Source organism: Psychrobacter sp. CX14, assembly GCF_057396205.2.
In genome coordinates this window covers 1499457-1557127 of sequence record NZ_CM183187.1, presented here as the reverse complement: position 1 = coordinate 1557127, position 57671 = coordinate 1499457, and the positions used below count along the sequence as shown (strand labels likewise).

Below are 57671 nucleotides of genomic sequence, written 5' to 3'. Positions count from 1 at the left end.
AGAATCTAAATGATTCATCTTATAGTTATCTCGAATTACGTAGCCGATTCGACTAGAGCAAGCGGATACTAATCCATCATTGGCATCGTTCTCATCAAAGGCCCGCGCCGTTAATGACAATAAGTAATCACTGGCATCTAGCTTATTCGTTAAAGTACTCACCCCTGAAAATGAATAGTAAGGGATACCATTGACGACATAATCTTTGGGCGGCTGACCACAGTATTGTGTTGGCATGGCAGCAGGGTATTTTTTATTAAAGTGGGTAGTCATATACTCTGTGGTAAGACCAATCGCTGCTTCAGCGCCATCTTGCATCTGGAACTCTTCACGAGAGATACCTGATCCGTAATCTAGAAACTCACCGATGAACTTAAAAAAAGCAATCAAAGAACGGCTCATAGCATTATATTCACCTTCCGGATATCCAGAAGCGGCACTACTGTCGGTTACCAATTTAAATACCCAGTCTGCCATTTCTGAGCCTTGCTCTGGACTAGCCACTGCGGTTACTGAGGCAACTTTATCAGGTGCAACAGCTGCCACGTAGCGAATATCAATACCGCCCAAGCTATGGCCTATTAAATTTACCTTATCTTTACCTGTTAAAGTAGTGATGACTCGAACTTGTTGTAATAACTGCTCTCCCCGAAACTCCGCATTATGCACAGAGGAGGTTTTAGTGATATAGACATCACTGCCCCCTTCTATCAGTGCTTCAGGAATGCCATTAAAATAATCAATCAGATGAAACAAGGAGTTAAAACCACCAAGACCATGCGCCAATATAATCGGATATTCTGTCGCGGTTCTATCATTGGTTGGGTTTTTGCTATCGACGGGCAAGCAGCCTGTGGGATTCGAACAGTTGTAGTAAGCAGTAGTCTTTTCAGCGGTGCGAAGGGTACTGCATCCGGCAAGTGAAAAGCTAATCGCCACTGACATAACAGCAACTGGCAATACTCTTCTTGAGACTATAGTTTTAGAAGTCGATGTACGGTGAGCAGTAATAGAGTTATTCGCCGAAGAGATACGGGGTTTATTGAATAAGCGCATTATTGTATGGAAATTGCCTTGTGGTTGATAGTCTTGGGGCTTTGGCTGCTGACTTAAAAGCTAAGTTTAGCCATTTGCGCTTAGTATAAGACAATCCACATACTAATAGTCAACTGAACCGATTAAGTCAAGCTTCGCGCCTATAACAAACACCTAAGCTGCAATAATTAAAATATTGCCCGACTCCTCTATTAAAACCAGATGAGCGGGCAATTTGCATTTAACTGTTAAACAGGTAAACCATGAAATCAAACTAGGCCGTTACAAGCCTTGCTTTTTAAGACGGTTTACTTGAGTGCGATACAGTGAAATAGGATCTGCGCGTCCCCAAGCAACTAAGCCCAGTACCTGATTCACAGAATCCAAATGATTCAGCTTATAGTCATCTTTAATCACATAACCCAAACGGCTTGAGCATGAAGATACTAGACCATCATTGGCATCATTTTTATCAAACGGCAAAGACGTTAAACCAAGCAAATAATCACTAGGATCAAGCGGGTTTAATACCGTACCGGTACCTGAAAATGAGTAATATTGAATATCGTTGACGACATTGTTAGCCGGTGGCTGACCGCAATAGGTGGTTGGCATGGCTTGCGGATACTTAACATTAAAGTAATTGGTCATATAATCGGTAGTTAAGCCAGTGACTGCTTGAATACCGTCTTGCTCTTGCAGGTCCTGCACGCTAATGCCTGAACCAACATCCATAAATTCGCCAACGAATTTAAAGAAAGCAATGGTGGCACGGCTGGCAAGGTTATATTCGCCCTCAGCATAGCCACTCTTCGCACTACCCTCGGTAATCATTTTGACGACCCAATCCGCCATTTTAGAGCCTTGCTCTGGGCTAGATACAGCAGTAACCGACGCCACATATTCTGGTGCCACTGCGGCCACATATCGAATATCAATACCACCCAAGCTGTGTCCGATTAAGTTGACCTTCTCTTTACCAGTAATGGCAGAGATAGTCTGAACTTGCTGCAACAACTGCTCACCACGGTACTCAGCATTATGAATAGATGAGGTCTTTGTAATATAGACGTCTGTACCGCCTTTCATAAGCGCTTCTGGAATACCATTGAAGTAATCGATTAACCCAAACAAGCGCGTCCAACCGCCTAGCCCATGTGCTAATACGACAGGGTATTGGGTCGCAGTGGCATCACTTCTTGGATTTTTACTAGAGACAAGCTGACAGCCATTAGGATTAGAGCAGTCATAATATTCGGCGGCTTGAGCAGCGACAGGAACGGCGGCGAAGCTTGAAGCAAGCGTTGCTGCTGCAGCTAATTTGGGTAGTATTTTCATAAACATCCTTGTAAGGCCAGTTAACGTATTTTATTACACAATTGTAAGTATTTCAGTATTTTAGTCACTTATTAGATTGCTAATAAGTGACTAGTACTACTGATAATATGCAATAACTCGACAACTTTCAAGTATTTAATTTTAATTAGCATTTTCAATAGCTTACAAAATAAGCGTTTTAGATACCCATAATCAAAAAAGCGGCTTAGAGAATAGATAATCTATCCTATAAGGCGCTTTTATCTAAAATACAGAGCGCTTATCTATTATATGCCTGATTATATGCCCGATAGCGAAAGCTTAGCTCAATACATTATTTAACCACTGACCGATAGCTTTAATTTGGGGTAAGCAGACCTGATGCGCCATTGGATAAGTCGTGAATTCAACTGGATAGCCCAGCTGTTTAAGAGAGTCGCCGGCTCGTTGGCCTAGAATTACAGGCACTACCGGATCTTGTGTGCCGTGATCAATTTTAACTGGTAATTTAGCATTCGCATCCGAGAAATTCTCGGCATCATCAATTGCCAGATAGGTCGATAAAGCAAGTAAACCTGCCAGCTTTTGTGGATGGGTTAACGCGACTTGATAGGCAATGGCGCCACCTTGAGAGAAACCGGCAATAACAATATTCTCAGGTAATACGCCGCGCTCTATTTCACGCGTAATCAAATCATTAATGTGCTGTGCTGACTTTTGAATCTGTTCAACATCGACCTTACGCTCGAGGCTCATCTCCAAAATATCATACCAAGCCGGCATCACCATACCGCCATTAATAGTAACTGGGATTTGCGGTGCGTGTGGAAAAACAAAACGAACCGCCAAGTCTGAACTTAATCCTAGCTCCGGCACGACAGGTTCAAAATCATGACCACTAGCGCCTAAGCCATGCATCCAAATGACAGCTTTATCGATGGTTTTATTGGCAGGATTGTGCTCAACGGTGACATAGTCTAAATAAGTTGTCATAGTTATCCTTCTATTTTCATTGTTAGTTATAGGTTATTCGTTGCTGGTTCTTAATAAATAGTTATTGATGTTGTTTATTGACAATATCAAGGGGTTTGAGCCTGGGTTTAAAAATATCACAGCGTTGTCATACAATCGTCAATATCTTACGGTAGCTTAACGCTAACACACCTTATGATTCAATGTTGATTTTAACACATCCTCTTATTAGGAACCGTCCATGTTAGCTCTTCAAACGCTTCATTCTCACATTAATAAACTTAAGCCGTCGACTCCTTTTTTTCGTCAGCCTTATGCGCTACCTGTGTTCGCCATTGGTCTTGCCTCGCTTGCGATGACCGGCTGTAATAATGAGCGTAGTGTCATATCCTCTCATTCAGACTCTACGCCACTGGTTGTAAATAAAGTGTCAAATAACACCTCCAATGGCCAAGGTAATTTTCAGGTCAAACAGGTCGGCTATAGCTATGGTACACGCCCCTTTTATCTGATTGATGATATGGATGAGGGTCCGTTAAAAGAAGAGCTCAAGTCATGTGAGGGACAGACACCTAAAAAGACTGATTTTTCTATCTCTCATCGCGGTGCGCCGCTGCAATATCCAGAACATACCTTCGATGGCTACATGGCAGCCGCTCGCATGGGTGCCGGTATTCTAGAGTGTGATGTGGCCTTTACCAAGGACAAGCAGCTGGTATGTCGTCACGCACAAAATGATTTGCATACCACCACCAATATTTTAGTCACTCCTTTAGCCAATCAGTGTACGCAGCCGCCTAAATTTGATGCGATGGGCAATTTAACCAACGCTGAGGACATTGAATGTCGTACCTCAGATATTAGCCTAGCGCAGTTTAAATCATTGCATGGCAAAATGGATGCAGAAAATAAAAAAGCCAAGACGCTTAAAGAATATATGAATGCCACTGCCCCATGGCGTACTGAGCTGTATAATCAAAACGGGCAGCTATTGAGCTTAGATGAGCATATTGCTTTAACCAAATCCTTGGGTCTTAAACACACGCCTGAGTTAAAAAGCCCGAGCGAGACCATGCCATTTGGCGATTATACTCAAGCTGATTATCGACAGCAGCTCATTAATGCGTATCGCCGTGCCGGTGTCTCCGCTGACGATGTGTATGCGCAATCCTTTGATATCGAGGATGTGACCGCTTGGCTTAAGACCGCACCTGATTTTGGTAAAAATGCAGTCTATCTAATTGACGACAGTAATGAGACCGCTGCTAATAAAACCTTTGACAAAGATGACTCTACCACATGGAAACATTCACCGCAGCAGCTTAAAGCCATGGGTATTAATATCATTGCCCCAGCAACATGGCTACTGGTCAGCAGTGATGGACGCGGTCATTTGCAGCCATCAGAGTATGCCAAACAAGCCAATAAAGCAGGGCTTGAGATCATCACTTGGTCTATTGAACGCTCAGGTCCACTGGCCAGCGGCGGCGGTTGGTATTACACCGGTCTTGAAGATGCGATTAATAACGATGGTGACATGTTCAATTATATTGATGTGTTGGCCCAAGATGTTGGTGTTAAAGGTATCTTCTCAGACTGGCCAGCGACTGTGACCTATTATGCTAACTGTAAAGGGCTGTAAGCTTGAGACGTTAGTAAAAGAGTGCTTACACCTCTATTAAAGGGATCAGATGTGAGTTAAATTAGTCCTTATTCAATAAGCACAAACATTGAGAGGTTTATTAAGGATTAAATTTATCATGCTCACCCCTTTATTAGACACCCTACTGCAATTGTCACTCTGGCACCTATTGATATTATTCGTTTTAGGCGTAGTCTCTTTTTTAATTTCGACCCTATCTGGCGGCGGCGGCGCGTTATTATTAATACCGGCTGTGTCTTGGTTAATAGGTGCCCCCGCCGCACCGCCGATTATTAACCTAGGTACGTTTTTATCACGCCCCTCACGCATGGTACTGTTTTGGCATGACATCGATTGGCGCCTTATTAAATATTATGTGCCCAGTGCCATTGCTGGTGCTTGGCTCTCGGGTCTCATCTTTAGTCGCTTAAATGCTGGCTGGATACAATTAGCAGTCGGTATCTTTTTGGTCTCCACTTTAGTTCAATACAAATTTGGCAAAGTAGATAAAACCTTTGATATGCCCAAATTAGGCTTTGCGCCTTTGGGCTTTATGGTGGCTTTTATTAGCACCTTGGTTGGTGGCCTTGGACCTGTATTAAATCCTTTTTATATGAATGCAGGACTCAAAAAGGAGGACTTAATTGCTACCAAAACCGCCAACTCCTTTTTTGTGGGTATCGCTCAGATTAGTAGCTATGCTTTTTTTGGTATATTAACCGTTCAATTATGGATTTACGGTCTTGCGTTAGGCATCGGCGCAATTGTCGGTAATATTATTGGCAAGCACTTTTTAGCTGGCATGAGTGTCACCCAGTTTCGCACCGCTTTGCTGATTCTGATGAGCGTCAGCGGGGTGATTATGATAGTAGATAATATAGATGTGCTGCTAGACGCATTCTCATAATTATTTGTCAGCTTCTTATGCTTCATCAAATTTTCACAATCTGCTCATCGTAATCACACACCTGCCAATATGGGGTATGCTAGGATATAGAAATATTATTAACACTCTATTCTTCTTATATTTCCCCTATTTGGCCAATATTATGACTCCCTCTGCAACACATTCAGCCCCTTCTCATAGCGCTCAGCCGCATATTCTTTTGGTCGAAGACGATCCTGCCATTGCTACCTCATTAAAAGTCACTTTTAAGCGCGAGGGCTGGCAGGTTACTTGGCTCGATAACGCCACCAGTGTATTGCCAACCTTGACCGATTTTCATAATCATCAACAGCCATTATCGGGCATTATTTTGGATGTGGGCCTGCCAGATGGTGATGGCTTAAGTCTGTGTCAGAATATCCGTCATGCCGATCATATTGGCAACCTTATGCAGCTTCCCATTGTATTTCTGACTGCTCGCAGCGATGAAGTTGACCGTATTTTAGGTCTTGAGATGGGCGGTGATGATTATTGTCCAAAACCTTTTAGCCCAAGAGAATTAGTCGCCCGTCTAAAAGCCATTTGGCGCCGAGAACAAATTACTGCGAGCAGTGTTGAAGCGCAGCCAACCGAGACAGAAGAAGACATTACCCCGCAACAGTTTGAACTTGATTCTGGTGTTTGGCGCTATGAGCCAATGACCTACACCCTGTATTGGAATGATCACAAACTTGAACTGAGCAACACTGAACGCAAACTGTTATTGGCTTTATTAGCCAATCCCGACCGTGTGTTTAGTCGTGAACAACTGCTCAGCGCCATTAGTGAATATCCAGATCACCGTCTAGCGCGCACTATTGATAGCCATGTGAAATCTATCCGCAAGCAGTTGGCACAAATCAATCCCTCTAATGATATTGAAATCATCCACACCCACCGCGGGCTCGGTTATGGACTGTGCGGCTCATGAGTAATGCCCTACCCGATGACGATGACGCTAATAAAATAGCCCAATCTAGTGAAAATACTGCGCATAATTGGTACGCCAAACTCCATCCCATTGGTAAAGACAATGGTACGGAGCCGCAGCAGCAACCGCCTAAAAAAATACTGAATCTAAGTTTGTTTTTTAGAATTTGGATAGCCGTTGGGGTGATCGTGATCATCTCTGGCATTGTGGTTTTTAATCAGCTGTTTCACTATGTGCGCCCGATTACCCAGCAGGTGATTGAAGATACCTTGGTCGATACCTCAAAGCTACTGGCGGCAAGTTTGCAGTCTGCGGTTGAGTCTGGAGAGATATACGACGAGCGTTATCAGCAAATGCTAGACAATGCCTTTACCGACCCTAGCGATAGTAATCAAACAGCAAAGACCGTTAGTGAAGATGCGGCTGCTCAACTCAATTCAAATATGACCGACGCCACTTGGTATCATCAAAAGACACACAGTAGCTTTCGTGTTTATGTTACCGATGCCAAAGGCAAAGTCATTTACGACTCTCTACCCAAGATTGATACTCAGCAAACAGCCATTTCACAAAATTCAGACACAGATACGCCTGATAGTAATGCCGAGGGAGAAGATTATTCGCGTTGGAATGATATTAATCTGACTCTAAAAGGTGAGTATGGGGCGCGTACTACCCGCAAATACCCTAATGACTCCACCACCTCGATTATGTATGTGGCGCAGCCCATATATGACAGCAATAACAATCAAATCATTGGTGTGGTCAGCGTTGGTAAACCTACCTCAACCATTCTGCCCTATCTTGATGCCACCCGCCAGCGTATGTTAACTGCGTCGTTTATTATTAGCGTAATGGCGTTATTTATGGCAGGACTGATTGCTTGGTGGCTGCAACAAAGTACCTTATTGGTGACACGTTATACCCAAGCTTTGGCGCAAGATACCAAAAAGCCATACTTTTATTTGGGGCGTGAACTAAATGAGTTGACCGATACAATTGAGAGCATGAAGCATCGACTGGAAAACCGTGCTTATGTAACTGATTATGTGCACACGTTAACGCACGAACTTAAAAGCCCATTGACTGCAATTCGCGCCAGCGGTGAGCTGTTAGAAGAGACCGACTTAGACAGTGAAGACCGGCTAATGCTAAGCCAAACAATTACTGAGCAAAGCATCAAACTGCAATCTCTAATTGACAGGCTATTATTATTGGCAAAAATTGAGCAGCCGACCTTTAAATTAAGCAGGCAGGCAATTAATCCAGATGCTCTTTTAAAGACCTTGATTGATGGCAGTGAGATGCAGCGTCAGCATCAACACGTTGTGATTGACTATCAAAATAAGCTACAGCATCCTAAGGATACTCGCATACTTGCCGATGAGTTTTGGATAACCCAAGCGTTGCAAAATATTTTGGATAATGCGTTATATTTCGCTCATACGCAGGTCAATATGATACTCACCACTGATTATCATGGAAAAACGCCTTATATTAAGCTTTCTATTGCCAACGATGGCGAAGCAATCCCTGAGTACGCATTAGATAAAGTATTCGACCGTTATTTTAGTTTGTCACATCAATATACCAAACCTACGACGCCATACATGCAGCAATCGACCGCCAATCGCCAAGGCAAAAAAGGCACAGGACTGGGTTTAACCTTAGTTAAACAAGTTATTGAACGTCATGGCGGGCATGTTGATATTCATAATATAGTCTCGATTACTAACATCTCTACAGAGAATGCAGATAGCAATACTGCCGGTGTCGAGGTGACGATTCATCTGCCTATAGCGAACTTAACGCAAGTCGCAAATTAGATAGCTAAAGCGTTATCGCCAAGACAGCCAAACTAAATTGCATCCACAAAAAAGGCTCTACAGTTAATACTATAGAGCCTTTTAGTTAGGTGCTTGTTTTACAAGCTAATCCTTGCAGTTATTCCGCCTCGCTTAGTGGAATAATATGGTTTTTTTGACCACTACCGAGCATTACTTCACTGCCGATACCGTCAGGATTACCCTCTAAATATTCTTTTAGTTTGGCAATCGCCTGCTCATCACCACTGTCGATAATACGTTGCTGAATCAGTTCAACAGGCGGAATTGGCAAGTTTTTGAGTAATGACAACAGTTGGTCGTTATCGCCTTTGAGCGTTACCATCTCGATAAGCTTACGCGCATCAATAGGAAGGTCGGGCGTCGACTGTGCCATTAGCGCCAAGTGATAAGCACCAAACGTATCTTCGTCTTCTAAAACGCGTTCTTGAATCGCTTTATAAGTCTGATTAGTTGCTCCGCCTGCCACGCTGACTAAGTGAATACATCTCAGTGCTGATTGTGGCTCATTATTGATGATATCCAAAATCTCAGCAGACTGTTTTTGCATCTCTTGTTTTTTGGCAATTAATTTGGCTTCAGAGTTCATAATATCTTCCTATTTGTTGTTTTACTCTATTGTGAAAGGTTATCTAATATCTTATTAACCTAATCCGTTAACTGATGCTTTGTCTTTTAAAAGAGTTTGCTAAGTTAGGTGTAATGGACAAAATTCAGGCTAAAAACGAGCGGTTAGTCTCTAATGGACAAAATTCAGGCTACCCTTCAGAGTATGTCATTAAAAAGTTGTTAATAAACTTAAGCTTACGTTGTTTATTGAGCCCATTATGACTGCTTAATTGGCGTTTTAACTCGCTAAACAAACCTTCTAGAGAATTAGTTGTATTTGGAATGTTTAAGTCATCTAATTTTCTAGAAGTGAATAACCAATCACTATTTACTCGCAAGCTTCTATAAGCACTTCTAAGACGCTTATGGGTGTACCAAGTCTTACCAGTATCTATATTGGTACTACGCTCATTTAAGTAGTCCTCATGAGTCAAATACCAACTATCTAGAGCTTGAATGAACGTTGTCTTATCATAATCCTTTATATTTAAAGCTAGCTGTCTAAGTGCAATACTTGCGATATTTTGAGGCCTACGAGTTAAGTATCGAGTGATGATCTGTAGTTGATGAAACTGGCACATTTGTATCGGTATATCTTTAAACAAAGCATTAAGACCTCGTCTTCCATCGCAAGTAATGCTAGTGATATCAATGCCTTGTGATTTTATATGCTCTATTCCCAGTTTATACAGAGCGTTGGTCTCATAGTGAATAATACGGTGGTGTAATACCGCTTTGCTTGTATAGTCGAGAAATACCATTAAGCCAAATGTTCTACCAAAGTAGGTCGTGTCCATCACTATGTTGGCACGAGTAGGTAGCTTATTAAGTGACTTTATCTCAATTGTATCTAGTCGCCTTTGTATGGTCTTTATGCTACAGCCATACTTATGAGCAAGTTGTTTATAAGTCTGTTTACCTTGAGTATATTCTTGCCACAAAGTTGTATTATTGAGCCGCCTGCCACCTAAAAACTGCCGATTACAAACAAGGCATTTGTACTGCTGTTTCCCTGATTTATAACCATTCTTTTTAGTGTGTTTTTCACCACAAAAAGGGCAGTTTTTTGATTCATGGCTTTCAATCCTTGCAAATACTTATAGTATATAGCTTTAAAGGGGGTGTCAGCCTGAATTTTGTCCATTACACCCTAAGTTATTAAACCAATAGAGCTTTTGTACTTATTCTCTATATGGGGTCTATTAGAAAGTTATAAAGTTTAAATTGTATAAATTACGTTATTGATTAGTTTTATTAATCAAAATATGGCACTCAAAAAAAAGCCTCAGGGTTAGTCTGAGGCTCTTTTGTATGTTGAGCTGAATACTAACCATTAGCCGGCTGGGCTATGTTCTTCTACTAAGGTCTTTAATTCGCCTGACTGATACATCTCTAAAATAATATCAGAACCACCCATTAACTCACCGTTAATCCATAACTGTGGGAACGTTGGCCAGTTTGCAATTTTTGGTAACGTTGCACGGATATCTGGATTCTCAAGAATGTTAACAAACGCAAATGGACGACCGATTTGAGTCAATACTTCAATCGCACGTGCTGAGAAACCACACTGTGGAAATTGCGGTGTGCCTTTCATATATAAAAGCACTGGATTTTCTTTGATTTGGTTGCGAATCAACGTTTCGATGTCATTGGCTGCGTTTGGGGCTTGGTCAGTCATAATAAATCCTTAATTGGGATATCAGTTTGATAATGGCTAACTGCTTAGTTTGATTTACTATTTACGCTTATTGCTAATAATAAGGCCATAAAATCAAAATAAGTGGTTAAAATGTGTCAGATAACTCATTAATGGGGATGCAAATAAAAAAGTCAACAGCGGTGCTTTAGCAATAGAGGCTATCAGCTATTTATCGTTGCTAAGTAAAACAACAGCGCTTACCATAATACCTTCTTGACGTCCGGTAAAGCCCAGTTTTTCAGTCGTCGTCGCTTTGACGCTGATTATATCAATATCTGTCTGCAAATCCTCAGCTATATTACTGCGCATGGCCAAATTATGCTTAGCTAATTTAGGGCGCTCACACATTACTGTGATATCCGCATTCACCAGATGATAGCCTTTTTGCTTTACTAAATCATACACATGACGCAGCAGTACTCGAGAGTCAAGACCAGCGTTCTCTTCTGCAGTATCAGGAAAATGCTGTCCGATATCGCCTAAGGCCAATGCGCCCAGTAGCGCATCAGCAAGCGCATGCAGTACCACATCGCCATCAGAATGCGCCAGTAAGCTGTGCGTATGCTCGATATTCACGCCAGCTAATGTGACATATTGCTGCGACTCGCCCGCTTCAAGCGGCCTGTCATAAAAGGCGTGTACGTCAATACCTTGTCCAATCCTTATCATTATTGCCTCATCAGTGTTATAATTCTCCCAAATTTTATCATAGTTTCTGACGCTTATGACGACCTCTCTCTCATCCCAAAATACCGACTATCATTTACCCGCTCTACGCCTAAGCGATGTACACAATCCGAGTCAAACTCGCGTCATTGTGGGTATGTCTGGTGGCGTGGATTCTTCTGTATCAGCAGTACTGCTGCAACAGGCCGGCTTTCAGGTAGAAGGCCTATTTATGAAAAACTGGGAAGAAGATGATGGCACCGAGTACTGCACTGCTATGGAAGACTTAGCCGATGCGCAGGCAGTGTGTGACAAGATCGGTATTACCTTACATACTGCAAACTTCGCGATGGAGTATTGGGACCGAGTGTTCGAGCATTTCCTAGCCGAATACCAATCCGGCCGTACGCCAAATCCAGATATTCTGTGTAATAAAGAAATTAAGTTCAAAGCCTTTTTGGACTACGCCGTGACCTTAGGTGCAGATTATATCGCCACCGGCCATTACACCCGCCGCAGCATTAATTATCAGCGCGAAGATGGCCTAGAAGTCGCTCATCTCATGCGTGGTCTCGATAATAATAAAGACCAAAGCTATTTCTTACATGCTGTTGGCGGGGACAAGATTGCTAAGACCTTGTTCCCTGTTGGCGAATTAGAGAAGCCTGAAGTACGCCGCATTGCTGAAGAGCATGACCTCGCAACGGCTAAAAAGAAAGATTCTACAGGTATTTGCTTTATTGGTGAGCGCCGCTTTAAGGACTTCTTGCAGCAGTACTTGCCGGCTAAGCCCGGTAATATCGTCACTGATGATGGCGTTACTATTGGCAAGCATGATGGCCTGATGTATTACACCTTAGGTCAGCGCGGCGGTATTGGCATTGGCGGCGTTAAAGACCGACCTGAAGAGCCATGGTTTGTGCTGCAAAAAGACTTGAGTAATAACGAGCTAATCGTGGGTCAGGGTCATGACCATCCTATGCTACTCAGCCAAAGCTTAACCGCTTATAAACTTGACTGGGTTGAGCGTGTCGCACCGGCCGCTATATTTAGCGAACAAGGTCTAAAGTGTATGGCCAAAACCCGTTATCGTCAGCCTGATCAAAGCTGTACTGTCTTTGTCGATAAAGAGGATGACAGCAAAGTTAAGGTTATTTTTGATGAGCCACAGCGTGCGGTTACTCCAGGTCAATCCGCTGTATTTTATATTGGTGAGGTTTGCTTAGGCGGCGGTGTGATTGAGTCGTTTGAATAGCTTAGCTATTTATTAGATAACGTTTCATAGATAGCTTTTTATAGGCTAGATTTTTATAGATGGTGCGCTGCTAGATTGAATATAATAGTATCACTTTGAGCGGTTGAACTATATGTATTGAGGATAAGATATTGACGTTTATTCTGATGTTGGCTGTGATCTGGTTAGCCATTTTAATAGGCTTGATTGTCATCAGTAGTAATGCCTCTAATAACTCAAAACCCGACTATTCGAAGAATAAACTCATTTTCTTATGCGTTGTGACTGTGACTTACCTAATAGTCTCTTTATTTTTATGGTATATATTCATTAGTGCCATATCCGATGCCATTGCTTCAGTATAGCGCCAGTTTTTTAGACTCTGCTTTTTTAGAATTTATTAGACTTTACAAGTCACTGTGTGTAATTAGTTGCTATAATTACGAACCACGGTAATTACAAACTGTATTTCATTTAAGTTTTGCTATTTTGTCTGACTTTTGCTGCCAATCACGACATCCTTTTTTATTTATCGCTTTAAAGAATTAGCGTTTACTAAATTTATTTTTTTCACCCACTGAGCTAAAGGATATTTATGTCTGCCTCTTTATCTGCCTTAACCGCCCTATCTCCAATTGACGGTCGCTATGCCAGCCGTGCTGACTCATTACGCGCTCACTTATCAGAGTTTGGTCTTATTAAAGCCCGCGTTACTGTTGAGATTCGCTGGTTACAGGCCTTAGCTGATAACGACGCCATTACTGAATTGGCCAAATTTGATCACGATACCAATGCCTTTTTAGACGCCATCGTTGATAACTTTAGCGAAGACGACGCACAAGCGATTAAAGATATCGAAAAAACCACCAACCACGATGTTAAAGCGGTTGAGTACTTCATCAAAGACAAATTCCGCGGCAATGCTCAGTTAGAAGACAGCTTAGAATTTATTCACTTTGCTTGTACCTCGGAGGACATAAACAACCTATCTTATGCGTTAATGCTAAAAGACAGCCGTGACATCGTCGTTGCTAAATTGCAAGAAGTGACAGACTCTATTGTGGCACTGGCGAAAGAACACGCCAAACAGCCTATGTTGTCTCGTACCCACGGTCAGACTGCTAGCCCAACAACTTTGGGTAAAGAGATGGCCAATGTGGCTTATCGCCTAGCCCGTCAAATTAAGCAAATCAATCAAGTAGAACTATTAGGTAAAATTAACGGTGCCGTTGGTAACTACAATGCTCACCTATCTGCTTATCCAAATGTTGATTGGACAGCACATGCACAGCAATTTATCACTGAGCGCTTAGGCCTAACCTTTAACCCATACACCACTCAAATCGAGCCACACGACTATATCGCTGAGCTATTTGATGCGCTGCGCCGTTTTAACACTGTGCTAATCGATTTTAACCGTGATATCTGGCAGTACATCAGCTTAGGCTATTTCAAGCAAAAACTTAAAGACGGTGAAGTGGGTTCATCAACTATGCCGCATAAGGTTAACCCGATTGATTTTGAAAACTCTGAAGGTAACTTAGGCGTTGCAAATGCTATGCTTGCACATTTAGGCGAAAAACTGCCTATCTCTCGTATGCAGCGCGACCTATCTGACTCAACCGTTCTACGTAATATTGGTGTTGGCCTTGCTCAAGGTATGATTGCTTATGATGCATGCTTAAAAGGCGTTGGCAAACTAGAAGTCAATCCTGAGAAGCTTGATAGCGATTTAGATAATGCACAAGAAGTATTGGCAGAGCCTATCCAAACTGTGATGCGCCGCTACCGTGTAGAAAACCCATACGAGAAGCTAAAAGCCTTAACCCGTGGTCAAGCCATGACCCGTGAGAAAATGCTTGAATTTGTCGATAGTAATGAGCTAGATGCTGTGCCAGATGCCGACAAAGCCCGCCTACGTGAGCTAACCCCTGCGACCTATATTGGTAACGCAGATGAGCAAGCACTGGCTATCGAAGAGTGGATTGCCAAGCTTTAAGTAATCACTTATTGCCGATAGTATGACAAAGACAGCAAGTCCTCGCTTGAATCACCCTATCGTCAATGCTTGCCTGATAGTGGTCACTTTAGTGATGCTACTGGCAAGCATTCATCCTTTAAATTGGAGCGATTATCTGCTGCATCAAGCAGGTACGGTTATTTTTATGGCGGTGCTATGGCTTTGTTATCGAAGGTGTGATAGCAGGCCTTTGTCGTTTTTATTGGCCAGTGTGTTTATTATGATTCACATCATTGGGGCAAGATATTTATACTCTTACGTCCCTTATAATGATTGGACTCAGCAGCTATTTTCAATTGATTTAAATGAGGTGTTTGGTTGGCAGCGTAACATGTATGACAGGCTGGTACATTTCAGTTATGGCTTGCTATTACTTCCGCTAATGTACGATGTGTTTCGTCATTTTATGCCAAGCTTATCGCTCAAAACCTTACTACTGCTTGTGCTTCAGTTTAATCTGGCAAGCAGTGCTTTGTATGAGCTATTTGAATGGTCAATCGCCATCACCTTATCAGCAGAAGCTGCTGAGGCGTATAATGGTCAGCAGGGTGATCTATGGGATGCACAAAAAGATATTGCCATCGCCTTTTTAGGAGGCATTATCAGTGCTTTGATTTATTGGTTTAAGCGTAAAACGATATCACCCGTGCTAAAAGACGGCTAGAGTCTTCAAACGAGTGGTCTACTCTTGATTGTGGCTTATCTTATTATTGTTAATTATCTCATACTGGCTAATCACCGCCTGGGATAACCGCACGAGTCACTGCTGCCGTGCCTTTTACCACGCCTTTGGTAGTTTTATAAGCCACTTTCACAGGCACAGTCACCACTTTGTGAATACATGCTTGCAAAATCATGCTACTAATAATGATGGTAATAAAGGTTAGCTTCTTCATAAATATCCTAAAATATTAAGGGATTTATCTGCACCTACAATCATAAACTATTCACGTCATTTGCTAAAGCTTTTCCTCGACACTTTTATTCATCGTATGACATGGACTTATCAATGAGCGCACTTAATTTTTGCTTACCGGATCATATTACCCCTGAACAGTTTTTGGCAGAATATTGGCAAAAAAAGCCGTTGTTAATCAAACAAGGCTTACCGCAACTTGCTGATATGTTTGAGCCTGAGGATATTTTAGGCCTCAGCTTAGATGAAGCAGCAACTGCCCGCTTGATTACTCAGCACAAAATAGACAATGATAGCGAACAAAACGAGCAATGGAAACTGCAACAAAGCCCACTATCTGAAGAGATGTTTGCTGATTTACCTGAACAATGGACGGTACTGGTACAGAACTTAGAACAATGGTCACCAGAGCTTGGTCTATTATGGAATGCATTTGACTTTATTCCGCAGTGGCAGCGTGACGATATTATGGTGTCGTATGCACCTTCTGGCGGATCTGTGGGCAAGCATTATGATGACTATGATGTGTTCCTTGCTCAAGGCTATGGTCATAGACGCTGGCAACTGGGCAAATACTGCGACTTAACCACTGAGTTTATTCCAAATCAGCCGATTCGTATTTTTGATGACATGGGCGATATTATCTTTGATGAGATATTAGAGCCTGGCGACGTACTGTATGTACCGCCTAAGCTGTCGCATTATGGGGTTGCTCAAGATGACTGTCTAACCTTTTCATTTGGCTTTAGACGTCCGAACGTGATGCAAGTATTGGATAGTTTGGTCGATACGGCCACTACCGATGCGTCGCTTTTTGTGCCTATGTTACTTGAGCAAGCGATGCAGCCGGCAGGTCAGTTAGATAAAGCCAGTATTGACCAGATTAAAGCACAGCTACTTGAAATGCTACAGTCGCCCAAGGGAGATAAGATTATTGAGCAAGCCGTGAGTGAAGTGGTCAGTAAGCGTGAATATGAGCTGCTTATTCCAGAAGAGTCGCTAGATGCTCAACAGTTACAGCAAGCGTTATATGAAGGCGCTGTACTTCGCCCAGACTATAGTAGCCGTCTTATCTATACGCATATTGATAATGAGCTGCGCCTTTACGCGAACGGTCAATATTTGAATGATATTAGTGATTTTGAAGCCAGCTTATTAAGGCGCTTGGCAGATGGTGAGTCATTAAGTGAAGAAGACTTATCATTAACGGACAAATTATCTGTACAAACTGTTATGGCTTGGCTTGAAAACAGTTGGGTATGGTTAGACTTCTAATCAGGTTATTAGCACATCTTTATTTAGGCCATTTACAAATTTACGCTTATAAAATATTAGTTTACATATGTAAACACACTGAGCGAGATTTCCTTCTATAATAAACTTATGATTTAGTAGAGGTAATAAGCCCCCTCTATTATGACTAAAAGGGACAACAACAAAATTAGACATCAAATAGAGCAATAATTTGTAGGAGACAGCAATCATGACAAACAAAACTGATAAAACGACCAAAATGGCACGTAACGATATTAACCAAGATCATTTAGATAAACAAGATCAGCAGCGTACTGATGACTGTGCGTTAGATATGATGAAAGGCATGCACGAGCATGAAGATCATGAAGAAGAAAAAGACAGCTAATTTGTCTTACGCACCTTTTAAACAAAAAGAAGACGCCTAATTTAGGCGTCTTCTTTTTTATTGATACCAATATATGGTGTAATGGACAAAATTCAGGCTGACACCCCCTTTAAAGCTATATACTATAAGTATTTGCAAGGATTGAAAGCCATGAATCAAAAAACTGCCCTTTTTGTGGTGAAAAACACACTAAAAAGAATGGTTATAAATCAGGGAAACAGCAGTACAAATGCCTTGTTTGTAATCGGCAGTTTTTAGGTGGCAGGCGGCTCAATAATACAACTTTGTGGCAAGAATATACTCAAGGTAAACAGACTTATAAACAACTTGCTCATAAGTATGGCTGTAGCATAAAGACCATACAAAGGCGACTAGATACAATTGAGATAAAGTCACTTAATAAGCTACCTACTCGTGCCAACATAGTGATGGACACGACCTACTTTGGTAGAACATTTGGCTTAATGGTATTTCTCGACTATACAAGCAAAGCGGTATTACACCACCGTATTATTCACTATGAGACCAACGCTCTGTATAAACTGGGAATAGAGCATATAAAATCACAAGGCATTGATATCACTAGCATTACTTGCGATGGAAGACGAGGTCTTAATGCTTTGTTTAAAGATATACCGATACAAATGTGCCAGTTTCATCAACTACAGATCATCACTCGATACTTAACTCGTAGGCCTCAAAATATCGCAAGTATTGCACTTAGACAGCTAGCTTTAAATATAAAGGATTATGATAAGACAACGTTCATTCAAGCTCTAGATAGTTGGTATTTGACTCATGAGGACTACTTAAATGAGCGTAGTACCAATATAGATACTGGTAAGACTTGGTACACCCATAAGCGTCTTAGAAGTGCTTATAGAAGCTTGCGAGTAAATAGTGATTGGTTATTCACTTCTAGAAAATTAGATGACTTAAACATTCCAAATACAACTAATTCTCTAGAAGGTTTGTTTAGCGAGTTAAAACGCCAATTAAGCAGTCATAATGGGCTCAATAAACAACGTAAGCTTAAGTTTATTAACAACTTTTTAATGACATACTCTGAAGGGTAGCCTGAATTTTGTCCATTAGAGACTAACCGCTCGTTTTTAGCCTGAATTTTGTCCATTACACCCAATATATTGATATCAATTAGGGTCAGAGAAATCTAAAATAGCAACAACTCGACCGAGCGCCAGTACTACAAAAGTAGGCTTAGAGAGGTTAACACTGTAACAATTTAGTAGTTCGCTGACTATCAATTAGCTGTCTGAATCATCATCCATATTTAGTAATGCATCGCTCATGGCCACGGTATTAAAGCCGCCATCGACAAACAATATCTCACCCGTAATACCAGACGCCCAAGGTGACAATAAGAATAAGGCGGCATTGCCGACCTCTATCTGACTGACATTACGCTGTAGCGGTGCTATTTTGGCGTTAACATCGAGCATTTTACGAAATGACTTAATACCACTGGCTGCCAAGGTACGAATTGGCCCAGCAGAGATTGCATTGACTCGGATACCTTCAGGACCCAAGGACGCAGCCAGATAACGCACGCTGGCCTCCAGACTGGCTTTTGCCATACCCATAACATTATAATTAGGCAATACTGAGGTGCTGCCTTGATAGGTCAATGTCAGTAATGCGCCTTTACGTTTTGCTAATAGCTCTCGTGATGCTTTTGCCAACGCGACAAAACTATAAGCAGAGATATCATGCGCAATCGCACTACCCTCACGAGTAGTGACGTCTGTAAAATCACCATTGAGCTCTTCAGCAGGTGCAAATCCAATGGCATGCACCACACCATCGATGCCATCGCTCCAATGCTCGCTGACCGTATCAAAGCAGTCTTTTATCTGCTCATCCGATGAGACGTCACAAGCGACAACCAATTCTGCACCAAATTTTTCTGCGGCCATATCCACTCGTTTTTTCATTTTTTGGTTAGGATAAGTCAGAATTAGTGACGCCCCTTCGCGGTGTAATGCTTCTGCAATTGCCCAAGCGATTGATAATTTACTAGCAATGCCGGTCACCACAAATCGCTTTCCATGTAACAACATAGTTAAACTCCAAGATTTATTATTCTAATACGAGCATTTTCGATGAAAATTTAAAAATAATCCGCTATTTTTTGACAAAGACCTTTACAATTTATCTATAGCCGTTAAGCTATAGCATTCTTTTATTTTGCTACTGATGACTATGTGTGATTCTAATTCAAATTCGTCAAATACGCCACTAGATCCAAGGCTACCTAGCCCAGATCTTTATGCCAAACTCATCGCCTCAACCGGTGAGGATTTAAGCCGTCCAGGATTACTAGATACTCCGACCCGTGCGGCAAAGGCTTTTGGTTATCTTACCCAAGGGTATCATCAATCCTTAGAGGAAGTCACCAATCAAGCGGTATTTCCAACCGATAACTCAGAACTGGTACTAATACACAACATTGAGTTCTACTCTTTATGTGAACACCACCTATTGCCTTTCTATGGTGTGGCTCATGTTGGTTATCTGCCCGATGGCAAAGTATTGGGCCTATCTAAAGTTGCGCGTATTATAGATATGTTTGCACGCCGCTTACAGATTCAGGAGAACTTAACCGAGCAGGTTGCTGAAGCCATTATGGAGGTCACGGGTTGTCGCGGCGTCGCTGTAGTCATGGATGCCTCGCACATGTGTATGATGATGCGTGGTGTCAATAAACAGCGCTCAAGCACACGCACCACCTCTATGCTAGGCGTGTATAAAACTGACGTGCAAGCCCGTAATGAATTCTTATCGGCAGTGCCTCAGTCCAAACTGTAGATACCGTAACTGATGGTTTATGCTAAATAAACTGTGGTTCTTAGCAACTACGCATAAAAAATAGCACCTTGCTTAGGTGCTATTTTTTTGCTTTATTTATTAGGGCGTGTGGAACATTCAACCATGGCACTGGCGGCGACTATTTTTTAGTCAATATGCAGTGAAATTTTTGACGCTTAGTCATTCTAAGTTAGACAATTTCGCAGTATATTGGCAAAAAAGAGTCCCGCCCCTGAGAACGGATTAAGCAAAGCACTGCTTTGCCCGTTCGCAAGGCGAGAGCTGTGCTCGAGTGAGGCTGATGCTAAAATCGCCCCAGACGTTGTTGCAAACCTAGTCAAGGTCTAGACATTAACGACGGTTTACGCCTAGTCTGAAACAATTTTAGCTATCAGCAGTGCTAATTTGCGAATGTTCCACACGCCCTAGTATATTGCTCACTGACTTTTAATCTACAAATATCACTTAACTATAAATGACTATAAATCATCCTGATTGGTAGCGACCAATAGCTGTGAATACGGATGCTGCGGATTATCAAATAACTGCTCACTACTTGCGTATTCAATGCACTCCCCTGCTCGCATCACCATAATATGCTGACATAAAGCCCGTACTACCTTCAGGTCATGGCTAATAAACAAGTAACTGATATTAAATTGTGCCTGAATGTCGCGTAGTAACTGCACAATAGCCACTTGAGTGCTGCTATCAAGTGCAGAGGTAGGTTCATCCAGAATAATAACTTGCGGGCGCATAATTAGTGCTCTTGCCAGAGCCACACGCTGACGTTGACCGCCAGATAACTCATGTGGATAGCGGTGTACAAAGTTGTCAGGCAAATGTACCGTTCTTAAAGCGTCTAATACCGCTTGGCTGCGCTGCTGTTTGTTGACACCTTGTACCAGCAGTCCCTCCTCAATAATTTGCATGACATTAAATCGAGGATTGATGCTAGCAAAGGGGTCTTGAAACACCATCTGGATATGTGAGCGAAAATCACGTAGCTTCGATTTGCTTAGGCTATTTATATCAGTGCCATTAATATCAATTTTACCGGTCACTTTGGCCTGATGACTCAATAATCGAGATAATGCCAATGCTAAGGTCGTCTTACCTGAGCCGGACTCACCGACAATACCTAGTGACATGCCTTGCACTAAAATGAAGCTGATATTATTGACAGCGTGCATCCACTGACTTACCCCGCCAAAGAGTGACTTTTTAGCAGGAAAGGCCACTGATAGATTTTGTACTCTGATGGCGACTTTAGATGCTGTGTCCGTGCGGATAGGTAGCGGCTGACCAAAAACTTGGTTAATCAGCGACTTAGTATATTCACTTTGCGGATTGGCAAACAGCGCATCACTGTCGCCTTGCTCAATAACCTGACCTTGACGCATAACAATAATCTGATTGCTATAACGGCGCACTAGATTTAAGTCATGGCTAATCAGCAGCATTGCCATACCGTGCTGCTTTTTGAGTCTATCAAGCAGCTGTAATATCTCGTGTTGCAGACTCACATCTAGTGCAGTGGTCGGCTCATCGGCTATTAGAATATCGGGGTTTTGTGCCAATGCCATCGCAATCATCACCCGCTGACGTTGCCCACCTGACAGCTCATGTGGATAACGATTAAGCTTCGCTGCAGCATCTTTAATATTAACATCGGCTAACAGCTCAAGGATGCGTGGCTTAATTTCTGACTTTGCCACACCGGCTACACGCAGACTCTCAGCAATCTGCTTGTCTATGGTATGTAGCGGATTAAGCGCCGTCATCGGCTCTTGAAACACCATAGCTATCTTATTACCGCGAATAGCCTTAAATACTTTTTCTCGATTAATGATGTTTTTTGTATTGTCGTTTGGGTGCTGACTGATCGGCAATTCGCCAGCACCTTGCAGATGCACCTCTGCTTGTACCATGAGACCTTCTGGCAACAGCCCTAAAATAGCTAAACTCGATAGGGATTTACCTGAGCCTGACTCACCCACTATCGCTAATGTCTCACCTCGGCGAATTTGGTATGAGAGGCTATCCACTAAGCTTAGCGTATCAGCTTTAATAGATAAATGATTAACACAAATGACAGGCTCAGCATCATGATTAGCACTAGACTGAGGCATGTTTTGATTAAACTGAGGCTGAACATTGGTATCAGACATAGGGGCATTCTCATATAAAAAGCGTGCGGTAGAATCGTTTAATAAGCGTCATACCGGTCGCTTAAATTTACCTCAAATCACTTGATAAGCCTAGTGGTGCTTTCATTTAATATAAATGAAATTAGCTTTCTCTTAAATGCTGAGCAGATAAAAATTTATCGACGACTTTATATTGGCCTGACGTCGTCTCCTCACCATACATGGCCTGTCTAAAGGCATTCGAATCCTCAATGCCAGAGGTGTACCATGCGATGTGCTTACGCGCAATTCGGCAGCCTGAGTATTCCCCATAAAAGGCATACAGCTCTTCAAGATGGGTTAATACGATTTCTCTTAATTGATCGATATCAGGCGCATCTAACGTCTCGCCTATCTGCAGATAATGGGCAATATCTCGAAATAGCCACGGCTGACCTTGTGCGGCACGCCCTATCATAATCGCATCACAGCCAGTTTTGTTATAGACCTCAATCGCCTTCTGCGGGCTATCGATATCGCCATTAGCAATAACAGGAATATTAACCAGTTCTTTTACTTCACGAATAAGCTCATAACGCGCCTGTCCGCCATATTTATCTTCACGCGTACGACCATGAATGGCAATAGCAGCAATGCCGGCTTCTTCGGCACGCTTGGCAACTCTTAAAATATTTTCTTGACCGTTTTCATAACCCAAACGTGTTTTTAAGGTAACTGGCGCATCGACAGCCGCAACAGTGGCATCAAGCAAACGGGCGACCAAGTCTTCATCTTTGAGCAGCGCAGAACCTGCCAGCTTGCGGCATACCTTTTTGGCAGGGCAGCCCATATTGATATCAATAATTTGTGCCCCGTTATTGACCTGATAACGAGCCGCTTCTGCTAATTTATCGACATCGGCACCAGCAATTTGTGCTGATATTGGTGCTATCTCGCCATCAAAATTGGCTCTAAACAGCGACTTTTTGTGCGCATAAAGCGTGGCATCTGCTGTCATCATTTCACTGACTGCGTGACCGGCACCAAATGATTTGCACAGTCGGCGAAAAGGATTGTCTGTCACCCCCGCCATCGGTGCCACCATCAGCCGGTTTTTAATCTCAAGCCCGCCTATATATAGCGGCTGTAATAATGGATGCTGAGTTTCGCTTTGGGTATCTGTTGGATTCGAGGTCATGTGCCACTCAATAGCTAAATTAGTAAATATAGTCGGCGAACGACTAAACGGTTACGGCGTTAACCTTGATAAGCCTACACTTATCGTATTTGCGCTCGCTTACCTTGTAACCATTTTAGACTTATCTGACTATAGCAATAAAATATTTACCCTTGAGGATAAATACCTAAAACATAAAAGGCCTGCCCTCTAAAGGACAAGCCCGTATTGTAAAGACTCGCTATCAAAACTCAAGTTTTAATCGTTACCGCATTTTTTAATCGTTACCGCATTTTATGGAATAAAGACTTCATCTACTTATCTGACTCTATATCAAACACGCTCACCTCATCAACAACAAGCCCGTCATCATGCGCCTGCATTCGCCATGGCAAGCTATCAGGCGCAACCTCCAAGAAGTGCAAATACTTCTCAAACTGATCAATAATGTCATTAATCACCGCATCTGATTGATAACCGTACAAATCATACGGCTGACCACCACGGCGTAAGAATACACCGGCACGGTAATGATGCGACTGCGCAAGCTTTGGATTCGACTCTTCATAGTACTCGGGCAACGCTTCTTCCTCTAAGCGTACTTCATACCAGAACTCAACATCCTCACCACGCTGCAACTCTAAAATAACCCGATCATTAACGTCGTCTGATTCTACTGAGGTTTCCCACCCTGATTCAGCAAATTTTGTCGAGACTTCTTTCATGGCAAGCCATACGACCGAGTTGATATAGCTCAGTACCTCCTCTTTACTCGGCTGCTTGGTCAAATAATCAATACGCTCTCGCCAAGAGCTAGGCGTCAGCAAATGCGGCGGTAGACGATTGTCTTGTGCCAAGCTTTTGGTACGGTGTTCCTCAATAATCAGCGCGCGCCACATGCCGCCCATGGCAATCAGTAGAATAATCGTAAATGGTAGCGCACTGACAATGGCAACCGCTTGTAACGCTGTCAAACCGCCGGCTAATAATAATACCGCCGCTACTACACCTTGAATTACTACCCAAAACGTACGCTGCCATGGCGGTGTTGGTCTACCTCCTGAAGCAATTGAGTCAATTACCAACGACCCTGAATCTGATGAAGTGACAAAGAAGGTGATGATCAGTATTACCGTAATATAAGACACCACTCGAGTAAACGGCAATGCTTCAAATAATTTAAATAAGGCAATTGACTTGTCGGCTTGTACTTGGCTAATTAATGTATCGTAGCCCTCTACCATAATCAGGTTTAAAGCAGTATCACCAAAGACTGCGAACCAGAAAAAGGTGAAAATAACCGGCGTAAACAATACGCCTAAAACAAACTGACGGATGGTACGGCCGCGGCTAATCTTAGCAATAAAGGTACCGACAAACGGCGACCACGCAATAGTCCATGCGAAAATAAACAGTGTCCAACTGGCAATCCAATCGGTATGCACATAAGCTTGCAAACTAAACGCACGTTCAACGATATTATTTAGATAGCTTCCCGTATTCTCCATAAAGGCATTTAAGATAAATACACTGGGTCCAGCTATAAAGACGAATAGCATCAATAGCGTTGCTAAGATAACGTTCAGTATAGACAGCCGCTTAATCCCTTTATCCATACCAGACAGAACGGATACCAGAGCGGCCGTAGTAATCAACGCAATACTAATAATCTGCACCGTAGTACCGACCGGTACCAAGTCAGGCAATAAATAATTTAAACCGGCATTAATCTGAGACACAGATAAGCCCAGCGTTGTCGCTACACCGAAAATCGTCGCTAACAAAGCAATAACATCGACACCATGGCCGATAGGACCGTAAATCTTCTCACCAATTAGTGGATATAAGGTCGAGCGCATCGACAATGGCAGCCCGTGACGAAAGCTAAAGTAAGCCAAAACCAGACCCGCAAATGTATAAATCGCCCACGTATGGAAGCCCCAATGGAAGTAGGCAATCTGCATTGCTTCTTTGGCTGCAGCAACCGTTTCAGGGGCTGAGTTTGGTGGTGCGGAAAAATGCATCACCGGTTCAGCAACACCATAGAACAATAAGGCAATGCCATAACCTGCGGAGAAAAGCATCGCAAACCATTCACTAAACTTGTATTCCGGTTCAGCGTGATCAGGCCCAAGTTTAATATTACCGTAGGAGGAAAACGCCAAGACGATAATAAAAATTAGAAACAGTGCCACCGCTAGCATATAAAACCAGCCAAAGGTACTGGTGGTATAATTTAAGACCTGACCGAAGAAATCACCTGCCATTTCTGGGTTAGCGATGGTGCCTATGACTAATAGCACTAACACAATAACCGCCGGAAGAAAGACGGGAATGAGAATGGTTGACTTAGTAGGTTTAATCATAAAATATTCTTCCCTGTTCAATCACATTACCCGACAAAACCTGAGTAGCAGTCAGAGGTCAACGTGCTTTATGATAACTATCTAGAGACCATTGCCACTATAGTACAGAACCCTATCTTAAGTAATGAATAAACATTCAAAATAAGGGGCGTAAATCCCCTTTATTCTATTGTTGTTTTAGCTAAGGTTTTTTCTATTTGGTAAACTGGCATTAAAAACTAGTCGTTAGCGATTGCTGCTGATAGCTGCTCAGCTTGTTTAGCAAGTTCAGCCATATCTGCTTGACCGTTTGCGTGTTTACCAAGCTCATGAATACTCGATGGAATCAGGTGCACGTGGTAATGAAAGACGGTTTGACCAGCTTCTGCGCCATTTAATTGCATCTGTACAATGCCTTCTCGATTAAACACTTGACGCTGAGCTTGCATGACTTTTTTTGCAGTCATTAATACAGCACTGGCATATTCAGGCTCTAATTGACTTAAATCCACCGCTTGTTGTTTTGGAATCACCAATACATGACCTTTAGCCTGAGGCATAATATCCATAAAGGCGAGGGTTTTATCATCTTCATATACCTTATGGCAAGGAATATCGCCTTTTAGCATTTTAGCAAATACATTATTTTCATCATAAGTTTGTGTTGTCATTGTTAAATCCTTATTTGTATATCATTCACGCTTTTAGAGACGTTAAACTTGTGTCATGAAATAGGAGTAGTTGAGCTTCTTCTTCCGTTATTCAACACTAGCCTATTCAAACTTGCAAGTTTTTAAGTGCCAAGTTATTAGGTTGCCAAATTGTATAGTTGCTAGCTTGTTAGGTTGTTTAGTCAAATCATCGTAAATGAGTTTTTTTATAATAGTCTAAAAAAAAGACTGCTCACTAGCAGTCTTCTAAGATACATTATAGAGTAAATTAAAACGTCATCTCATTTAAGTATCGTTTGAACTTGTTAAATATTTATAATCCAACTGACGTACTATAGGTAAATCATTATCAGTAAAACAACCCATTACGCCCCAATTTAATTAAAATAATATATTGAGTAGTAAGAAGGCGACACTGGCTATGACCGCGGCTACGGGTAAGGTCAACACCCATGCCATAGCGATAGGACGCATTAGACCCCAGTTTGCATTGTGATTGACAAGACCAATACCCAGTACAGCCCCAACTAAAATATGGGTGCTTGAAACCGGTAAGCCCAATAGTGACGCACCCATTACTACCGCTGCGGCTGATAACTCAGCTGAAAAGCCCGAAGCTGGATGCATTTTTGTTAAATTGGTACCGACCGTTTGAATCACCTCTTTACCGATGAACCAAAGCCCTACTATTAAAGCCACACCAAATGTTATCATCGCCAAAGTTGGCACTGCCGCCTGTTGATTCATTGCTCCCGTTTTTAGGACATCTATAATAGCAGCAAAAGGACCGATAGCATTAGCAATATCGTTTGACCCATGACTAAAGGCAAATCCAGCCGCTGTAAACACCTGCATCCAGCTAAACAAAATGAACGTCGCTTTAGGCAAATTTTTATTATTATTCTCAAGAGACTTGGCATAGATGAATACTGCCATCCAAATAATGGCAGCAACCATACCCATAATCAAAAAGTTATTTAAAGTAGTGAGGCCTAAATGTAGGTTTTTAAGTCCTTTAAATAAGAGCATTGAGCTAATAATTGCTCCCCCAAATGCCGCAACTAATGGCACCCATGTTTGTAATGCCTTGAACGCGTCTACTTCATAGCGCTCACGCTCAATTTGATAAATCTTTTTATAGTAGTCAGACTCTAAATCTTCTTCACTAATATTTTCCTCTTGATAGGCTTGCGCATCGCGCGCAAGAGAGCTGGTGTACGCCAGTTTTTGCATTTCAGTTAAGTTTTCAAAGGCGGTTTTATCCTGTTGTTTCACTAACTGCTTTTTTTCATGCAACCGCTTTAAAACTTCTGCCGCAGAATCGTTATAGCTTAGAATATATTTTTTGATCTGATAAAATAAAGCATAGGACACTGCCCCACCTAGCAAAGGTGACAACACCCATGACACGGCAATAAGCCCAATTTTATCCCATTTTACGGTTTGAACAGACCCATTGAACCCAGCTAAGGTAAATCCGAGTACCATGGAAGCACCCACTAAGCCACCAATAATGGCATGTGTGGTAGACACTGGCCAACCTTTCCTAGTCGCAATTAATAACCAAATTGCGGCCGCCAATAACGCTGACATCATCAAAAAAACAAACTGCATAGGCTCAATGGTCAACCCATTGAGATCAACAATCCCTTTACGAATGGTATCCGTAACCTCACCACCTGCAATGACTGCACCACTGACCTCAAAAACGGCTGCCACCCCTAGTGCTTGTGGTATGGTTAATGTACCCGCACCTACCGATGTACCAAAAGAGTTTGCAACATCGTTACCACCGATATTGAATGCCATAAATACGCCAAACAAAGTGGCGGTTATAAATATGACAGGATAATTATTGGTATACTCTAATCCCCACCAGATAAAGTAGGCTGTGGTTACCGTCAATAATAAAGCGAATATGATATTAACCTTAGGTGAGCCTACCTCTACAATCTCATTGTCCTTAGCATCGGCTTTCATATATTTCCCCAATTCTAGTTTTTATTATTTGTGTTGAATTACTGACTCGATTTAATACGCCTCACTATGTCAAAGTCTTATTAAGTTTTAATGACATTTGATAGTTTAACTTCTTAATAAATGTTGATAGTTTCGAGATAGGGTTTTTAAGGCTATGAGGCAGTAATACAGATGAGAGAGCGTATGATTTATTAAATCTTTTGAATGATAGTTTACGACAATAAAAAAGGACCGCATAGTTGCGGTCCTTATTAAAGAAATCTTATTAAATTACTTATTGAATAATACTTTTTTGGTTCAATAGCCTTAGAACACTCGGTTTAATCCATTAAGAGCTGCTACACGGTAAGCTTCTGCCATCGTTGGGTAGTTAAAGGTAGTATTTACAAAGTATTCCAACGTGTTATTAGACTTCATAACCGCTTGTCCAATATGAATAATCTCTGACGCATGGTTACCATAACAATGGATACCTAGAATTTCTAACGTCTCACGGTGGAATAATATTTTTAATACCCCAGTACGCTCACCGATAATTTGAGCACGCGCTAGATGCTTAAAGAATGCCTGACCAACTTCATAAGGTACTTTCTCATCGGTTAACTCTTGCTCAGTCTTGCCAATACTAGAGATTTCAGGAATGGTATAAATACCAGTTGGTACGCTAGATACCGGTTCAGCATCTTCATCGCCTACCATAAAGGCAGCGGCACAGCGGCCTTGGTCATAAGCAGCAGATGCAAGCGATGGCCAGCCAATCACATCACCAGCAGCATAAATATTATCAACTTCTGTACGATAAGTATCATCAACTTTTAACTGACCACGGTTATTGGCTTTTAGACCAATGGCATCTAAGTTCAAGCTTTCTGTATTACCTGAACGGCCGTTTGACCAAAGAATAGCGTCTGATTTGATGCGTTTACCGCTCTTTAAATGTAGAACCACATAATCATCAAAAGTCTCTAGCTTCTCGATTTCTTCATTATGACGAACCAACACACCAAACTGTCTAAAGTCGTGCGCTAGAGCATCACTAATCTCTTTGTCCAGATAGCTTAAGAGCTCATCATGGTTGTTAATCAGATCAACTTTGTAGCCAAGACCGGTGAAGATTGATGCATATTCACAGCCAATCACGCCAGCACCATAGATGATGATTTTTTTGACCACATAATCCATCTGAAGGATTTTGTCAGAATCAAACACCCGTGGGTGATCAAAGTCTAATAAGTCTGGGTGATATGGGCGGCTACCAACGGTGATAATCGCCTTATTAAAAGTGATTGTCTCGTAGCCCATCCCATCGCCCAATTCAATATTAAGCGTGTGTTTGTCGACGAAGCTTGCCCAACCGTGACGCACTTCGATTTGGTTACGCTCATAAAAACGGGTATGGGTTTCAACTTGACTACGCACCACTTTACGGGCTTTGGTCAATACTTTATTCAGCGGTACTTGGTAATAATCAAGACCTTGTGAAAATAAAGGGTCACGGCGATAGTTAATTAAGTTGAATACCGACTGACGCAGTGCTTTACTTGGAATGGTACCCACATGCGCCGAGTTACCACCGACTTGGGTACGCGGATCAACCACAACCACTTTTTTACCAGATTTAGCAAGCTTCATCGCTGCGGCTTCACCGGCAGGACCGGCACCAATCACGACCGCATCATATTCAAAGTCATGCTTGTCGTTTTTGATGCGTTCAGAATCGCGTGTAAAACCTGAATTGATACGAATACGATCGTTATCAAGCGGACTAATAAGATTAGGATGAAATAGATTATCGCCTAAAGAACCTTTACTACCGACTTTTGCTTTGGTCGCCTCTGGCGTTGTACTTGGCGCGCTACCACTGTCTTGATTAGACACTTCGCTATCCTCTTTTTTGTCACCACTTTTGATATCGTTGGTTTCGTCGCCTTTCTGTTTTTTAGACATACCATCCTCTTATTGTTATAAATAGGGTTTGTGACATTATATCAATTTTGTGCTTCTAGGTCAGCGTAAGCGGCCACTTATAACGTATATTACACGTTACAATGCCTCACTATGACCACAAATAATCTTTTATTAAGGGTTTAACCAATACGGCGTTTTAGGCCAGTAATTTGTAAAATACGAGTTGCAATCTCTTCAACTGACATCTCTGAGACATTGAGGCTTGGAATACTTTGGGTCATATAAATTGCCTGAATCGCACGCTGCTCTTCTTCGCACTGCTTATAACTGGCATAGCGACTACCGGCTCGGCGTTCTTGACGAATCTTTTGCAAACGCTCAGTATCAATTATTAAGCCAAATAGCTTACCGCGGTGAGGCTGTAGTGCTTTTGGTAACTGATTATCAAACAAATCATCTTCGGTTAGTGGGTAGTTGGCCGCTCGAATACCAAATTGCAGCGCTAAATATAAAGACGTTGGCGTTTTACCTGAACGTGATACACCAATTAGGATAATATCTGCCATATCATAATGACGGGTACGCGCCCCATCGTCGTTGTCTAACGCAAAATGCACAGCATCAATACGTGATTTATAGGTTTCAGAATCCACATCATCATGGGCATGCCCTGAATGACCATCCGGCTCTACCCCAATCTCATCTGTAATACGCCCAATTAACCCCTCATACATATCCAAATTACAGGCCTGAGCAGAATTAATCACTTCGCGAATTTCTGAATCAACAATAGTATCGAAGACCAGCGGTAGTATACCGGTTTCTTGATAGGCCTTGTTAATATGCGCAACGGCTGCCTGTGCCATCTCAATGCTATCTACATAAGGAATAACACGGGTTTCAAACGGCACGCTTGCAAATTGACTTAGAATTGATCGGCCCAAAGTTTCTGCGGTAATCGCTGTACCATCTGAGATAAAAAAGGCCACTCGAATCACTTGAGGCTTATCAACAGCAAGGGCACTGCGGTTTTGAATCGTGGGTTTGGCAGACAAGGTATTGATGAGATTATCCATAAAAATCCTTAGCAGGCGTATATCTTATATAGAGGCTTAATGGCTCAATAGGCATAAGTCATTAAACTAGAAGAGGAGAGTAGCCTGACTCAATCAGTATTAACAAAGACATGACAACATATCAGGAACACCGAATAAGCCGATAAAAATAATGGTTCTATGGTAACAAATTATGCCCCTTTAAGGTGTTTAAGAAGCATAACTATTTATACGCCTTTAACAGCAATGAGCCTAATTTTGTTTATCAATCCTATTTTTATGACCTGCGACTTTACAGCACAAAATAACTATTGCTACAATCACAGTTGCCTTTAACTGATTCTACTATGGTTATTTAACAGGTCCATATTGTTAAAATTGAAACCATAAATAAAACAGCTTATGATTAAATTTATTTCACAAATTTAATTTTTTATTTAACTAAATCAATTGAAAACTAGCTATAAATAAAATAAATACGATGTATTTAGCAAATAATTAGTGCTTTTTGGTTAAGGCGTTGCCTATCCTAAATTGCCCCCTCTTCATTTTGCGGCGTGGACTCACAAATCAGTTCAATGTTATAGTCGCATCACATCCAATTACCGTAGATGGCAACCGTAAGGTCTTCTCGTTTTTACGATGTCTATATTTTAAGCGGCCTTACTTAAAACATGAGGTCATCTAAAATTTATGGCTCGTTCGTATATTCGTATAATCGTGCACACCTATACACAAACGACTTAAATAGCGGTATAATTTAGAAAAATAACCTTATTTCCTGGAGTTATCATGACAGCACCGCAAGTTATTACCCTTGACAAGTTAGGCAAAAACGACGTCGATAAAGTCGGCGGTAAAAATGCCTCGTTAGGCGAAATGATTAGCCACTTATCAGACCTTGGGGTTAGTGTTCCTGGCGGTTTTGCAACCACAGCCGACGCATTTAATAACTTTCTGACTGAAACAGGCTTATTAGACAAAATCAATGATGAGCTTAAAAACTTAGATGTTGAAGATGTTAACAAACTGACAGAAACTGGTGAAAAAATCCGTAACTGGATTATCGAGCAAGAATTGCCTGAATCACTAGAAAAAGAAATCCGTGAAGCGTTTGAAATCATGAGCGGCGGCGAAGACATCGCTGTTGCGGTGCGCTCATCTGCTACTGCAGAAGACTTACCAGATGCCTCATTTGCTGGTCAGCAAGAGACTTACTTAAACATCCGCGGTATTGATAACGTCTTAATCGCTATTAAAGAAGTATTCTCATCCCTATATAACGACCGCGCTATTGCATATCGTGTTCACCAAGGTTTTGAGCATGCAGGCGTTGCCCTATCTGCTGGTATTCAGCGTATGGTTCGTTCAGAAACGGGCGCAGCCGGTGTTATGTTCACACTAGATACAGAAAGTGGCTTTGATGAAGTCGTATTCATCACCTCAAGCTATGGTCTTGGTGAAATGGTTGTACAGGGTGCGGTTAACCCAGACGAATTCTATCTATCTAAAGAGCTGCTTAAAGAAGGCAGACCTGCTGTTATTCGCCGTAACTTAGGCAGCAAGCATCAAAAAATGGTATATGGCGATGAAGGTAGCACCACTCGCTCAGTGAAGACTGTTGATGTTGAAAAAGAAGAGCGCAACCAGTTCTCATTAACCACTGAAGAGTTAACCGAACTTGCTAAGCAAGCGTTAACCATCGAGAAGCATTACGGTCAAGCAATGGACATCGAATGGGCGAAAGATGGCGATACCAATGAGTTATTTATCGTTCAAGCCCGTCCTGAGACTGTTAAGAGCCGTCAAGACCGCAACGTTATGGAACGTTACTTAATCCAAAGTGAAGGCGCTAAAATCCTTTGTGAAGGTCGTTCAATCGGTCAACGTGTTGGCTCAGGTAAAGTACGTGTTGTTAATAGCATCCACGAAATGGACAAAGTTCAAGTCGGTGACGTACTTGTGTCTGACATGACTGACCCAGATTGGGAACCAGTTATGAAGCGCGCTTCTGCGATTATCACCAACCGTGGTGGTCGTACTTGTCACGCAGCGATTATCGCTCGTGAGCTTGGCGTACCCGCTATCGTTGGTTGTGGTAATGCGACTGAAGTCTTGTCTGATGGTCAAGAAGTCACCGCATCTTGTGCGGAAGGTGACGGCGGCTTTATCTATGAAGGTCTATTAGACTTTGAAGTGAAGAGCAGCTCTATCGACGCTATGCCAGAGCTTCCATTTAAGATTATGATGAACGTTGGTAACCCAGATCGTGCGTTCTCATTTACACAAATTCCAAACGCTGGTGTTGGTCTTGCGCGTCTAGAGTTCATCATCAACCGTATGATTGGTGTGCATCCTAAAGCACTATTGAATATGAACACGCTACCACGTGAAGTGTCTCAAGCGATTAAAGAGCGTATCGCAGGCTATGCGTCTCCAGTAGATTTCTATGTAGACAAATTGGTTGAAGGTATCTCAACGCTAGCAGTTGCATTCAAGAGCCAGCCAGTTATCGTTCGTATGTCTGACTTTAAGTCTAACGAATATGCAAACTTAATCGGTGGTAAGCTGTATGAGCCATCAGAAGAAAACCCAATGCTTGGTTTCCGTGGTGCAAGCCGCTATGTATCTGAAAATTTCCGTGACTGTTTTGACCTTGAGTGTCGTGCATTAAAACGCGTTCGTGATGACATGGGCTTAACCAACGTTAAGATTATGATTCCATTCGTACGTACCACTGATGAAGCGCGTCAAGTGATTGAAATCTTAGAAAGCAACGGTCTAAAACGTGGTGAAAATGGTCTAGAGCTTATCATGATGTGTGAGCTTCCAACCAACGCCCTATTAGCTGACGAATTCTTAGAGTACTTCGATGGCTTCTCAATTGGCTCTAACGATTTAACTCAGTTAACACTAGGTCTAGATCGTGACTCAGGTATCGTCTCTCATCTATTTGATGAGCGTGATCCTGCAGTTAAGAAACTGCTTTCACTAGCTATCGCAGCTTGCCGTAAGCAAGGTAAATATGTCGGTATCTGTGGTCAAGGCCCATCAGATCATCCAGATTTAGCTTACTGGTTAATGGAGCAAGGTATTGACTCAGTGTCTCTAAACCCGGATTCTGTTCTTGATACTTGGATGTTCTTAGCAGACGATACCAATGCAAATGGCTAGTAACTAATAGTAATAGTAGCTATTCGCCTTCTCATTAAGCAGTGAAATAACAGTAGCTGCTTGAGATAGCATTTAAATGATTATGAGCAGAGCAATACTTTGTTTTAATCATTGCAGCGGCCACAATGATAAGATGATTATCGTTGTGGTCGCTGTTTTTTATGCCTACTTAATTAAGATCTATCTTCAAGCTATCTAATAACTTATAGACTCTTTAAGCGCTACCCGCTTGTTTTATCGGTTTATGCCCTCACTTGTTATAATAGAGTTAAGGCATTTTTACGTATCGATAAAGATAACGTTTAGAGCGGCACTTATTATTAAGATAATGCTGAATGACTCAGCTTAACGTACAATAAAAGCACTATATTAGACACATTAAAAAAGGTTATCGCGTCAATGAAGATCTTTCTTGCAAGAAATCAGGTCCAAGCTGGACCTTACACCCTAGAAGAGCTCAATAGCATGCTTGCTACCGGTCAGGTTGAATTGAGCGACTTAATGTGGCATGAAGGCATGGCACAGTGGCAAACCGTTGGTGAGATGACCAATGGACTAATGCACTATACTCCCCACGGCAGCAGTGCTACGCCTACTACAGATAGCGACTCTAAACGAGTCAGCGTTGCGGATCTGTATGGCAAAAAAGAGCCCACAGCACCCACGCAGTCACCTGCATCAAGTCGTTCACCTTTTAAAATTGGTAATAAGCCAGTGAAAACCACTAAGGCAGGCAAACTTGCGGTCAAAGACGGTCCGTTTGAGCTTGCCTCTATTAGCAGCCGTATTGTGGCGGTAATTATTGATCAGGCTTTAGCCCTATTATGTTTGGTACCGCTATTATCAGGGCTAAACTTCGATATGGACAAACTGAGTGCCGCTGCACAAGACCCTGCACTGTTGGGTAAACTTGCTGAATCTGTGCCTTCCCATTTAGCGCTGCTGTCTGCACTTTTATTGCTAGCATTATTCTTTGTACAAGTATTTATGCTGATAAAACGTGGTCAAAGCATCGGTAAGCTAATCACTGGCGTGCGTATTTTGGATGTAAAAAACCGAAAATTGCCCTCTATCACCAATCTAATTTTGATGCGTACTTTATTGACCAATTTGGCATATAACATCCCAACCATTGGTCAAGTTATTTTGGTTGTAGATTTTGTGATGATGATTGCCAATAAGAAGCGCCGCAGTTTGCATGATAAAATAGCCAAAACTATCGTGGTAAAAGCGGAACCTTCACAATTAGATAAGAAGTAAACAGGGTATAATGCGGTTAATTCTATTTAAGCCTTAGTTTTCATTGTATTAACCGCCGTAATTTGTTAAAATTATCCGCTTTAATTTGCACACAAATATAATATTCCGAATTTGTGTTACTGGCGTCACACCCCCTAGTCATCACTGCGATAGGTTAAACCCTTCAAATATGAATAGTGAGTTATTTGCTAGATCGGCTGCTCTAGTAGTGACCTTGCCAAATAGTGAATATCCTTTAATTTGATTATCTGATATTCACTATTGCTAACTTAAGTTAGCCAATGGATAGTCTCAGATCCATAATGGCTAAAGTAGGCAAGCTTAGTATCAATGACTCTTGATTTGATTTATAAGTTTTGTGTAATTTTATAAATACAATTTTGCGTCAATTAGTTTTTGCTATAAACTATTGATTTTTATATTCATCAGTATTTAATACTGAGTCCTAATTTAGTAATTAAACTCTACCAAGGAGACATCTGTGGCTAACACTGCACAAGCTCGTAAACGCGCTCGTCAAAATAACACTCGTCGTCAGCACGCTGCTTCACAGCGTTCAATGATCCGTACTTACATGAAAAAAGTAGATGCAGCTATCGCATCTGGTGATTATGATGCGGCTACTGAAGCTTATAACAAAGCAGTACCTGTTATCGATCGTATGGCTGACAAAGGCGTTATCCATAAGAACAAAGCAGCTCGTCGTAAGAGCCGTTATAACAAAGCAATCAAAGCACTTAAAGCTTAATTGACTTAAGATTGCTATTTAATCAGTCACTGTTATTAACACACTGATTGATTAAAGACCAAAGAAAGCCCCTGATACTCAGTATCAGGGGCTTTCTTTATAGATGGCGTTTAATTTAATAGACTTGATTCTATAATTAAGAACTAAGGCACTATCAGCTGTGATGTTGGTACGCTAAAGGTCTGACCGCGCCAAATAAAGTTTGCAGTGGCTTGCTCAAATGGCTTATCATCAAACCATAAGAACACCCCTTCCATCATCTTAGGCCAGTCATCCCAAGTTATACCTTGATTCTGCATCATCACACCCAAAAAGGCTGCTAATAATGTATCGTGGCTAACAGCCAATGACAGATGCCCAGGCTTAGGCTGTGAGTCATATAAAAGCGATAAGATATCTAACCCACCTTGCTTAGCAACTTTGGTACTGGTCAACTCATCTCTTAAAAACGAATTGATAAAGTTCAACGCACCAATTTCTTTAAAAACCTCATTAGCTTGAACTGCATCAGTCACCAGACTTCCCGGCTCAACCAATAACGATTGAGGCATAATCGGGTTATCAACCCCTGCGCCCTCTTGCATTAGCTTTGCAGTATCTATGCAGCGCCCAATGGGGCTGGCGATACTGTGCGTATCTAACGAGTATGGTAGATTATTAGAGAGCCATCGCCCCCATGAACGTGCCAGTACCCTGCCCTTTGGTGTTAATGGCAAATCGTAACTGGCAAAGCCTTGCCCATTTGAGCGCTCACGCAAAGAGTGCCGAGTAAATAAAAGCAGACGCTCATTGTTATTAGGCAAGTGCTTGACCGAACGAATCATACTCTCAGGCAAATGCGAAGGCGCAGGTGCTAAACGGTAGGAGCCAAGCTTAGACTGCGCTCTATTGCTATTGGCCTCCGTGTTATCACTTATACCATTGCTTTGCTGATCACTTGGCTCTAATGCGCGCTGTGTGTCGTTAATTGTCACTATATTTGACACCTCTGCTTTATTTTTCATAGGCCAGCTCTATCAAACCTCAACCACTTTTGACCAGTCAAACGCCAGTTCAGTGCTACTCACCTCACCTGGATAAGCACGCGGATTGACCACTACTCGAGTATTACCCTCAATATAATCAAATGCTTCATGCGTATGACCATGTACCCACAGTTTCGGTGCCCATGATTTGTGCATCCAGTGGCTAAAATCAGTGACAAATGCAGCATTACTTGGCATACCAGCATATTTGGGAGAAACCGATTTTGGGCTAACGCTATGGTGACTCATGACCACCACTGTTTTACCCTCCTCATACGCATCTATCAGCGCTTGCTTAAGCCATGCTCTATGCTTTGCGTGTATTTGCATTGATATCTCTGGCGTAAACAGCTGATCACCGGCTCTAATTTGACGGTAATCTCGCATAAATGACATGACTGAGTCTCGGGTTTCCTCAGTGGCATTATACTGATAATCAGTCCATAAGGTGCAGCCTAAGATACGCACCTCATCGATATCGAATTGATGACACTGTAGTACTCTCAAACCTTTAAAAGTATCCTCATCAAAGTTATCCCACCTCAATAGTCGCTGATCAAAGTTCAAGATATCTTCTGAGAAATACTCATGATTACCAGCAATAGTTAGCAGCGGCTTGTTATTGATGCGAGCCTGTTCTTGTAACCAAACCATACCCGAATCACTATTTGCGGTATCGCCGGCTACCAAGATAATATCTGCATCCGTCTGAGGAATATTACCCAGAGGCTGCTGTCTTTTTGAATAGCTATCAATATGAAGGTCACTTAATATTTGTAGTTTCATAATCTCTTATCAATAAACATGAATAGTGAGGTATTGTGCTATCTTTTATTGTTATTACGCCTGCAAGCTCTTCAAGATGCTCAGCATCTTATCGGTTGGTGATGCTGCTTGGGTAATAGAGCGGCCAATAACCAAATAATCAGCGCCGTTTTGCATCGCTTGCTGCGGCGTACAGATACGTTTTTGGTCATCTGTTGAATCTTCTAAGGTGCGTATACCCGGTGTGATTAACTGAAACTCTTGACCACAAAGTACTTTTAGTCGAGTTGCTTCTTGCGCTGAACACACTACACCATCTAGTCCAGCTTCTTTAGTCAATAGTGCTAGTCGTTCGACTTGCTCATTAACTGGGGTATTAATACCCAGTTGATGCAGCCCTTCCTCGCCCATTGAGGTCAATACTGTGACCGCTATCAATAAGGTATCGTAACCGGCATCCACCAACCGTTGCTTAGCCGCTGACATCGCCTCTAGACCAGCACTTGCATGCACATTGACCATCCAGACGCCCATATCTGCCGCTGCTAATACCGCCTGCGCCGTGGTGTTTGGGATATCGTGGAATTTTAAGTCCAAAAAGACCTCAAAACCTCGGTTATGCAGCTCGTTAATAATCTGAGGACCACAACGGGTAAACAACTCTTTACCGACTTTAACGCGGCAATACTTTGGATCAAGCTGATCAGCCAAGCTTAGGGCATCATTCAAAGATGCTTTATCCAAAGCCACCACGATTGGAGAATCTGGCGTAATTAATTGCGCGGTATTGTGCTGAACTGACTGCGGCTGATTCTGAGTCACATTGCCTCCCAAGCATATAAAATAGATATACCGCCCTAATAATTGACGGTCTTATTAAACTGATACGATACAATAGGTCAATAGACTCATTGATGTCGCACCCAACTGATATAGTATATAGGACGGCCCTTAAAAGCGCTAAATTTATGCTCAAACGATTACAAATTAAAGATATAAAAAAACGACCAAGTTGGTCGTTTTAATTCTAATAGCGTATTGCCGGTGATCCTACCTAGATAATTGTCCTACCTAGATAACCAAATATCTATAGTCGTGTGTTACGGTCTGCAACTGGAGACGCCGCATCTTTGTTTTGTGAGTCAACAAAAACCGTATGATCAACAGTAGCGCCATTGGCTTGACGGTCGATAGCAATCGTCGCTTGTCTTAACTCTTCTTGTAGACGCTTATTTTCTTTATTTAAGCGGTTAATTTCCCATTTGTTCTGTAATACTTTAAACAGAAGCAGCGCCAATAACATACCAATAATCACACCCAGTGCGATACATAAGATAAGTAATAGCCCTAAGTTCATCGCAGGTGATTGAGTAAATAGAAGGTTTACCGCAACTTCACTACCGTTGACCAGTACTAGACCTAGAGCGTAACCAAAAATCAGAAATAATAAGATAATTAAAATAAAGCGCATAGTAGCCTCAAAGTGATAACAAATTTTAAAGAAGTTTTTAATATAAAAACAGCTGATAATAAAGAGATTATAGCGGTTTATTAAGCGCAGCTGCTAGTATTCATTTAAACGAGCCTGATAAACGCAGTCCTAGCTTCTATTAAGCGACAGACAATTTGCCTTTTTAAAGCCTCAAAACACATTTATTATTAACAACAACGCTTAATTTATCGCTTAAAAATCACCTCAACCCTAACAGGATTAAAAGTAAGTGTTATCAAGGACACATTTTTTTGATACTATGCCAGTTATTTTATAATAACTATACCCACATATATTTAGGATTTACGCAAAAATTTACACCAAGAGTCAAAAGGTTTTATAACTGACTCAACAGGGTAAACGCTGTCTTTAGTACCAACTACTATAGCGACTGTCGTCAGATAAATAAATAATGATTCGTCATCATTTATGTTGATTTTGTGCAAGTCCAATATGAATACCCAGACAACACACGTTGTCTGTTAACAGACATCATATCTCGAACCTTAAGGACTAATTATGAGTTTATTTATTCAAGCAGCCCATGCTGCTCCTGAAGCGGCTGGCGGCCCTGCCATGATTATGCAGTGGATATTCCCACTGGCTATTTTTGCGATTTTCTACTTCTTAGTGATTCGTCCACAGTCTAAACGTGCAAAAGAGCACCGCAACATGGTGAACTCTTTAACGGTTGGCAACGAAGTTATCTTCGCAGGCGGCCTAATGGGCAAAATTAAGTCAATCGATGGTGATTATGCGGTTGTGAGTCTAAATGACAGAAACGAAGTAATGGTGCAGCGCGCCTCTGTAATCTCAGTATTACCGAATGGCACTATGGACGGCTTGAAATAACGGCTTGGCATAACTTTGAATAATCCAAGAGTTGGGCTGATAGGGTTCTCCTTTGGCTTGGTTTTTGGATTATATTATTTTAATCAACTTAATTTAGAGTGCGCACCCACATAAAACCAGATGTTGCCTTTATTTATGTGACGCCAAGATAGCTTATAGACAGCTTATGTGCAGTGGCTGCTAATTATAGAGATGATGTTATTTGCTTCATTTAATAACATACATCGCCGCAGACTCCCTGGCATAATGCTACCCTAGCCTATCAATAACACTCTACTGTTTACCTTCCCTCAAGTGAAGAAGCGACTATGCATTACCCTGCCTGGAAATATTTCTTAATCGTCATCGTACTCATCATTGCTGGGCTTTATGCTCTGCCAAATTTATATCCTGATGAGCCTGCGGTGCAAGTTACCAGTGCCTCAGCAGGTACTGAATTGACTGAAGATGTACTAGAACAATCAAAACAACTTCTTGATGAATCGGGTATCGAATACCACGATTCTACCTTTGCTGACAACAGCGCGCTGTTGCGTCTAAAAAATGGCGAAGCTCAGTTAAAAGCGCAAGAGGTTTTACGCCAACAACTTGGTGACGACTATGTGGTTGCGTTAAACCTAGCGCAAACGACACCAGACTGGCTACGTAGCATCGGTGCTAAGCCTCTAAAGCTTGGCTTAGATTTACGTGGTGGGGTGCGCTTTGTGCTTGAAGTGGACATGAACAAAGCCCTTGAGCAGCGTCTAAAAAGTGCCAGTAGCGAGATTCGTAGCACCCTTCGTGGTGAGCGTATTCCTGTAAAAGGTATTAACGTTGTGCAGCAAGGCCTCCTACTACACTTTAAAGACACTGAGACACGTGATGCCGCTCAGCGTGTATTACAGGGTCCTCAGCCTCAAGGTGCACAGTTTGATATCCAAGCAATGATGGATGATCAAGGCCCTGCGTTAAGCCTCAATTATAACGAGACTACCTTAAACGAGATTAACGAATATGCCGTAGGTCAAAACTTAACGACCCTACGTAACCGTATCGCTGAACTTGGTGTTTCTGAAGCCTTAGTTCAGTCTCAAGGTAGCAACCGTATCGTTGTTGAATTACCTGGTGTTCAAGATACTGCAGAAGCGAAGCGTGTGTTAGGTCGTACGGCGAACCTAGAGTTCCGTTTGGTAGCAGATGAAAATGCCACCTATGCTGGTGGTATCCCACCTGCAGGTACTGAAGCGTTCCCATATATGACCTTAGATGGCCCGCCATCTTTATTAAACCGTCAGCCTATTTTGACAGGTGATAAAGTTCAAGGTGCGACCTCTGGTCTTGATGAAAATGGGTCTCCAGAGGTAAACATCACCCTAGATACTGCGGGTGGTAAATTGATGCAAAACGCCACTAAGGCTGCTGTTGGCAAGCAGATGGCGGTATTGTTTATTGAAAACAAACAGCGTGTGACCTATGACGAAGACCCAGAAACAGGCGAAGTTATTGAAACACGTACCCCCTATGCTGAAACCAAAATTATCAGTCAAGCGAATATCCAAGCAGTATTAGGCTCATCATTCCGTATTACTGGTCTTAATAGTAATGCTGAAGCAGCTGAGCTTGCTTTGTTACTTCGCTCTGGTGCGCTTGCTGCGCCGATGTACTTTGTGGAGGAGCGAACCATTGGTCCGTCACTGGGTCAGCAAAATATTGATGACGGTCTATTCTCTACGCAAGTTGGCTATCTATTAGTCTTTGTGTTTATGATTATTTTCTATCGTCTATTTGGCGTTGTTGCGAACATTGCCTTGGCATTTAACTTAATCATTATGATTGCAGTATTATCGATTCTTGGTGCAGCATTAACGCTACCAGGTATTGCTGGTATTGTATTGACCATTGGTATGGCGGTTGATGCCAACGTACTGATTTTTGAGCGTATTCGAGAGGAGTTATCCGAGGGAGCAAGGCCGAAGTCTGCTATTGTTGCCGGTTTTGATCGCGCCTTTAGTAGTATTTTTGATGGTAACATCACCACGCTACTGGTCGCCATTATTCTATTTTCAATTGGTTCTGGCCCAATCAAAGGGTTCGCTATTACCCTAGCCATTGGTATTCTAAGCTCGCTGTTCACGGCTATTATCGTAACGCGTGCGTTAGTTCATCTGATTTATGGTACTCGTAAATCTGTCAAATCATTGAGCATAGGTTAGGAGAGAATCATGGCTAATAATACCCCGAACGATAATCCAAACAACGACAACAAGACGCCTGACAGCTCAACACCTGCCTATATCGAAGGTGGTCGTCCTCGTAAGAAGCGTGGGCCTCGCCGAAATGCTAGTGGTAATGCGCCTCGCCGCCTACCATCTGATAATGCACCAGAGGCCTCAACAGAGCTTACGGCTACTGATTTAGATATCTCGGATGCTTATGAAGATGCGGCCGCCCTATCTGAAGGCGGTATTAAAGCGGTTGGTGATAAACGTATTATCCCGTTTATGAAGCTTGAAAAACCTATGGCAATCTTCTCGATTATCATGATTTTAGTCAGCTTAGGCGCTCTATTCGTTAATGGTTTAAATTTAGGTCTAGACTTCACTGGCGGTGTGTCTGCCGATGTGACCTACCAGCAGCCTGTTGAACAAACAGAAGTAATTGAAACTTTAGAAGATGCTGGTTTTGATGATGCTGTGGTTCAGTATGTGGGTGGTACCACTGAATTATTGGTTCGTCTGCCGCCACAGTCTGATAATGTAGAGGGTTTGAACGAGAGTTTAAAACAGGCGCTTGCTCTGCCAGACAATACCGCTGAAATCAGTAGCGTAAATATCATTGGTAGCCAAGTTGGTGGCGAAGTTTATATCAGTTCTATGATTGCTATCTTGACCTCTCTTGCTATGATGATGTTATACGTGGGCGTACGCTTCCAGTTCAAATTAGCACTGGGCGCTCTGTTGGCCCTATTTCATGATGCCATCGTGACACTGGGTATTTTTGCATTATTCCAGTTCCCATTTGACTTAACCGTATTGGCCGCTATCCTAGCGCTGATTGGTTATTCATTGAACGATACCATCGTGGTCTATGACCGTATTCGTGAGAACTTCAGACGGGTCCGCGGGGCAACCTCAAGACAAATCATTGACCTGTCTTTGACCGAGACGCTACGCCGTACCATTATGACCGTATCAACAGTATTGGTTGTGGTATTGGCCATGTTGTTCCTAGGTGGTGCAGGTCTGTTCTGGTTCTCAGTGGCTTTCTTTATTGGTCTAATTGCCGGTACCTATTCATCAACGTACATCTCAAGCAGTATCCCATTATCAATGGGTCTATCGCGTGATGACTTCGTGGTGAAAGTGAAACCTGAATTTCAAGAAGAAGTAGTCAGCTTTAACGACCCAAAGTCATTTGAAGACTAATCTGAGCAACCAAAGACAACTACACTCTTATACAGTCGTATGAAACAATAAAAAGCACCTTAGGGTGCTTTTTATTGTTTGTCGGTTTTGTATCACTACGAGCCTTTTGCTTTTTCACGTCAATAATAACAAAGTCGTATAATCATGAGTCAATCTACTACTACACCTACTGCTCCGCTCGATTTAAGCTACCGTCATATTATTGCAATTGCAGCGCCGGTCCTTGTCGCTAATTTAGCAATGCCGTTTCAGGGCGCTATTGATGTGGGCGTGGTGGGTCATTTTGACAGCTCTTATTATCTTGCCGGACTTGGTATCGCCTCGCAGCTGTGGCTATTGATATTGGTCAGTTTTAACTTCTTGCAATATGCCTCATCTGGATTATCCGCTCAAGCACTGGGTCGTCAGTCGACATCTGGTGGCAATATCACAGAGCTTGCTGATATTCTTTATCGCTCGCTTGGTTTAGCAGTCATATTGAGCCTTATACTGTGGTTATTTAAGCCGCTGATTATCAGTTATGGGCTTGATTTACTTGGTGCACAGCCTGCAAGCAGTGAGGCCGCTCAGACGTATCTGACGACCCGCTACTACGGCATTGTCTTTGAGCTTATGAACTATGCCTTTATTGGCTGGTTTGCGGGTCAAGGCAAGACTAAGCAGATGATGATGGTGCAGCTGCTTATTTCAGTGATTAATATTATTCTAACCTTAAGCTTTGTTTATGGCCTCGATATGGGACTGCAAGGCGTTGCTTTGGGCACAGTAATCGGTTATGCCTTTGGCTGTCTAACAGCGGCTCTACTTGCTCGCCAGCACATGCGTCAAATGTCACAGCAGCAAGATATTAATACCAAACCCTCATACGATAAGCCGCTCGGCTTTAAACAGCGATTGCTCGATGTGTATGCGGTAGATAAGATGCTCAGCTTATTTTCATTAAACAAAGATATCTTTATCCGAACGATACTACTCACATTAAGCTTTGCTTGGATTACCAGACTGTCCGCGCAGCAAGGCGACTTAGTCATGGCAACCAATGCGGTTTTATTACAAGTATTAAGTATTTCTGCCTTTGCTTTAGACGGGGTAGCCGTAGCTGCCGAGAGCTTATCAGGGCAAGCGGCAGCACGTAAACAAGGTCATACTTATTTTAAAGTTGCGGTAAAGCGTACGGGTATCATGGTATTTTGGTTAGCCATGGGCTTATGCATAGTTTGGCTGTTTGCCCTACCCACTTTTTTAAAAATTATGACCGATTTACCGCAAGTTAATGCGTTAGCATTAGATTATCGCTATATTGCGACCTTATTACCTCTTATTGGTGCAGGGGCTTATTGGCTAGATGGGGTGATGTTTGGATTAACCGCAGGAGCCAAGATTCGCCAAGTAGCGGTAATCGTCGCATCAATATTCTTCCCACTTACCTACGTCATCTATGAAGTGTATGGCAGTCAGTATGCTATGCCAGTTATTTGGTTTAGTGTGTACTGGTTACTGCTGTCCCGCTTTGCCGTTGCGGCTTTTGTCTTGTGGCGTAATCAAGATAAATTACTAGAAAACACTTGAAAACACTTGAAAGCTTGGTAAATCTATTTGCCATTAATAGAGCATATTGGCTCAATTTAGATTGTCCCTTATTTTGAAATATAAACAGGTTAAAATATCTAGAGAATAGTTCATTGAAAAATTATACGTCCATTTTAAAGACATCAAAACGATAATAAACTCTCATCAGTCATAGCTTTTAGGCTGTATAGGACATAAAAATGTCAGATTCTCCTGAAAAACTTCCCTTTAAACTGATACCTATTCTGCTTTCTCTTGCGGTTGGTTTTATCATTTGGTACGTGATACCCACCCCTGAAGGTGTCAGCGACAATGCTTGGCATCTATTGGCATTATTTGTCGCTACCATTGTGGCCATTATTGGTAAAGCCTTGCCTATTGGAGCATTGGCTATTATTGCTATTACATTGGTCGCTATTACCGGTGTCACCGCGGAAACGCCAAAAGAGGCAATGCAACACGCTTTATCGAGCTTCTCAAGCCCTCTTATTTGGTTAATCGGTATCGCGGTGATGATATCGCGTGGTCTGATCAAAACAGGATTGGGCTCACGTATTGCTTATTACTTTATTTCAGTCTTTGGTAAGAAGACCTTAGGTATTGGCTATTCATTGGCTGCAGCGGAGCTGATGATTGCGCCTATTACGCCCTCGAACACAGCACGGGGCGGCGGTATTATCCACCCTATCATGCGCTCTATTGCAATGAGCTTTCACTCTACACCGGAAGAGGGCACGCAAAACAAGATTGGCCGCTATCTGGCAATGGTCAATTTCCATGCCAACCCGATTACCTCTGGTATGTTTATTACCGCCACCGCGCCCAACCCTTTGGTCGTTGACTTAGTGAGCCAAGCCACCGGTAGTAATATTCATCTGTCTTGGACAACCTGGGCGTTGGCGATGTTTGTGCCAGGTATGCTTTGTATTTTAGTGATGCCTTTGGTCATCTATATGATTTATCCGCCTGAAGTAAAACAGACACCAGATGCCAGAGACTATGCTAAAGAGAACTTAGCCAAGCTTGGTCATGTCACCACGCAAGAGAAAATCATGCTTGCGGTCTTCTTGTTAATGCTGATGCTTTGGGCAAATATTCCCGCCATGATTTTCGGTGATCAGTTTGCGTTTGATGCGACAGCGACTGCCTTTTTAGGCTTGTCTATATTGTTACTAACTGGCGTATTAACTTGGCAGGATGTGTTAAAAGAGAAGTCTGCTTGGGATACCATCGTTTGGTTCGGTGCCCTAGTTATGATGGCAAATTACCTTAATAAACTGGGTCTGATTGAATGGTTCTCGCACAGCATTGAGTCTGCGATTGGTGTGACCGGCGTTGGCTGGATGGGTGCGGTTGCTATATTGACGCTGGTATATCTATACATGCATTACTTATTTGCCAGTACCACTGCCCACGTTACCGCTATGTTTGCCGCCTTTTATGCAGTTGGATTAACGCTCGGTGCACCGCCACTGCTATATGCTCTCATTCTAGCTGCTGCGGGTAACATCATGATGACCTTGACCCATTATGCGACAGGTACGGCGCCCGTTATTTTCAACTCAGGCTATACCACACTGCGTGAATGGTGGACCATTGGCTTTATCATGAGTGTGGTCAACTTAGTTATCTGGATTGGCTCGGGTCTTATTTGGTGGAAAGTGCTTGGTTATTATTAATAGTAGATATCCCTGCCCTTTATAATTTTAGTTTTTCAAAAAAGCCACCGTTCTAACAGAACGGTGGCTTTTTAACTTGTTCAAATGATTAAATCAGTTTATCAATAATAGTCTATTTAACAGCCATACACTCTATTTCTACATTTGCACCCAATGCTAATTCTTTAACAGCGAATGCAGAACGTACAGGATAAGGCTGACTTAGCTTGGCTTTATATACCTTGTTAAAATCGCCAAAATCCTTCATATCTGCCATCATTACCATGCATTTGACCAAGTCAGAGCTTTGATAGCCATAGCTTAATAAGGTCTGGTTAATATTATCTAACGCCTGTGCTGTTTCCACTTTCACGCCGCCCTCGACCACTTTACCATCCTTCATACCAAGCTCACCTGACATATACAAGGTATTACCGGCACGCACTGCTTTAGAGAATGGATATTCGCCATCCGTGCCATAAAATATAGGCGTTGTTTTTGAATTAACTCTTGGTGTTGGCACAGGCGTTCTTGTACTTTGATTGACACCTTGATTGTCGTCTTCATTGATTTGGCTAATACCTCTATCACCCTGATTAACAGAAGGTGCAGCATTGGCACTCATTCCAGCCGCATATAAAGTAGCGGCCAATAATGAGCCGGTTAAACATTTATTTACCAGAGATTTTGACATAATTATCCTTAGGGTCTGTTGAACATTCGGTCAATGTACTGTTTATAAACCTGAAAGTAGTAGGCACAAAAAAAGCGCCATATAACTCATGTAGCGCTTTTAATAGTAACAAACTGTTTGGTAACTTTGACAAAAAAATGTAAATGTATAGGAAAGTTAACCTGTCTTGTTTAGCTAACCAACCTACATAATACGTCCGTCAATTACAAGCCGTCATTCTCTTGAACGCCAGTCATATCTACTGGCGTATCAGAGATAACTTGAACACCGCCCGTTTTGGTTTTGGCCATGTCGTTACGCTGCTGTTGCAAGTAGTCTAGATACTCTTCAGTAATGGTGCCTGTGATGTATTTGCCATCAAATACCGCACAATCAAACCCTTCGACTTTACTGTGCTTGGTATCTTGAACCGCTTCAATCAAGTCATCTAAGTCTTGGAAAATAAGACGATCGGCACCAATAATTTCACGAACTTCTTCAACCGTGTGGCCTGAAGCAATCAATTCATGACGTACTGGCATATCAATACCATATACGTTTGGATATTTAACCGGTGGCGCAGCGCTCGCGAAGAAGACTTTGTTTGCACCGGCATCGCGTGCCATTTGGATAATCTCATGGCAAGTGGTACCACGCACGATAGAGTCATCCACTAGTAATACATTTTTGTTTTTGAATTCAAGCGGTACCGCATTTAGCTTCTGACGGACTGACTTTTTGCGCTGCTGTTGACCTGGCATAATGAAAGTACGACCGATATAACGGTTCTTCATAAAGCCTTCGCGGTACTTAACATTTAGATTAAGCGCAAGCTCCATCGCTGAGGTACGTGAGGTATCCGGAATCGGGATAACCACATCGATATCATGCTCCTCACCCCACTCATCAAGAATCTTCTGTGCCAGTTTTTCACCCATACGTAAACGGGCTTTATAGACAGAAATATTATCCATAATAGAGTCAGGACGGGCAAAATATACGTACTCAAAGATACAAGGTGTATATTCTTTTGGCTCAATACACTGACGAGTATGTAGCTCGTTGTTTAGATCAATAAAGATGGCCTCGCCTGGTTTCACATCACGCACCATCTTAAAGCCTGAACCAGTTAATGCCACAGACTCAGAAGCCACCATATACTCCGTGCCGCCGTCTGCCGCTAAACGCTCACCGTAGACCAATGGGCGGATACCGTTCGGGTCTCTAAAGGCAATTAGGCCTTGGCCTGTAATTAGCGCAACAACGGCATAAGCACCTTCAATACGCTTATACATAGAGCTAATCGCATCAAAAATATCATCAGGGGTTGGCTGAGTTTTACCAAGGGCTTGGATTTCATGAGCCAATACGTTTAATAAAACTTCCGAGTCTGAATTGGTATTTAAGTGACGCAAATCATCACGATACAACTCTTTGGCCAACGATTCGGCATTGGTTAAGTTACCATTATGCGCCAACGTAATACCGTATGGAGAATTCACATAAAATGGCTGTGCCTCGGCACTACTTGAGGTACCAGCAGTTGGGTATCTAACATGGCCCACGCCAAAATCGCCTACCAACCGCATCATATGGCGCGTCATAAATACATCACGCACCATGCCGTTGTCTTTACGTAGGAAAAAGCGGCCATCTTTCATAGTCACGATACCAGCGGCATCCTGACCACGGTGTTGTAGCACAGTTAATGCGTCATACAACATCTGGTTGACTGGTTCATGCGCTGCAACACCTACAACTCCACACATACTCTATCCTTTTAAAATAGTTTCTATCGGTTAAAAGATTCATTTGGTTGTGTTTGAATAACTCACTGACAAACCTCATCAGTGGTCGGTTATTGACCATCAACTTCTTGGCCATTGGCTGCGTCACTGTCTTGATCTGGCATGTCAATTTGTTGCCATGCCTCACCCAAAACATTCGCAGCAAACTTTTTAGCAAAAGGCGCATAAGGTAATAGTTCTGGTGCCAGTGCAGAATTTTGCCACATTTGCGTTTGCACCAATACTGGCGCTGACATACTCATCAAGACCAGTACAATTAATAAGCTTTTGGCCGCACCAAGTACGCCACCGGCAAATTGGTCAATAAAGCCCAAACGCAAGCTTTTGACAATACCTGATACTAATAGTGTAAACACCTGCATCACCAATAAAACAAGCAACACTACAATCAAAAATCCTGCGCCCACTTGCAGTACTGGCGAGCCAATATAGTTTTCTAAATAGGGCGCGACATCATCAGCCAATCGCGTGGCCGCCAACAAGGCAATAAACCACCCGACTAGCGCAATAGAGCTACGGATAAATCCGGCCTTAAATCCGCGCCACAATCCTGCCAAAATAATAATGGCAATAATAATATCTAATATACCCAATTGAGCTCACTTATATTCTTTTAAAAGAAACGAGATACTTGGTGGATGTTTAAAGCTATTCACCCGACTCTAGCATCAACGAATCACGGTCACTAGTAATAGACTCAATACACTGCTGTACCAGCTTAGGTCCTTTGTAAATCATGCCTGAATATAATTGCACCATACTGGCACCGGCATGTAATTTACGTACTGCTTTCTCACCACTATCAATACCGCCCACACCGATAATTGGCAATTTGCCCTCTAAACGTTCTTGAAATTGCTCAATAATCTGAGTGCTCAAGTGACCCACAGGTCGACCCGATAAACCACCAGCCTCATCACCAAAAGGTAAATCCTCCACCCCTGTTCGGCTAAGCGTGGTATTGGTCGCAATCAAGCCATCAATATCAAATTCAATTAACTGCTTGGCAATATAATCTACTTGGTCTGTCGTCAAATCTGGCGCCACTTTTAATACCATGGGCACATAAAAACCATACTCTGTTGCCAACTGGCTGTGGCAATTTTTAATTGTATCTAGTAGCTCAGTTAGCGCATCACCACTTTGCAAATCTCGCAAGTTTTTGGTGTTTGGTGACGAGATATTTACTGTAATATAAGAGGCATGTGGATAAACACGCTCTAGACAATATATGTAGTCATCTGCTGCGTTTTCAACCGGTGTCACCGCATTTTTACCAATGTTAATACCAATATTACCTTTATACTTACAACGCTGTACATTGTTAATCAAGTGATCGACACCCAAATTATTAAAGCCCATACGGTTAATAATAGCGCCTGCTTCCTTAATTCTAAATAAGCGCGGCTTATCATTACCTTGCTGAGGTCTAGGCGTCACTGTGCCTACTTCAATAAAGCCAAATCCAAGCTCGGCTAGCGCATCTATATACTGGCCATTTTTATCTAAACCTGCTGCCAATCCCACTGGGTTTTCAAACTGTATCCCCATACATTCAGTAGACAAAGACTGCTGTGAGTAAATAAAACCCAAAGCATGTGCTTTGTGCGCTTTTTCAAGCATCTGCAAGGTTAATTCATGAGCATGTTCAGGATCTAGATTGAAGAGAAAAGGACGTAATAAGGCATAGGACATAACGTTGGGTAACCTGTTATGAGATGGGTAAATTAATAGCCCTGAGCGCCGTGGTTAACATAGCGAATGAACACATATGATGAAAAATACACTCAGGTTTATTGCATTTAAGAGGTGACGATTATAACAGTATAATGCTTGTAAATCATCGATTTGTCATAACTAAAATATCATCACTCTTTGATGTTTCTCTTGTTATTTAGCCAAATTACGCCTAACATTAAATATTAATCCACTCTTCAATATAAAACCTTTAGGTTAATATAATATACATAATAAGAAGCTAAATAAGCTGGGTTTTTGCTAAAGTTTTCTCACCTTTTATATAGTTACCGTTGTATAGTTGCCGTCAGATAAATGAGGTGCAAGACAACTAAGTGCAAGCACTACTGTCGTAGGCTTAGCGAGGTTAACGCAATAACGATTTTATATGAGTGTGACTAGGAGGTGTGAATAATAAGGTAGACGCTAATATCATAATCGTTTGTCAGTGCAATCTACTGACTACTTATTAGGACGAATTGCCTATCAAGGAACAGGACGTTTGTCTGATAATGCAATCCAGCCTCTAATGATGCGGTAAATATGCCAAATAATAGATAAGGCAAATATAAGACCACCGATAATTGTCATACCGCTGCCGCCGATAGCGACATGTGAGCTCTCAGCAAATACGCCAATGCCCAAGCTGCCAAGACCAATAAACATCATTATCAGTCCCATCACACCAAAGACGATACTGTACCAGAAGGTCTTTATCTGCCAATCAAAGTGGGTTGCAAGCCAGCTATCTTTAGCATCCCCGCGTCGTGCATAATTCATAATAATCGGCACAATCCACAATATACCTGCGGTAAAAAAGCTGAGCGTATACAGCAGATAAGTCAAATGATTATATCGAATTAAACTCTCTTCTTGTTGCGGGTCCAGACCCTGACGACTGTTAGGATTAGCCGTTCGGGTCAAATCATGAGTGGTATCGGCCATTGGAATATTAAGGCCAGACGATTGTTCTATACTGTCTTTATAAGGCTTTGGCTCATTATTATGATGAGTGGCCATGATGATACTCCCTCAAATTATTGGCTAACAGTGGCTTGAACTCTGATTACTTTATCCTCTGGATTTTGCTGCATGGTCAGTTGCTCAATACTCAAGCCTGCATTGACCATAGCGCCAAGTGCATTGCTTGCAGCGCTCTGATTGTCATGACTAAAACTAATCTGTAGCGCCTCACCACTATTAAGCACTTGCGGATTACTCACACCAAGCTGAGTCAATATCTGCATAACTTTTTGATCAGGTGCAATGTCTTCGTTACCATTTTGTGCAGGCGCGATATTAGCGGCTTGGTCACGCAGCCAGAAGTACTCACTGACAGCGGTTGTATAGGTTTGTTTTTGCTCGTTTGCTGCCTTATGCATCATATAGCCGCCATAACCACCGAGAACCAGCACCAAAAACAGAGCCAAAATAATCAGCGCCATCTGATCACGACCAGACAGCTCATTCCATTTATTATTTAGCCCTTGCATTGACTGAGCGAAGCCTCCTGCTGATTTTTCAGCAGATATAGGACTAGACTGAGTCACATGATTGTCAGGCGTTTTAGAACGCTTCATTTTTAAGTTAATGGTACTGTCCTCTTTACTGGCTATAAAACAATCGATTAACTGACTTATTGCTGCACAGCATCGGTATTATTGGCATCATTGGTCGTGTTTAACGCTATTGTTATCTCTCCAATTACCTCGCCTTGCGCGGCAGGATTGACCGCGCCTAAATTGGCATTTAAGCCTTGTTCAGTCATTCCTTGATACAACCGGTCAATCCCCTCACGATTGGCACCTTTGACAGTCATAATAATATTAGAGGGATTCCAGCGCAGTGATTCGGCAGTCAATTGCGACTGGCGAATCAGTGGCGCAACACGGTTCATGATATCTAGTTGTGACTGTTGCTGCGCATCTGCTGCCAATCTTGGCTTAACCTGAGCTATCACATCTACTTTAGGGTTCAGCGTCTCACCAGAGAACCAAGCATTAAACTGATTATTCGTCGCCGCCTTCACTTCGGTAGCTGCCTGCTCGTATTGATACCACTGTAGCGCGTCTGCCGCTATCTGGATAACACCTGCCAGCAGCAATAAACTAGCGACCAAGCTCAAATAAGGCGATGCCAATTGGGTGCGTTTGGCTTCAACAAAATTTAGCGCATGTTTATTGGCAGCAGTGACTGGCGTTAAAACCTGAGTAGAAGGCGTTATCACGATACCGGAATCATCAGCTATCTTTTGTAGCGCATCAGGAATATCTGCATGGCCATTTGGATTCGAGGCTTCCAATACCCCATCACGATTGATATTACAGCCACTGACAAAGATAATCTCTTCAATGTTTGAAAGCAATCTTGGCAATAACGAAACATGACCAACTGCCGTCCCCTGTGCCTGAGAAAATCTTGTCAATAAGGTAACAATAGTCTCGGATGCCTGTGATTCTAAATCAGATTGCACATTATTTGATACGTTTTGTGATTTTGTTTCTGCATACAGCACCACTTCGCTATCAAGCACCTTATCGGGGCTTGGTAACAGCACAAAATCTGGTAATAAGGCAGTTAATTTATAACCGGCCAAATCCAAGCTTTGTTGCCATTGCTCCACCTCAGCTTGACCCAGAGCATAAAAGTAACGCTTTGCACCTTCTGCCAGATGACGGACTTGTAGCTGCTCAACCGGACTTAATGCCAAGTCTTCAAATAAATACTGCTGTCCGCTTTTGCCCAGCTGCTTTAATTGAGCGGCAGTGACCTCATTAGATAGAGTAAGAACACTTTGGGTAGGCAAATATAGGCACACCTCTTTATCGTTACTTTTGATAAAAGGCGCAGCGTTAAGCTCTGACAAGCCAGCAAGAACTTCCCACTGTGAGTTCGTTTCATCCCAGACTTTAAAGGTGCTTTGCGGCTTATCTAACCAGACATGTATCACTATATTTTCTCAATTAAGCAGGGTTACTGTATTTATGTGCGATTTATATGGGGCGTAGTTTATATGACGCTTGTTAATGTACTTTGTCAGCTCAAATATAAGAATATTGGCCAGTGATATCCGTTTTGATGACTAATAATCAGCAATCAATAATTGGCCAACCAAAACGAATTAAACTAACAACTAGCCATTATCTATGGCTGCTTAGGTACGTAACGCTCAACCTCATCGCCCATATCCGGTGCAATCAGTTCAGCCTCAAACACACGCGCCTCTGCCAGTGCATAAGACTCAGAATCCTGCGCACAAAGCAATCCAGCCATCTTGGCCACAATCGGCATGTGACAAACAACCAATACACATTCGCCCTCAATATCAATTAAAGATTTCAGGCCTGTCATAGCATTGTCTTCTGGCGTGATAGTATCGCGCACAATAACCGGAACATCTGGCTTCTGCTTGGTAAAGGCCGCTAAGGTCTGCTGCGCCCTATCGTACGGGCTGACCACGAACACATCTGGAGAGTACTTTTTTAATAAATACTCAGCCGTTTCAGCGGCCTGCTGCTCACCAAACTCTGTCAATTGACGCTCAGAGTCATGCTCACTTTCATAAGAGGCTTGACCATGCCTCATTAGTATCACTTTCATCGCACCTTCTCCTTATTGTTTTATTTATTGTTGAATGGTACTGATTATGCCTATTTATTGTTAAACACTGTCTCTATTGGTTAATTTTTAGCAGCGGCGGCGATTTGTGCACTCATGTCTTCATTGCTATATTCATGCGGCATCACAAACTCAACATCACTTCTAAAGCCAGACTCCATTAAGTTTAGAGCAACTCCTAACGCCGCTTGGTCTTCAAAGATAACCGCATATAAAGCATGCGTGATTGGCATATAGATACCCATCTTCGTGGCTTTTTCATGCACTTGCTGAATGGTATTTACCCCTTCTGCGGTTTGACCCAACTTTTTAATCGCTGCCTCAAGGCTCACACCCTTACCAAGCATGTTACCGATACGATAGTTACGGCTTAGCTCTGAGCTACACGTTGCATATAAATCGCCCACACCGGACAATCCTAAGAAGGTTAGCGGATTGGCGCCAGATGCAGCGCCAAAGCGGCTCATCTCAGCCAATGCACGGGTTAATAGCATGGCCTTGGTGTTCTCGCCGACACTGTAAGAGGCGGCCATACCCATGGCAATCGCATAAATATTCTTAAGCGCACCGCCAAGCTCAACACCGCGCACATCATCAGAGGCAAATACTCTAAAGAAGGCACTGTGCAGCGCTGACTGAACTGCATGACGTAGTGGCTCTGACTCACTAGCGATAACCGATGCAGACGGCATATTCTGCATAATCTCTACTGCAAGGTTAGGCCCTGACATTACCCCATAATTCACCTCAGGCAGCTCTTCTCGGATAATATCACTCATCAAACTAAAGGTATCTTTTTCCATACCTTTGGTCAGTGACACTATTGATTGACCGGTTAAATAAGGACGAATTTTCTTTAACGTCTCTCTAAAAGCAGAACTCGGTACGGCCACGAATATAATGTCCTTGTCCGTCACGGCAGCTTTTAAATCATGCTCGTATTTTAAGCGTTCATCTAAGGTAAAATCTGGCAGATATTTTTTGTTCACACGTGTCTTGTGCAGTGCTTTAACCGTACGTTTATTCCGCACCCATAGGGTCGAATCACAGCCGTTACGCGCGGCCAAATTCGACATCGCTGTACCAAAGCTACCACCACCCAAAAACGCCAGACGCAGTTGATGCGGTGCTTTTTTGACAGACGATGCATTCTGGCTACTAGCAGCTGCTTGCTGCGCATTAATAGGTGTGGCAGATTGACCACCTAACCTCTCTTTACTGGCTTTAGTCGCTTTTTCAAATAAGCTTGCCAGCATACTGGCTTTAGAAGCAGATTTGTTATCTGCCACTGTATTGCTAGTATCTGCATTAACAGCTTCTGCTTGTTTATTGTCTGCTGTTGCCTCTTCTGTTAAGGCTAGTTCATCGGTATCGGTATCGGTATTGTTATTTTCTTGTTCTGAGCTGTTTACCTCGTCTGCTTTATTAGCCTCAGCTGCTTCTAACACAGTATCTTGAATACTGCTTGTTGACTTTTGATCTTGATTGCCAAGTCTTTCAGATATTTTTTTGGCAAAATTGTTTTTTGGTAGTTTCATAATATATCCCTTAAATTCCCTATAATATGTGGCTATTTTATACCACTATCGCATCGTATTCGCTACGGTTTGTCCCTATCTTATTCCTATTTATTACACTATAAATCATTGTTAATAAGTGAGCGACTGTCCTGTTAACAAACGCTTTATGATTCAAATCGGACAAAATCGCTGATATCGATATCATCCCGCATTGGCATATCGCAATGACTGGTACCTACATAAATAAAGCCGGCAATATAATCATCTGCGCCCACATTAAAATACGATTTGACCGCAGGCTCGTTCGCCATTAATCCAGTACGCCAGACCGTGCTAAATCCTTGCGCTTTTAATGCCAGAATTAAATTTTGTGTGGCAGCGCCAGCGCTGAGTAATTGCTCAAATGCAGGTACTTTCTCATGATACTGCATCTTTGTTACCACTGTAATAATCATAGGAGCGCGTAATGGCATTTTCAGTGTTTTGTCTATTGTCTTCTCAGGCAGCTCCGTACCCTCTCGCTCTGCTTTTGCTTGGGTCGCTGCTAATAACGCTCGTCCCAATTCATGCCTAGCCTGCTTCTCGGTCACAATAAAGCGCCAAGGCTGTAGCTTCTTATGATCGGGTGCTGTCATCGCACATTCAATTGCCGCTTTAATTTGCTTATTGGTCGGCGCAGGAATGGTCAGATTGCCAATACTGCGACGCGATTTAATCCAGTTAATCACTTGCTCATCGGTGACTTGTGCCGATTGTTGACCAACATTCATATCTTTGGTTGTTTTATTATTGTCTGAGTCTAATGGCTGTAAGTCATCTGTT

General features: G+C 42.3%; 49 protein-coding genes (1 of these 49 only partly in view). 19 read left to right on the top strand and 30 right to left on the bottom strand.

What is annotated here, in order from left to right:
- From AC2SLO_RS06415 to AC2SLO_RS06405, 3 genes are all read right to left on the bottom strand, one after another.
- Positions 1 to 1056: the 5' portion of an esterase/lipase family protein gene (locus tag AC2SLO_RS06415; protein ID WP_486543602.1), read on the bottom strand. It extends 96 nt beyond the left edge of the window; the window shows 1056 of its 1152 coding nt (coding positions 1-1056); its start codon is at positions 1054 to 1056; its stop codon lies off the left edge, out of view.
- A gap of 261 nt (positions 1057 to 1317) precedes the next feature.
- Positions 1318 to 2373 carry a lipase family alpha/beta hydrolase gene (locus tag AC2SLO_RS06410; RefSeq protein ID WP_486543601.1) on the bottom strand — a complete coding sequence of 352 codons (1056 nt, stop codon included), beginning with the start codon at positions 2371 to 2373 and terminating at the stop codon, positions 1318 to 1320.
- A gap of 300 nt (positions 2374 to 2673) precedes the next feature.
- Positions 2674 to 3345: an alpha/beta hydrolase gene (locus tag AC2SLO_RS06405; protein ID WP_486543600.1), complete on the bottom strand. Its 672-nt coding sequence runs from the start codon at positions 3343 to 3345 to the stop codon at positions 2674 to 2676.
- 220 nt (positions 3346 to 3565) lie between these two features.
- Between AC2SLO_RS06405 and AC2SLO_RS06400 the strand changes: the two genes are divergently transcribed.
- The 4 genes from AC2SLO_RS06400 (at position 3566) to creC (ending at position 8648) form a co-directional block, all read left to right on the top strand.
- Positions 3566 to 4966 (top strand): glycerophosphodiester phosphodiesterase family protein, encoded by a 1401-nt coding sequence (locus tag AC2SLO_RS06400; RefSeq protein WP_486543599.1) that lies wholly within the window; start codon positions 3566 to 3568, stop codon positions 4964 to 4966.
- 118 nt (positions 4967 to 5084) lie between these two features.
- On the top strand, positions 5085 to 5873 hold the full coding sequence (locus AC2SLO_RS06395) for a sulfite exporter TauE/SafE family protein (RefSeq protein WP_486543598.1): 789 nt from the start codon (positions 5085 to 5087) through the stop codon (positions 5871 to 5873).
- A 142-nt stretch (positions 5874 to 6015) separates the two neighbouring features.
- On the top strand, positions 6016 to 6822 hold the full coding sequence (locus AC2SLO_RS06390) for a response regulator (RefSeq protein WP_486543597.1): 807 nt from the start codon (positions 6016 to 6018) through the stop codon (positions 6820 to 6822).
- Complete coding sequence (gene creC / locus AC2SLO_RS06385; RefSeq protein ID WP_486543596.1) at positions 6819 to 8648, top strand: two-component system sensor histidine kinase CreC; 1830 nt, start codon at positions 6819 to 6821, stop codon at positions 8646 to 8648. The genes AC2SLO_RS06390 and creC overlap by 4 nt, the downstream gene beginning before the upstream one ends.
- Before the next feature lie 118 nt (positions 8649 to 8766).
- Here the strand turns inward: creC and AC2SLO_RS06380 are convergent, their stop codons facing one another.
- From AC2SLO_RS06380 to ispF, 4 genes are all read right to left on the bottom strand, one after another.
- Positions 8767 to 9255: a hypothetical protein gene (locus AC2SLO_RS06380; protein WP_486543595.1), complete on the bottom strand. Its 489-nt coding sequence runs from the start codon at positions 9253 to 9255 to the stop codon at positions 8767 to 8769.
- A gap of 169 nt (positions 9256 to 9424) precedes the next feature.
- Positions 9425 to 10360, bottom strand: coding sequence for an IS256 family transposase, variant Zn-binding type (locus AC2SLO_RS06375; RefSeq protein WP_495637095.1), 936 nt, complete (start codon positions 10358 to 10360; stop codon positions 9425 to 9427).
- A 248-nt stretch (positions 10361 to 10608) separates the two neighbouring features.
- Positions 10609 to 10956: a Grx4 family monothiol glutaredoxin gene (gene grxD / locus AC2SLO_RS06370; RefSeq protein ID WP_486543863.1), complete on the bottom strand. Its 348-nt coding sequence runs from the start codon at positions 10954 to 10956 to the stop codon at positions 10609 to 10611.
- A gap of 186 nt (positions 10957 to 11142) precedes the next feature.
- Positions 11143 to 11646, bottom strand: a complete 504-nt coding sequence (gene ispF / locus AC2SLO_RS06365; RefSeq protein WP_486543864.1) for a 2-C-methyl-D-erythritol 2,4-cyclodiphosphate synthase — start codon at positions 11644 to 11646, stop codon at positions 11143 to 11145.
- Between the two features lie 55 nt (positions 11647 to 11701).
- Between ispF and mnmA the strand changes: the two genes are divergently transcribed.
- The 3 genes from mnmA to AC2SLO_RS06350 all read left to right on the top strand — a co-directional run bounded on the left by mnmA (position 11702) and on the right by AC2SLO_RS06350 (position 15561).
- A complete protein-coding gene (gene mnmA, locus AC2SLO_RS06360; protein ID WP_486543865.1) occupies positions 11702 to 12898 on the top strand; it encodes a tRNA 2-thiouridine(34) synthase MnmA in 1197 nt (398 codons plus the stop codon).
- A 574-nt stretch (positions 12899 to 13472) separates the two neighbouring features.
- Entirely contained in the window at positions 13473 to 14876 is a 1404-nt protein-coding gene (purB, locus tag AC2SLO_RS06355) for an adenylosuccinate lyase (protein WP_486543866.1), read from the top strand.
- Positions 14877 to 14898: 22 nt separating this feature from the next.
- Positions 14899 to 15561 (top strand): DUF2238 domain-containing protein, encoded by a 663-nt coding sequence (locus AC2SLO_RS06350; protein ID WP_486543867.1) that lies wholly within the window; start codon positions 14899 to 14901, stop codon positions 15559 to 15561.
- Between the two features lie 67 nt (positions 15562 to 15628).
- Here AC2SLO_RS06350 and AC2SLO_RS06345 read toward each other — a convergent pair whose 3' ends face one another.
- Complete coding sequence (locus tag AC2SLO_RS06345) at positions 15629 to 15793, bottom strand: NF038104 family lipoprotein (protein ID WP_486543868.1); 165 nt, start codon at positions 15791 to 15793, stop codon at positions 15629 to 15631.
- A 113-nt stretch (positions 15794 to 15906) separates the two neighbouring features.
- Between AC2SLO_RS06345 and AC2SLO_RS06340 the strand changes: the two genes are divergently transcribed.
- The 3 genes from AC2SLO_RS06340 (at position 15907) to AC2SLO_RS06330 (ending at position 18531) form a co-directional block, all read left to right on the top strand.
- On the top strand, positions 15907 to 17088 hold the full coding sequence (locus AC2SLO_RS06340) for a JmjC domain-containing protein (protein ID WP_486543869.1): 1182 nt from the start codon (positions 15907 to 15909) through the stop codon (positions 17086 to 17088).
- A gap of 208 nt (positions 17089 to 17296) precedes the next feature.
- Positions 17297 to 17455, top strand: a complete 159-nt coding sequence (locus tag AC2SLO_RS06335) for a hypothetical protein (protein ID WP_486543870.1) — start codon at positions 17297 to 17299, stop codon at positions 17453 to 17455.
- A gap of 140 nt (positions 17456 to 17595) precedes the next feature.
- Positions 17596 to 18531: an IS256 family transposase, variant Zn-binding type gene (locus AC2SLO_RS06330; RefSeq protein ID WP_495637095.1), complete on the top strand. Its 936-nt coding sequence runs from the start codon at positions 17596 to 17598 to the stop codon at positions 18529 to 18531.
- Positions 18532 to 18720: 189 nt separating this feature from the next.
- Here the strand turns inward: AC2SLO_RS06330 and AC2SLO_RS06325 are convergent, their stop codons facing one another.
- On the bottom strand, positions 18721 to 19533 hold the full coding sequence (locus tag AC2SLO_RS06325; protein WP_486540665.1) for an enoyl-ACP reductase FabI: 813 nt from the start codon (positions 19531 to 19533) through the stop codon (positions 18721 to 18723).
- A gap of 142 nt (positions 19534 to 19675) precedes the next feature.
- Between AC2SLO_RS06325 and folE the strand changes: the two genes are divergently transcribed.
- Positions 19676 to 20281 (top strand): GTP cyclohydrolase I FolE, encoded by a 606-nt coding sequence (gene folE, locus AC2SLO_RS06320; RefSeq protein ID WP_486540667.1) that lies wholly within the window; start codon positions 19676 to 19678, stop codon positions 20279 to 20281.
- A 479-nt stretch (positions 20282 to 20760) separates the two neighbouring features.
- Here folE and AC2SLO_RS06315 read toward each other — a convergent pair whose 3' ends face one another.
- From AC2SLO_RS06315 to ppsR, 7 genes are all read right to left on the bottom strand, one after another.
- Complete coding sequence (locus AC2SLO_RS06315) at positions 20761 to 22452, bottom strand: dipeptide ABC transporter ATP-binding protein (protein WP_486540669.1); 1692 nt, start codon at positions 22450 to 22452, stop codon at positions 20761 to 20763.
- 121 nt (positions 22453 to 22573) lie between these two features.
- Positions 22574 to 23608 carry a tRNA dihydrouridine synthase DusB gene (dusB, locus tag AC2SLO_RS06310; protein ID WP_486540671.1) on the bottom strand — a complete coding sequence of 345 codons (1035 nt, stop codon included), beginning with the start codon at positions 23606 to 23608 and terminating at the stop codon, positions 22574 to 22576.
- Positions 23609 to 23901: 293 nt separating this feature from the next.
- The gene (locus tag AC2SLO_RS06305) at positions 23902 to 25953 is read right to left on the bottom strand and encodes a BCCT family transporter (protein WP_486540673.1); all 2052 of its coding nucleotides are present in this window, start codon (positions 25951 to 25953) and stop codon (positions 23902 to 23904) included.
- 218 nt (positions 25954 to 26171) lie between these two features.
- Positions 26172 to 26603 (bottom strand): HIT family protein, encoded by a 432-nt coding sequence (locus tag AC2SLO_RS06300; protein ID WP_486540675.1) that lies wholly within the window; start codon positions 26601 to 26603, stop codon positions 26172 to 26174.
- A gap of 381 nt (positions 26604 to 26984) precedes the next feature.
- Complete coding sequence (locus AC2SLO_RS06295; protein ID WP_486540677.1) at positions 26985 to 28583, bottom strand: inorganic phosphate transporter; 1599 nt, start codon at positions 28581 to 28583, stop codon at positions 26985 to 26987.
- A gap of 306 nt (positions 28584 to 28889) precedes the next feature.
- Positions 28890 to 30530: a Si-specific NAD(P)(+) transhydrogenase gene (gene sthA, locus AC2SLO_RS06290; RefSeq protein WP_486540679.1), complete on the bottom strand. Its 1641-nt coding sequence runs from the start codon at positions 30528 to 30530 to the stop codon at positions 28890 to 28892.
- A gap of 140 nt (positions 30531 to 30670) precedes the next feature.
- Complete coding sequence (ppsR, locus tag AC2SLO_RS06285; RefSeq protein ID WP_486540681.1) at positions 30671 to 31567, bottom strand: posphoenolpyruvate synthetase regulatory kinase/phosphorylase PpsR; 897 nt, start codon at positions 31565 to 31567, stop codon at positions 30671 to 30673.
- A 771-nt stretch (positions 31568 to 32338) separates the two neighbouring features.
- Between ppsR and ppsA the strand changes: the two genes are divergently transcribed.
- The 3 genes from ppsA to rpsT all read left to right on the top strand — a co-directional run bounded on the left by ppsA (position 32339) and on the right by rpsT (position 36728).
- Positions 32339 to 34720 carry a phosphoenolpyruvate synthase gene (gene ppsA / locus AC2SLO_RS06280; protein WP_486540683.1) on the top strand — a complete coding sequence of 794 codons (2382 nt, stop codon included), beginning with the start codon at positions 32339 to 32341 and terminating at the stop codon, positions 34718 to 34720.
- A gap of 399 nt (positions 34721 to 35119) precedes the next feature.
- Entirely contained in the window at positions 35120 to 35980 is an 861-nt protein-coding gene (locus AC2SLO_RS06275) for an RDD family protein (protein WP_486540685.1), read from the top strand.
- Between the two features lie 481 nt (positions 35981 to 36461).
- Positions 36462 to 36728, top strand: a complete 267-nt coding sequence (gene rpsT / locus AC2SLO_RS06270) for a 30S ribosomal protein S20 (RefSeq protein WP_486540687.1) — start codon at positions 36462 to 36464, stop codon at positions 36726 to 36728.
- 143 nt (positions 36729 to 36871) lie between these two features.
- Here rpsT and AC2SLO_RS06265 read toward each other — a convergent pair whose 3' ends face one another.
- From AC2SLO_RS06265 to AC2SLO_RS06250, 4 genes are all read right to left on the bottom strand, one after another.
- On the bottom strand, positions 36872 to 37552 hold the full coding sequence (locus AC2SLO_RS06265) for a histidine phosphatase family protein (protein ID WP_486540937.1): 681 nt from the start codon (positions 37550 to 37552) through the stop codon (positions 36872 to 36874).
- Between the two features lie 192 nt (positions 37553 to 37744).
- Positions 37745 to 38539 carry a metallophosphoesterase gene (locus AC2SLO_RS06260; RefSeq protein ID WP_486540689.1) on the bottom strand — a complete coding sequence of 265 codons (795 nt, stop codon included), beginning with the start codon at positions 38537 to 38539 and terminating at the stop codon, positions 37745 to 37747.
- Positions 38540 to 38593: 54 nt separating this feature from the next.
- Entirely contained in the window at positions 38594 to 39292 is a 699-nt protein-coding gene (gene pyrF / locus AC2SLO_RS06255) for an orotidine-5'-phosphate decarboxylase (protein ID WP_486540939.1), read from the bottom strand.
- A gap of 313 nt (positions 39293 to 39605) precedes the next feature.
- The gene (locus AC2SLO_RS06250; protein WP_486540691.1) at positions 39606 to 39989 is read right to left on the bottom strand and encodes a LapA family protein; all 384 of its coding nucleotides are present in this window, start codon (positions 39987 to 39989) and stop codon (positions 39606 to 39608) included.
- Positions 39990 to 40529: 540 nt separating this feature from the next.
- Between AC2SLO_RS06250 and yajC the strand changes: the two genes are divergently transcribed.
- The 5 genes from yajC to AC2SLO_RS06225 all read left to right on the top strand — a co-directional run bounded on the left by yajC (position 40530) and on the right by AC2SLO_RS06225 (position 47514).
- The gene (gene yajC, locus AC2SLO_RS06245) at positions 40530 to 40862 is read left to right on the top strand and encodes a preprotein translocase subunit YajC (RefSeq protein ID WP_486540693.1); all 333 of its coding nucleotides are present in this window, start codon (positions 40530 to 40532) and stop codon (positions 40860 to 40862) included.
- A 308-nt stretch (positions 40863 to 41170) separates the two neighbouring features.
- Positions 41171 to 43054, top strand: a complete 1884-nt coding sequence (secD, locus tag AC2SLO_RS06240) for a protein translocase subunit SecD (RefSeq protein WP_486540695.1) — start codon at positions 41171 to 41173, stop codon at positions 43052 to 43054.
- Between the two features lie 9 nt (positions 43055 to 43063).
- A complete protein-coding gene (secF, locus tag AC2SLO_RS06235) occupies positions 43064 to 44266 on the top strand; it encodes a protein translocase subunit SecF (RefSeq protein WP_486540697.1) in 1203 nt (400 codons plus the stop codon).
- A 144-nt stretch (positions 44267 to 44410) separates the two neighbouring features.
- A complete protein-coding gene (locus AC2SLO_RS06230; protein WP_486540699.1) occupies positions 44411 to 45835 on the top strand; it encodes an MATE family efflux transporter in 1425 nt (474 codons plus the stop codon).
- Positions 45836 to 46035: 200 nt separating this feature from the next.
- Positions 46036 to 47514 (top strand): anion permease, encoded by a 1479-nt coding sequence (locus AC2SLO_RS06225; protein ID WP_486540701.1) that lies wholly within the window; start codon positions 46036 to 46038, stop codon positions 47512 to 47514.
- Positions 47515 to 47626: 112 nt separating this feature from the next.
- On the opposite strand, the gene AC2SLO_RS06220 is transcribed toward AC2SLO_RS06225, so the two are convergent.
- The 10 genes from AC2SLO_RS06220 to AC2SLO_RS06175 all read right to left on the bottom strand — a co-directional run bounded on the left by AC2SLO_RS06220 (position 47627) and on the right by AC2SLO_RS06175 (position 57619).
- Positions 47627 to 48187 (bottom strand): RidA family protein, encoded by a 561-nt coding sequence (locus AC2SLO_RS06220; protein ID WP_486540703.1) that lies wholly within the window; start codon positions 48185 to 48187, stop codon positions 47627 to 47629.
- Between the two features lie 203 nt (positions 48188 to 48390).
- Positions 48391 to 49935: an amidophosphoribosyltransferase gene (gene purF, locus AC2SLO_RS06215; RefSeq protein ID WP_486540705.1), complete on the bottom strand. Its 1545-nt coding sequence runs from the start codon at positions 49933 to 49935 to the stop codon at positions 48391 to 48393.
- A gap of 89 nt (positions 49936 to 50024) precedes the next feature.
- The gene (locus AC2SLO_RS06210; protein ID WP_486540707.1) at positions 50025 to 50567 is read right to left on the bottom strand and encodes a CvpA family protein; all 543 of its coding nucleotides are present in this window, start codon (positions 50565 to 50567) and stop codon (positions 50025 to 50027) included.
- A 55-nt stretch (positions 50568 to 50622) separates the two neighbouring features.
- Complete coding sequence (locus AC2SLO_RS06205; protein WP_486540709.1) at positions 50623 to 51669, bottom strand: quinone-dependent dihydroorotate dehydrogenase; 1047 nt, start codon at positions 51667 to 51669, stop codon at positions 50623 to 50625.
- A 528-nt stretch (positions 51670 to 52197) separates the two neighbouring features.
- Positions 52198 to 52731, bottom strand: coding sequence for a DUF4870 family protein (locus AC2SLO_RS06200; protein ID WP_486540711.1), 534 nt, complete (start codon positions 52729 to 52731; stop codon positions 52198 to 52200).
- Positions 52732 to 52748: 17 nt separating this feature from the next.
- Positions 52749 to 53291: a type II secretion system protein M gene (locus tag AC2SLO_RS06195; RefSeq protein ID WP_486540713.1), complete on the bottom strand. Its 543-nt coding sequence runs from the start codon at positions 53289 to 53291 to the stop codon at positions 52749 to 52751.
- A 56-nt stretch (positions 53292 to 53347) separates the two neighbouring features.
- Positions 53348 to 54661 (bottom strand): type II secretion system protein GspL, encoded by a 1314-nt coding sequence (gspL, locus tag AC2SLO_RS06190; protein ID WP_486540715.1) that lies wholly within the window; start codon positions 54659 to 54661, stop codon positions 53348 to 53350.
- Positions 54662 to 54855: 194 nt separating this feature from the next.
- Positions 54856 to 55311 carry a SixA phosphatase family protein gene (locus AC2SLO_RS06185; protein ID WP_486540717.1) on the bottom strand — a complete coding sequence of 152 codons (456 nt, stop codon included), beginning with the start codon at positions 55309 to 55311 and terminating at the stop codon, positions 54856 to 54858.
- Between the two features lie 80 nt (positions 55312 to 55391).
- Complete coding sequence (locus AC2SLO_RS06180) at positions 55392 to 56867, bottom strand: NAD(P)H-dependent glycerol-3-phosphate dehydrogenase (protein WP_486540719.1); 1476 nt, start codon at positions 56865 to 56867, stop codon at positions 55392 to 55394.
- Positions 56868 to 57013: 146 nt separating this feature from the next.
- Positions 57014 to 57619, bottom strand: a complete 606-nt coding sequence (locus tag AC2SLO_RS06175; RefSeq protein ID WP_486540941.1) for a nitroreductase family protein — start codon at positions 57617 to 57619, stop codon at positions 57014 to 57016.
- Positions 57620 to 57671: the final 52 nt, after the last annotated feature.

Excerpts from the sequence above, each read along its gene's own strand:
- AC2SLO_RS06410 (WP_486543601.1), bottom strand. The coding sequence starts at position 2,373 with ATGAAAATACTACCCAAATTAGCTGCAGCAGCAACGCTTGCTTCAAGC.
- AC2SLO_RS06405 (WP_486543600.1), bottom strand. The coding sequence starts at position 3,345 with ATGACAACTTATTTAGACTATGTCACCGTTGAGCACAATCCTGCCAAT.
- AC2SLO_RS06400 (WP_486543599.1), top strand. The coding sequence starts at position 3,566 with ATGTTAGCTCTTCAAACGCTTCATTCTCACATTAATAAACTTAAGCCG.
- AC2SLO_RS06395 (WP_486543598.1), top strand. The coding sequence starts at position 5,085 with ATGCTCACCCCTTTATTAGACACCCTACTGCAATTGTCACTCTGGCAC.
- AC2SLO_RS06390 (WP_486543597.1), top strand. The coding sequence starts at position 6,016 with ATGACTCCCTCTGCAACACATTCAGCCCCTTCTCATAGCGCTCAGCCG.
- creC (WP_486543596.1), top strand. The coding sequence starts at position 6,819 with ATGAGTAATGCCCTACCCGATGACGATGACGCTAATAAAATAGCCCAA.
- AC2SLO_RS06380 (WP_486543595.1), bottom strand. The coding sequence starts at position 9,255 with ATGAACTCTGAAGCCAAATTAATTGCCAAAAAACAAGAGATGCAAAAA.
- grxD (WP_486543863.1), bottom strand. The coding sequence starts at position 10,956 with ATGACTGACCAAGCCCCAAACGCAGCCAATGACATCGAAACGTTGATT.
- ispF (WP_486543864.1), bottom strand. The coding sequence starts at position 11,646 with ATGATAAGGATTGGACAAGGTATTGACGTACACGCCTTTTATGACAGG.
- mnmA (WP_486543865.1), top strand. The coding sequence starts at position 11,702 with ATGACGACCTCTCTCTCATCCCAAAATACCGACTATCATTTACCCGCT.
- purB (WP_486543866.1), top strand. The coding sequence starts at position 13,473 with ATGTCTGCCTCTTTATCTGCCTTAACCGCCCTATCTCCAATTGACGGT.
- AC2SLO_RS06350 (WP_486543867.1), top strand. The coding sequence starts at position 14,899 with ATGACAAAGACAGCAAGTCCTCGCTTGAATCACCCTATCGTCAATGCT.
- AC2SLO_RS06345 (WP_486543868.1), bottom strand. The coding sequence starts at position 15,793 with ATGAAGAAGCTAACCTTTATTACCATCATTATTAGTAGCATGATTTTG.
- AC2SLO_RS06340 (WP_486543869.1), top strand. The coding sequence starts at position 15,907 with ATGAGCGCACTTAATTTTTGCTTACCGGATCATATTACCCCTGAACAG.
- AC2SLO_RS06335 (WP_486543870.1), top strand. The coding sequence starts at position 17,297 with ATGACAAACAAAACTGATAAAACGACCAAAATGGCACGTAACGATATT.
- AC2SLO_RS06325 (WP_486540665.1), bottom strand. The coding sequence starts at position 19,533 with ATGTTGTTACATGGAAAGCGATTTGTGGTGACCGGCATTGCTAGTAAA.
- folE (WP_486540667.1), top strand. The coding sequence starts at position 19,676 with ATGTGTGATTCTAATTCAAATTCGTCAAATACGCCACTAGATCCAAGG.
- AC2SLO_RS06315 (WP_486540669.1), bottom strand. The coding sequence starts at position 22,452 with ATGTCTGATACCAATGTTCAGCCTCAGTTTAATCAAAACATGCCTCAG.
- dusB (WP_486540671.1), bottom strand. The coding sequence starts at position 23,608 with ATGACCTCGAATCCAACAGATACCCAAAGCGAAACTCAGCATCCATTA.
- AC2SLO_RS06305 (WP_486540673.1), bottom strand. The coding sequence starts at position 25,953 with ATGATTAAACCTACTAAGTCAACCATTCTCATTCCCGTCTTTCTTCCG.
- AC2SLO_RS06300 (WP_486540675.1), bottom strand. The coding sequence starts at position 26,603 with ATGACAACACAAACTTATGATGAAAATAATGTATTTGCTAAAATGCTA.
- AC2SLO_RS06295 (WP_486540677.1), bottom strand. The coding sequence starts at position 28,583 with ATGAAAGCCGATGCTAAGGACAATGAGATTGTAGAGGTAGGCTCACCT.
- sthA (WP_486540679.1), bottom strand. The coding sequence starts at position 30,530 with ATGTCTAAAAAACAGAAAGGCGACGAAACCAACGATATCAAAAGTGGT.
- ppsR (WP_486540681.1), bottom strand. The coding sequence starts at position 31,567 with ATGGATAATCTCATCAATACCTTGTCTGCCAAACCCACGATTCAAAAC.
- ppsA (WP_486540683.1), top strand. The coding sequence starts at position 32,339 with ATGACAGCACCGCAAGTTATTACCCTTGACAAGTTAGGCAAAAACGAC.
- AC2SLO_RS06275 (WP_486540685.1), top strand. The coding sequence starts at position 35,120 with ATGAAGATCTTTCTTGCAAGAAATCAGGTCCAAGCTGGACCTTACACC.
- AC2SLO_RS06265 (WP_486540937.1), bottom strand. The coding sequence starts at position 37,552 with ATGATTCGTTCGGTCAAGCACTTGCCTAATAACAATGAGCGTCTGCTT.
- AC2SLO_RS06260 (WP_486540689.1), bottom strand. The coding sequence starts at position 38,539 with ATGAAACTACAAATATTAAGTGACCTTCATATTGATAGCTATTCAAAA.
- AC2SLO_RS06250 (WP_486540691.1), bottom strand. The coding sequence starts at position 39,989 with ATGCGCTTTATTTTAATTATCTTATTATTTCTGATTTTTGGTTACGCT.
- yajC (WP_486540693.1), top strand. The coding sequence starts at position 40,530 with ATGAGTTTATTTATTCAAGCAGCCCATGCTGCTCCTGAAGCGGCTGGC.
- secD (WP_486540695.1), top strand. The coding sequence starts at position 41,171 with ATGCATTACCCTGCCTGGAAATATTTCTTAATCGTCATCGTACTCATC.
- secF (WP_486540697.1), top strand. The coding sequence starts at position 43,064 with ATGGCTAATAATACCCCGAACGATAATCCAAACAACGACAACAAGACG.
- AC2SLO_RS06230 (WP_486540699.1), top strand. The coding sequence starts at position 44,411 with ATGAGTCAATCTACTACTACACCTACTGCTCCGCTCGATTTAAGCTAC.
- AC2SLO_RS06225 (WP_486540701.1), top strand. The coding sequence starts at position 46,036 with ATGTCAGATTCTCCTGAAAAACTTCCCTTTAAACTGATACCTATTCTG.
- AC2SLO_RS06220 (WP_486540703.1), bottom strand. The coding sequence starts at position 48,187 with ATGTCAAAATCTCTGGTAAATAAATGTTTAACCGGCTCATTATTGGCC.
- purF (WP_486540705.1), bottom strand. The coding sequence starts at position 49,935 with ATGTGTGGAGTTGTAGGTGTTGCAGCGCATGAACCAGTCAACCAGATG.
- AC2SLO_RS06205 (WP_486540709.1), bottom strand. The coding sequence starts at position 51,669 with ATGTCCTATGCCTTATTACGTCCTTTTCTCTTCAATCTAGATCCTGAA.
- AC2SLO_RS06200 (WP_486540711.1), bottom strand. The coding sequence starts at position 52,731 with ATGGCCACTCATCATAATAATGAGCCAAAGCCTTATAAAGACAGTATA.
- AC2SLO_RS06195 (WP_486540713.1), bottom strand. The coding sequence starts at position 53,291 with ATGAAGCGTTCTAAAACGCCTGACAATCATGTGACTCAGTCTAGTCCT.
- AC2SLO_RS06185 (WP_486540717.1), bottom strand. The coding sequence starts at position 55,311 with ATGAAAGTGATACTAATGAGGCATGGTCAAGCCTCTTATGAAAGTGAG.
- AC2SLO_RS06180 (WP_486540719.1), bottom strand. The coding sequence starts at position 56,867 with ATGAAACTACCAAAAAACAATTTTGCCAAAAAAATATCTGAAAGACTT.
- AC2SLO_RS06175 (WP_486540941.1), bottom strand. The coding sequence starts at position 57,619 with ATGAATGTTGGTCAACAATCGGCACAAGTCACCGATGAGCAAGTGATT.